A 56,109-nucleotide genomic window follows, 5' to 3' on the forward strand; every position below is an offset into this window, starting at 1 on the left:
CGGATCCACCCGTCGAGGTTGTCGGCGTAGGTCTTGGCGGAGGCCTGGGTGGCCTTGGCGACGTCACCGGCGGGCTTCGCGGCAGGCTTGGCGGACGACTTGGTCGCCTTCTTCGGGGCGGCGGCCGCCTTGGTCGTCGACACCTTCAGCTTCAGACCCGGGTGGATCAGCTTCGGGTTGTCGCCGATGGCGGAGCGGTTGTCCTTGTAGAGCTTCTTCCAGCCGCCCGAGACGTCGTACTTGTCCGCGATGCGGTAGAGCGTGTCGCCCTTGGTCACGGTGTACGTGAGCGACTTGGCGGGCTTGACCGCCTGGGGCTCTGCGGCGCTCGCGTGCGTCGCGCCGAGGAGCGGGAGGGTCAGTGCCGCTCCGCCGGTGCCGGCGATCGCGATACCTCGGGAGAGCGGGTTGGTTCTGGGGCGACGGTGCTTGCCTCGTCCGGCCATGGCGAAATTCCTCTCCGGCGCCTGCGAGGTGAGCTGTCGGGTTCGGGCCGGGAGGTGCCCGGCCGCGTACGGCGGTGTACTGCCGTGCGCGGCTTCACCCCGAGCCGTGCCGCTGTGCGGACCGGCGACTTACCTGGGTCCCCCGCTCCTGCCCTGCGTGAGTGAGTCGGTTCGTGTGGGGGTCCGGGCGGCGGCAGGATTCGGCGTCCGCCGGACAGGCCGGGAACGTATGCGAGAGCACATGTCGGGAACAAGCGCCGGAGTCACATATTGCGCGGTTGACCTTGGTCGGGGGTGTTTGGCCCGCTTGATCCTTTGCGAGAGCCAAGGCTCAACTGGCGTTCGGCCGAAGGGGGTACGGGGTGATGTCGGGGTGGCGCGACGCAGGGGTTAACGTGATTCAACTCACTGATCACAAGACTGTGGGGCAATTACCGCCAAAGGGGATTTGCTCAATCGTCATGGCAAATCGTGAATATCTCACTATCGGCTGGTAAGTCGACAAATGTCTGTTCTTATGGCCCGATCGAAAACATAACGGTCGTGATCAGATACCACCCGGCCTGTAACCATGGGCGCTGGCGGTGATCGAAACGTGACCGGATACGCTGACTCGAGTGATGGCAGCGACCTATCGACAATCCGCGTAATCACCGGCAGACACAGCAGACAGGAGACCCCTCGTGACCGACGTCGGGCCGTTCGGGCTGAGCGTGCGGGACCAGGCTCTGGAAGCCGATGTCCAGGCCGGGTTGGCGGCTGTCGAGGAAGGCTTGTTCGAGGCCACCAAGAGTGAGGTGCCCTTCATCACGGAGGCCGCGCAGCACCTGGTGCGGGCCGGCGGCAAGCGGTTCCGTCCGTTGCTCGTGATGCTCTCCGCCCAGTTCGGCGACCCGTACGCGCCCGGGATCGTGCCGTCGGCCGTCGTCGTGGAGCTCACCCACCTCGCCACGCTGTACCACGACGACGTGATGGACGAGGCGACGGTGCGCCGCGGGGTCGCGAGCGCGAACACCCGCTGGGACAACTCCGTCGCGGTCCTCACCGGCGACTTCCTCTTCGCCCGTGCCTCGCACACCCTGGCCGACCTCGGCCCGGAGGCGGTGCGGGTGCAGGCCGAGGCGTTCGAACGGCTGGTGACCGGGCAGATCCTGGAGACGGCCGGACCCCAGGACGGCCGCGACCCCGTCGAGCACTACCTGGACGTGCTGGGCGGCAAGACCGGTTCGCTGGTGGCGGTGTCGTGCCGGTTCGGCGCGATGATGTCCGGCGCCGACGAGACGACCGTGGACGTGCTGACCCAGTACGGCGAGCGGCTCGGCGTCGCCTTCCAGCTCGCGGACGACGTCCTGGACATCGCCTCCGACTCGCACGAGTCCGGCAAGACGCCCGGCACCGATCTGCGCGAGGGCATCCCCACGATGCCGGTGCTGCGGCTGCGCGAGCGGGCGGCCCGGCTCGGGCTCGCGGACGACATCGCCCTGTGCGAGCTGCTGGGCTCCGACCTCACCGACGACGAACGGCACGCCGAGGCCCTGCGCCTGCTGCGCGCCCACCCGGCGCTGGAACAGGCCCGGAAGGACACCGTCCGCTACGCCGAGGACGCCCGCTCGGCGCTGGCCCCCCTGCCCGAGTGCGCCGCGAAGACGGCACTCGTGGAGCTGTGCGACGCGGTCGTGCACCGGGCCGGCTAGCCGGCCCTTCCCCGTGCGTCCCCTACGGGTCGGGGGAGAAGCCGCCCCTCCGTGTCATACCCCAGCAGTACGTGGAGTTGAGTCCGGGGTCTGACGTATCTCCCTGGCCGATTTGGTCAGATGGAAACCACGGAAAACACCAAACCTCACCTGTTCGGGTGAGAATGGCGGCTCAGGGACGAGTGCGTGGACGACACGGACAGCCGCCGCCGACCACGGAGGTAGGGCACACATGGCACCGTACACATCCGACGACAGCACGACCGCCGGGGAGGTCGACGAGCAGCGTTCCGGACGGCGCAAGGCCGCCCGCTACGTCGTACCGGTCACGGTGATGGGGGTGGCGGCCGCGACGATCGGGCTGGTCCCCGCGCTCGCCGACTCCGGTGACCCCGACCTCCCGAAGATCACCGCACAGCAGCTCATCGAGAAGATCGCCAAGTCGGACGTCCAGCAGCTGTCCGGCACCGTCAAGATCAGCACGGACCTCGGTCTTCCGGACCTCGGCGGCCTGGAGAGCAGCCTGATGTCCGGCGCCGCGAGCCAGGGCGAGGGCGGCTCCTCCGCCGACCCGACCGCCAAGCTCACGGAACTGGCCTCCGGCACGCACACCCTGCGCGTCGCGGCCGACGGCCCGGACAAGCAGAAGCTGTCGCTGCTGGAGAACGCCGCCGAGTACAGCATCGTCCACAACGGCAAGGACGTCTGGGCCTACGACAGCAAGTCCAACGAGGTCCACCACGGCACGGCCGCCGAGAGCGGCAAGGAGAAGGGCAGGGACCAGCAGCCGCCGGCCACGCCGAAGGACTTCGCCGAGGAGGCCCTCAAGGCCGCCGACGACACGACCTCCGTGACCGTGGACGGCACCGCCCAGGTCGCCGGCCGGGACGCCTACAAGCTGCTCATCAAGCCGAAGCAGTCCGGCTCGACGGTCGGTGCGATCACCGTGGCCGTGGACGCGAAGACGGGCACGCCGCTGAAGTTCACGCTGACCCCGGCGAGCGGTGGCTCCGCCGTCGTCGACGCGGGCTTCACCCAGGTCAGCTTCGAGAAGCCGGCCGCGTCGACCTTCGACTTCACCCCGCCGAAGGGTGCGAAGGTCACGGAGGAGAAGGCACCCGAGAAGGGCCTTGAGAAGGGCTTCGACAAGGGCTTCGACAAGGGCTTCGACAAGGGGGAGGCCCCGGGGCACGCCCCGAAGTTCCTCCCGAAGTCCGAGGAGGACCTCGGCAAGGGCCTCGACGGCATGAAGACCATCGGCGAGGGCTGGAACTCCATAGCCACCTTCGACACCGGCGGCGAGGGCGTGCCCTCCGGCGAGGCCGGCGGCGACCTCGGCGGCTTCATGAACTCGCTCGGCGACAAGGTCACCGGCAAGTTCGGCTCGGGCACGGTCTTCTCGACCCGCCTGGTCAACGCCCTGATCACGGACGACGGCAAGGTCTACGTCGGCCTGGTCACCAAGGACGCGCTCGTGAAGGCGGCCGACGCCGGCAAGTAAGTCCCGTACCGCTACAGGACGTCGAAAGAACCACAGGACGTCGAAAGAGCCACGGGGCGTCGAGAGAACCACGGGGCGTCGAGAGAACGAGGAAGCCGATGGGCGAACCGTCCGCCACGGAGCCCGAGCGGGTGCCGGAGCCGACCGGCGCGGATGCCGCGGCCGGGGAACCGGTCATCGCCACCCGCGCGCTCACCAAGCGCTACCGCGGCGGACAGCTCGCCGTCGACGGTCTCGACCTGACCGTCCCGGCGGGCAGCGTCTTCGGCTTCCTCGGCCCCAACGGCTCCGGCAAGACCACCACCATCCGCATGCTGATGGGCCTCATCGAGGCCACCTCCGGCACGGCGCGGGTCCTCGGGCAGCCCATGCCCCGGGCCACCCGCGCCGTGCTGCCGCACGTCGGCGCCCTCATCGAGGGCCCGGCCCTCTACGGCTTCCTCTCCGGCCGCGACAACCTCATCCGGTACGACTCGGCCGACCCGGCCGCCGATCCGCGCACCCGGCGGGCCCGGGTCGCCGCCGCCCTGGACCGGGTGGGCCTGACCGCCGCGGGGAGCAAGAAGGCCAAGGCGTACTCCCTGGGCATGAAACAGCGCCTGGGCCTCGCGGCCGCCCTGCTCCAGCCGCGTCGGCTCCTCGTGCTCGACGAGCCGACCAACGGCCTCGACCCGCAGGGCATGCGCGAGATCCGCACCCTGATCCGGGAGTTGGCCTCGGACGGCACGACCGTCTTCCTCTCCTCCCATCTGCTCGACGAGATCGAGCAGGTCTGCACGCACGCGGCCGTGATGGCGCAGGGCCGTCTGATCACGCAGGGCCCGGTCGCCGAGCTGTCCGCCGGGGCCCGCGGCCGGCTCGTGGTGACCACACCGGACCCGGCCGAGGCCGCTCGGGTACTGAAGGAGCAGGGCGTCGGCGACGTGGTCGTCACGGACGACCGGGTGACCGGCGAACCACCGGACCGCGACCTCGCCGAGGTGACCGCCGCGCTGGTGACGGCCGGGGTACGGGTGCGGGGCTTCACGGTCGAACGGGCCTCGCTGGAGGACGCGTTCGTGGCGCTGACGGGGGAGGGCTTCGATGTCGCAGGCTGACACCGCGAGGGCCGTACGCCCGGTGAGCCCGCTGTGGACCTTCGGGCTGCTGCGCAGCGAGCTCATCACGACCTTCCGGCGCTGGCGCACCCTCGCGCTGCTGGCCGTACTGGCGGGCGTGCCCGTCCTGGTCGGCATCGCCGTCAAGATAGAGACGGGTGACGGGTCGTCGCCCGGCGGTGGCGGGGGCGGAGGACCGGCCTTCATCTCGCAGATCACCAACAACGGCCTGTTCCTCGTCTTCACCGCCCTGGCCGCCACCCTCCCGTTCTTCCTGCCGATGGCGATCGGGGTCGTCGCGGGCGACGCGATCGCCGGCGAGTCGAACTCCGGCACCCTCCGCTATCTGCTGGTCGCCCCGGCCGGGCGCAGCAGGCTGCTGCTCACCAAGTACGCGACCGTCGTCATCTTCTGCCTGGCGGCCACGCTCGTGGTCGCCGTCTCGGCGCTGACGGTCGGCGCGCTGTTGTTCCCGCTGGGCGACCTGACGACCATCTCGGGTACGCAGATCGGCTTCGCCGAGGGGTTGGGCAGAGCCCTGCTGATCGCCCTCGCCGTCGCCGCGTCACTGATCGGCGTCGCGGCGCTCGGTCTGTTCGTCTCGACGCTCACGGGCAGTGGCATCGCGGCGATGGCGACCACCGTCGGCCTGCTCATCACGGTCCAGATCCTCGACCAGATCCCGCAACTGCACTCCCTCCAGCCGTACTTCTTCTCGCACTACTGGCTGTCCTTCGCCGACCTCATGCGCGAGCCGGTCTACTGGGACGACCTGGCGAAGAACCTCGGCCTCCAGGCCCTGTACGCGGCGGTGTTCGGCTCGGCGGCCTGGGCCCGCTTCACGACGAAGGACATCACGGCCTAGTCACTGCTCAGTCCTGCTCGTACAGGAACCGGGCGGGCGGGGCCTCCTGGGTGAAGAACGTCTTCGCGCGGGTCAGCGCCTCGGTGTCGTTCAGCACGTCACCGGGCTTGCTGCCGTTGCCGAGCAGTACCCCGCCGAAGCGCATCCCCATGTATGCGGCCGAGTTGTGGAGCGTCCCGACGAGCGGGTCGGCGACGACCTCCTCCCGGTGCGCGAGAGCGGTGACGCCCCACAGCGTGCGTCCGGCCAGGGTCGCCTTGAAGTCGAGGTCGGGCGTGCGCAGCCAGCCCGACCAGTAGTCGAGATAGCGCTTGGTCTGCGCGGAGACCGAGTACCAGTACAGGGGCGTGACGATCACGATGTCCGTCGCCGCGAGCGTGGCGTCGAGCAGCAGGGCGAGGCTGCCCTCGGTCGGGCGGACATGGTCGCTGTCGTGCCGCAGGTCCTCGAAGTCGGGTAGCGGGTGCTCGGTGAGGTCGATCCACTGCTGTTCGACGTCCGGGGGCAGTTGCTCGGCGGCCCGGCGGGCCAGCAGCTCGGTGTTGCCCTCGGCGCGGGCGCTGCCGAGGACGAAAAGGAAGCGGCGGGTCATGGAGGTCCCCCAGAAGAAAGGCGTACGGCGATTACACGCGCATGCATCATATGCGTACGCATTCAAATCCGCCAGGGGTGCCGGTGCCTGTCGGGCGGGGACGTCTGTCGGGCCGGGGGTGCCCGTCAGCTCCCGGTACGCGACTCCGCCTCCCGCGCCACGGCCAGCAGCAGCGCCTCCCGCCCGTGCGGCGCCACCAGTTGCAGTCCGGCCGGGCAGCCGTCCTCGCCGAAGCCCGCCGGGAGGCTCAGGGCCGGATGCCCGCTGAGGTTGAACGCCCAGGTGAGCGAGGTGGAGTAGCGGTCCCCCGGCCCTTCGTGGCCGTGCGGCGCGGTGGGTGCCGTGGGCGTCAGCAGCAGCTCGGCATCCCCGAACAGCCCGGTCAGCCGCCGGTCGTTCTCCGCCTGGACGCGGTGGGCCCCGGCCAGGTCGGCGCCGGGTGCGCGCAGCGCGAGCCACGCGGGCCCGGGGTCCGGGAGCCGCAACGGCACCCGCGGTCGTACGAGCCGTACGACCCCCGCCGCCACAAGCCGTTCCACCGCGGCTCGGGCGAGTGCGACGGGCTCCGGATCGGGCCCGGCGAAACCGAGGTCGGGGGACCAGACGGCGGTGACGGGCAGGGGTGGGAGGACAGGCTCGGGCTCGCCCGTCACGACCTGCCACCAGCAGGCCGCGTCCGACGCCGAGCGGGCGAGCACGCCGGGGACGGCAAGTCCCGTGCGGTCGGCGGAGGGCAGTCGCCCGACCGTGCACTTCAGGCCCACGACCCCGCACCACGCCGCCGGGATCCGCACCGACCCGGCCCCGTCGCTGCCCGTCGCCAGCGGTACGAGTCCGGCCGCCACCGCCACCGCCGACCCGGCCGAGGAACCGCCCGGCGTACGGTCGGCCCGCCACGGGTTGACGGTCCGGCCGCGCGCACCGAGCCCCCAGGTCTGCCAGGGCGTGCCCGGCCCGGGCACGGAGGTCGCCCCCACGACGACCCCTCCGGCCGCGAGCAACGGCCCCGCCGCCCGCAGCCCGTGCCGCCCCTTCACGGCGATCGGCACACCGGCGAGTGGCAGAGCCCCACTCGCCTCCATGGAGCCGTCGGCACCACTCGTGTGGGGGACCCCACCGGGTATGTCGGCACTACTCGTACGAAGGGCGCGCCCGGGACTGTCGGCCTCGGTCGCGCGGTGAACGCCCCCGGGCCTGGCGGCTGCACTCGCGCGAGCAGCGTCCCCGTGGGGATCGGCCGCGCTCGCGTGAGTGGCGCCCCCTGACTCGTCGTCACCACTCGTGCGAGGGGTGTCCCCGGACAGGTCGGCATCACTCGTGCGAGGGACACCCCCGGGCCCCGCGGCTGCGCTCCTGCGGGGGAGATCCCCCGACCCGTCGGAGTTGTCAGCTCCGCTCCTGCGGGGGGCACCTCCGGCCCTCCGTTCGAGCAGCGCGTCCACCTCGCCCGCCCGTCGCAGCGCCTCCTCGTGCCACACCTCGATGAACGCGCACAGCTGCGGATCGGCCCGGTCGATCCGTTCCAGCGTCTCCGCGACCACGTCGACCGCACGCAGCTCCCGGGCCCGGACGCCCGCCGCGATCTCCCCGGCCGACAGGGGGAGGGCCGTCAGCGTGCCGCTCCCGTCAGCCTGGCCAGGGGTGCCGTCTCGCGCGGCGGGTGGCCCAGTTCGCCGAGCCGCCAGGACGGCACCCACGGCACGCGGTACACGTCGATGACCGCCTCCAGGGACTTGACCCGCTGGGCGAGCGGGCGCGGCAGCCGGCCCGGGGCGTCCGCCACGAGGACGACGCCGTCGAGGTCGAGCCCCTGCGGAGCCTGGCCGCGCCGGAAGATCTCCACGGCTCCGGCGACCGTGTCCAGCCCGGCCGCGTGCGTCCGGGCGACCAGCAGCACCGACGGCGGATCGCCCGGCCCGGGCCAGGCGCGGCCGCTGTCATGACCGCCGTAGACCGAGGCGAGCGTGGAGACGCCCGCGCCGCCGTGCGTGCCGACCCAGGAGAAACGCCGGGCCGCGGCATGGGCGTGGGCCGGCTCCGGCGGTCCCGGCTCCGGGGTGGTCACCGGACCGCGGATCCAGATCTCCGGGCCTTGTCGCACGCCTGTCTGCATGCACCTCTCCTCCCTCGTACTCCGATCTTCATGCCAACCGGAACAACGCGCGCCGGGGCCTACAGTCCTTGGGACGAGCCTGTGACACCGCGGTGACGTGAGAAAAGGGAGCGAGCGGACACACTCGACAGTAGGTGTACGACGCCGAGTGAGGGGACGATGTCTCGACTCAGCCGCGAGAAGAAGCGGGAACAGAAGCAGGCCGCACACGCGGCGGCGCCGGCGGCGCCGATCGAGGTCCATGTCCCTCGGGCCGGACACGGCGCCGGACCGGGTGCCGGTGCCGGAGTGCCGGGCGTGTCCGACGGCGCGTCCGTCGGCGGCGTCCCGGTCTTCGCTGCCCCCGGCGAGGAGATCCACAAGGCCGTCCTGAACCGCCTCCACCACATCGCCCTCGCCACCGGCCACGCCGTCCTCGCCACGATCCACGACGAACGCATCGGCTACGTCGTCCCGCTCCGGGTCGACCCGGACGGCTCCAGCCACTTCACGGCCGAGCCGGTCCGTACGACACCGCCGGAGGAAGCGGCCGCCGGACACCCGCCGCAACCGCCCATGCCTGGCACGGCGACGGCCCCGCCCATGCCTGGCACGGCGACGGCCCCGCCTACGTCTGGCGCGACGGCCCCGCCCAAGTCCGGCACGACCACGGAGTGGCCCCCGGCGGGCGCAGCCCCGGAACCGCCCATGTCTGGCGCCCCGGAGTGGCCCCCGGCGGGTGCGGCCGCGGAACAGCCCACGACCGGCGCGGCCACGGAGCCTCCCAGTGCCGACGCGGCCACGGAGTGGCCCATGTCCGGCGCTACGGAGTGGCCCCCGGCCGGTGCACCCGCGGAACCGCCAACAGCCGCCGCGGCTGCCGAGCCGCCCGCGGTCGGCCCGACCGCGGAACCGCCCGCCCCGGGCACGCCAGCCCCGGGCACGCCCGGACCCATGCCACCCGCCGCGGAGCAGGAGCAGGAGCAACAGCAGTCGCGGAAGCAGCCCCCGCGGAGCGACAGCGCCACGCACGTCCTGCGCCCCGTACCGGAGTCGGGCGAGCTCGGCGCGGCCCCGACGTTCCGGCTGCGCGCCGTACAGGAGCCGCCGCAGCCCGCACCGGAAGACGCGCCTCCGGGCCCGGCCGCACCGCCCGGCACCGTCGCGCCCCCGACCGGTGAGTTCGGGCCGCCTCCGCCCATGGACGCGAGGCCGCTCCCCGTCCCCGAAGCCGGTCCCGTCGCCGGGCCCCGGCGCGGCGGGAAGCCCGACCCGGTGCTCGAGGCGGAGCTGCTCGCCGACCTCGACGCCAAGCCCACGCCCGCGCGCGGCTTCGACGCGGTCGCGGAGGCCATGTTCGGTGACGAACCGTCCGGCGCCCCGGGCGACTCCGGAGCCCCCGACCTGCTCGCTGAGCCGATCACGCGGATCAACGAGGCCGTGAAGGAGGGCAGGATCGACGCCGCGGCCGCGCTGGCGGACCAGACCGTCGCGCAGGCGTCGGCGACGCTGGGGCCGGAGCACCCCGAGGTGCTCCGGCTGGGTGAACTCAGCGCGTACATCGCCTACTTGGCGGGTGATCCGCTCCGCGCTTTCCGGCTGTCCCTCGACCTGGCCGGTGCCCGCCGCCGTACGGGCGACGCGGAGGCCGCCTACGGCAATGTGCAGAGCGCGGCCACCGCCTGGCGGGCCGTGCGCGACCCGGCGCTGGGTCTTGAGCTGGGAGGCGACCTGATCGGGCTGTGGACCGAGCTCGCCGCCGAGGACGGCCCGGCCGCCGAGGAGATCGAGCAACTGGAGTCGGCCCGGGCCCGCATGGGCCGCCTCACGGAACGCGCCCGCAACCAGTAGGGGCGACCTGACGAGAACGACAGGCCCTAGTCCGACAGCTCCCACACCGCGTGCGCGACCGCGTCGCTGTTGCGGTCGAGGGCCGTGTCGCTGATGTTGGCGGTGGTGTCGCAGGAGGAGTGGTAGCAGCGGTCGAACGCCCGCCCGGCCGTACCGCCCCACTTGGCCGCCTGCGCCGCCGTCTTCGCGCGGCTGGCCCCGGTGAACAGGCCGCCCACGGGCACGCCCGCGCTCTTGAACGGCGCGTGGTCGGAGCGGCCGTCGCCCTCGGTCTCGATCTCGGTCGGGACGCCGAGGCCGCTGAAGTAGTCCTTGAACGTCTTCTCGATCGCCGGGTCGTCGTCGTAGACGAAGTAGCCCGGGTTCGAGGAGCCGATCATGTCGAAGTTGAGGTAGGCGCTGATCCTGGAACGGTCCCCGGTCGCCAGCTGGTTGACGTAGTAGCGGGAGCCGACCAGGCCGAGTTCCTCCGCGCCCCACCAGGCGAACCGCAGATGCTTGGTGGGCTTGTACTGCGCCCGTGCCACGGCGAGGGCGGTCTCCAGGACGGCGGCCGAGCCGGACCCGTTGTCGTTGATGCCGGGCCCGGAGGAGACGCTGTCGAGGTGCGAGCCGGCCATCACGACCTGGCTCGTGTCACCGCCGGGCCAGTCGGCGATCAGGTTGTAGCCGGTGCGGCCGGAGGCGGTGAACTGCTGGAGCGTGGTGGTGAATCCCGCGGCGTCCAGCTTGGCCTTCGCGTAGTCGATCGAGGCCTTGTAGCCGGTCCGGCCGTGCGCGCGGTTGCCGCCGTTGGCGGTGGCTATGGACTGGAGCTGGGTCAGATGGGCCTTGACGCCCGCCAGGGGCAGGTCGGGCGCCGCGGCCGGTCTCGGGGGAGCGGACGCGGCATCGGCCACGGCGCCGCCGGTCAGGAGCATGACAGTCGCTATGCCGCCTGCTGTCACGGCACGCGCGGAAACGGAGAGCTTCATGTGGGGACTCCGAGTTCCTACGGGCAGCCCGTGGGGTGTCCGCAGGCCGCCCACGCTGAATGGGGTGCCTGGATGGTGGGGCCGTTACTGACTATCCGTCAAGACCCTTGACCGGTCAGGGCGTTGTGGAGCGGCGTCCGTGCTAATGGACGCAGAACTCGTTCCCCTCCGGGTCCGCCATCAGAGCCCACTCGCCGCCCTGCTCCGCCACACGCCGCAGCACCCTCGCCCCGAGCCCCTCCAGCCGCGCGACCTCCTCCTCGCGCCGTCCCTCACCCGGGTGCAGATCGAGGTGGAGCCGGTTCTTGACCGTCTTGGTCTCCGGCACCCGCTGGAACAGCAGCCGCCGCCCCAGCCCGGTCCCGCTCCCCTCCTCGAAGGGGTCCTCGGGGTGCCGTACGGCGACCAGGTCCCGGAAGGCGTGACGGCCGTGGAACTCGACGACGAGTTCCTCCGGCACGACACCGGCACCGAGCAGCTTCCCGATGAGGACGCTGTTGTCCTCGACCTCGTAGTGGAGCGCCGCGGCCCAGAAGTCGGCCTGCGCGTGCGGGTCGTTCGCGTCGATGACGACCTTCCAGTGCACGGAGGCGGGACGTGCCGGTGTCTGTGTCATGTACCAGTTATACGGGGCGGGTGTCGTACGCGGTCCGGGCCGCGGCGATCTCGTCCTGGTGTTCCTCCGTCCAGGTCACCAGGGACTGGATCGTGGTGTGCAGCGTCCTGCCGAGGGAGGTCAGTTCGTACTCGACCCGCGGCGGCACCACCGGGTGCACCGTCCGCTTCACCAGCCCGTCCCGCTCCAGCGACCGCAGGGTCACCGTCAGCATCCGCTGGCTGACCCCGTCGATCTCCCGGCGCAGCTCGGTGAAGCGCAGCCGCCGGTTCTCCAGCAGCGCGATGACCAGCAGCGACCACTTGTCGGCGATCCGGTCGAGGATCTGCCGGACCTGGCAGTCCTCCCGGGTGTCCCACTGGAAGGGATCGGCGTCGCCGTAGTCCACGGTGCTCTCGCGGTTACTCGGTGACTTCGAAGTGCCTTCTTCCATGTCTGTCGATGCTGCCGCAGGCTGGTCACGGTTACAAGAGGGAACCGACCCTCAGTTGCGTAACCGGCTGACGGCGGAGGAGTGTGGACTGATGGGCACCCGTGCCTGGGCGCTGCTGCTCGTTCTGTGCGGAACGATCTTCCTCGAAGGCATCGACGTCGCGATGATGGCGGTGGCGATCCCGGCCATCCGCTCCGACCTGGGGCTGGGCACCGACACCGCGGCGTGGGTGATGAGCGCCTACGTGCTCGGCTACGCCGGCTTCACCCTCCTGGGCGGCCGCGCCGCCGACTTGCTCGGCAGGCGCCGGATGTTCCTGATCTGGCTCACCGTCTTCCTCGCCTTCTCGGGGCTCGGCGGCTTCGCGACCGAGGGCTGGATGCTGGTCGTCGCCCGGTTCGTGACGGGTGTCGCCGCCGCGTTCATGACTCCCGCCGCGCTCTCCCTGATCACCACGTCGTACGCGGAGGGCCCGGAGCGCAACAAGGCCCTGCTGATCTTCGCCGGGACGGGCGCGGCCGGCTTCTCCCTCGGCCTGGTGATCGGCGGTCTGCTCACCGAGCTCGGCTGGCGCTGGGTGTTCTTCGCGCCCGTACTGCTGGCCGCGGCCCTGCTCGCGGCAGCCGTACGGCTGATCCCCGGGCGCGACGCCCCGCGGACTCGCCGGGGGACCTTCGACCTGCCCGGCGCGATCACCGCCGCCGGCGCGATGCTGCTGGCCGCCTACACCGTCGTACGCCTGGAGCACGGCCTGCGCGACTGGCCGCTCACCGCGGCCTCGGGGCTCGCGGCGCTGCTCCTGGCCGGTGCCTTCGTCGCGGCCGAACGCCGCTGTCCGGACCCGCTCGTCCGCCTCGGCATCCTGCGTCAGGGCCCGGTCGTGCGCGCCGACCTGGGGGCACTGCTCTTCCTCGGCGCCTTCTTCGGCTTCCAGTTCATCGTCACGCTCTATCTTCAGGAACTGCGCGGCTGGTCGTCGCTCCAGACGGCGCTGGCCCTGATCGTCATGGGCATCGACGCCGTGCTCGCCCCGACGCTCACACCGCGGCTGGTCGCCCGCTGGGGCAACGCCCGGGTGATCGTCGGCGGTTTCGTCCTGGCCGTGGCGGCGTACGCGCTGTTCCTGCCGGTCGGCATGGACTGGTCCTACGCCGCGATGTTCCCGACGCTGTTCCTGGCGGGTCTCGCCTTCGCCCTGGCCTACGGGCCGCTGACGATCGCGGCGACGGACGGGGTCGCCGAGTCCGAGCAGGGGCTGGCCGGCGGGCTGCTGACCACCGCCACGCAGTTCGGCTCCGCGATCGGCATCTCGGCGGTCACCGCGGTCTACGGCCTGGCGTCCACCGGGTCCGGCCCCGAGGCCACGCTCTCGGCGTTCCGGGCGGCGCTGGTCGTGCCGGTCGTCCTGGTGGTGCTGGGCACGCTGATCTCGTCGGTGAGCGCGCGGGCCGCGCGCCGGGCGGTGCGCAGCGCGTCCCAGGTGAGCAGCGTCAGCGCCAGCCACACCAGCGCGAACCCGGCCCAGCGCTCCGGCGGCATCTCCTCGTGGAAGTAGAGGATGCCGAGCAGGAACTGGATGACCGGCGTCGAGTACTGCAGCAGGCCGATGGTGGACAGGGGCACGCGGATGGCGGCCGCTCCGAAGCAGACCAGGGGCAGCGCGGTGACGATGCCGGCCGAGGCGAGCAGGGCCGCGTGCCCCGCGCCCTCGGTGGTGAACGTGGAGTCGCCTCGCGCGGTCAGCCACACCAGGAAGCCGAGCGCGGGCAGGAACTGGATCGTGGTCTCGGCGGCCAGCGACTCGATGCCGCCGAGGCCCACCTTCTTCTTCACCAGCCCGTAGGCGGCGAAGGAGAAGGCGAGGGAGAGCGAGATCCACGGCGGCCGGCCATAGCCGATGGTCAGGACGACGACCGCCACGCAGCCGGTCCCGACCGCCGCCCACTGCACCGGCCGCAGCCGCTCCTTCAGCAGCAGCACCCCGATCCCGATGGTGACCAGCGGGTTGATGAAGTACCCGAGGGAGGCCTCGACGACGTGCCCGGAGTTCACGGACCAGATGTACAGGCCCCAGTTGATGGTGATGACCGTCGCGGCGACCGTGATCAGTGCGAGCTTGCGCGGCTGCCGCAGCAGCTCTCCGGCCCAGGCCCAGCGGCGCAGCACGAGCAGGGCGGCGCCCACGAAGACCAGCGACCACACCATCCGGTGGGCCAGGATCTCCACCGCCCCCGCGGGCTTCAGCAGGGGCCAGAACAGGGGGACGAGCCCCCACATCCCGTAGGCCGCGAACCCGTTCAGCAGTCCTATCCGCGCCTCGCCCCTCGGCTTGCCGGTCACGGGCCCCCTCCTTCGCACTTCGCACGTGGTGTTCCGCGACCACGAAGGTAACGCCGAGCGCCCCCGGCTGTCATGCCCGTATCGGCATACGGTCATGACAGCCGGGGGTGAGGCGGCTCAAGGGCCCGCCGGGGGGATTTCAGCCCTTGAGCGCGGCGGCGATGGCCTCGGAAAACGGGGTGGTCGGACGGCCGGCCAGGCGGGACAGGTCGCCGGTGGAGACCACCAGCTCACCCTTCTCGATGGAGGCGTCGACCCCGGCCAGGATCTGCGCGAACTGCTCGGGCAGGCCGGCGCCGGCCAGGATGCCGGTGAGCGCCTCGGGGGTGACCGCGTTGTAGGTGATCTCCTTGCCGGTCTGCCGGCTCAGCTCGGCCGCGTACTCGGCGAAGCTCCACGCGGAGTCGCCGCCCAGCTCGTACGTCTTGTTCTCGTGCCCCTCGCCGGTCAGTACGGCCACGGCGGCGGCGGCGTAGTCGGCGCGGGAGGCGGAGGAGACCCGGCCCTCGCCGGCGGCGGCGACGACCGCGTTGTGCTCCAGCGTCGGGGCGAGGTTCTCGGTGTAGTTCTCGTGGTACCAGCCGTTGCGCAGCAGCGCGTAGGGCACGCCCGAGCCCAGCAGGGCCTCCTCGGTGCCGCGGTGGTCGTCGGCGAGCGCGGCGGTCAGGCTGCCCGGGGCGCTGGTGTACGCGAGCAGGGCGACCCCGGCCGCCTTGGCGGCGTCGATGACGACCTGGTGCTGCCGCACACGGCCCTTGTCGAACTCGTTGCCCGAGACCAGCAGGACCTTGTCACCGGCGGAGAAGAGGCCGTCGAAGGACGCGGGGGTGTTGTAGTCGGCCAGTGCGATCCTCACCCCGCGGTCCGCGAAGTCGGCGGCCTTCTCGGCGTTGCGGACGACCGCGGTGATCTGCTCGGCGGGAACCTTCTCCAGCAGCTGCTCCACGACGTGACGGCCGAGCTGTCCGGTGGCTCCGGTGACGACGATGCTCATGGTGATGACTCTCCTTGTGGGGTGCGGTGGCACTAACCCTAGGAGAAGCGCTAACTGTTCGAAAGTACCCACTTTGAAGTAAGGTACTGGCATGGCAGTAAGTGATGGCGAGGCCTTGTGCCCGTACCGGCTCGTCCTGGAACACGTCACCAGCCGCTGGGGCGTGCTCGTCCTGATCGAGTTGCTGGACCGCCCGTACCGGTTCAGTGAGCTGCGCCGGGCGATCAGTCGGTACAACGGCCGGGGTGTCAGCGAGAAGATGCTCACCCAGACCCTCCAGACCCTGGAGCGCGACGGCCTGGTCCACCGCGACGCCAAGCCGGTGATCCCGCCCCGCGTCGACTACTCCCTCACCGACCTGGGCCGCGAGGCCGCCGAGCAGGTCAAGGCCCTCGCCCAGTGGACCCACGACCGCATGGACGACGTGGAGAAGGCCCGCCTGACCTACGACGAGACCCGGGCCGCGTCGTAGCGGTCCCGGGCCTGATCGCCGTAGGGCGTGGTCGTGCTCAGCCGGCGACCGTCCAGGTGTCCCCGCCCGCCAGCAGCGCGCCCAGGTCGCCCTTGCCGTGCTGCTCGATCGCCTGGTCGAGCTGGTCCGACATCTGCGTGTCGTAGACCGGCCGGTCCACGGAGCGGAGGACGCCGATCGGGGTGTGGTGCAGGGTGTCCGGGTCGGCCAGGCGGGACAGCGCGAACGCCGTGGTCGGGGACGGGGAGTGCGCGTCGTGGACGAGCACCTGGTCCTCGCTGTCCGGCGTCACCGCCACCACCTTCAGGTCCCCGGTCAGCCGGTCCCGTACGACACCCTTGGACAGGTCGGAGCCGAAGCGGATCGGCCTGCCGTGCTCCAGCCGGATCACGGCCTCCTCGGCCTGCTGTTTGTCCTTGAGGGCCTCGAAGGCGTTGTCGTTGAAGATGTTGCAGTTCTGGTAGATCTCGATCAGGGCCGTGCCCTGGTGGGCGGCGGCCTGGCGCAGCACCTCCGTGAGGTGCTTGCGGTCGGAGTCGACCGTCCGCGCCACGAACGAGGCCTCCGCCCCGATCGCCAGCGACACCGGGTTGAAGGGCGCGTCCAGCGATCCCATCGGCGTCGACTTGGTGATCTTCCCGACCTCGGAGGTCGGCGAGTACTGGCCCTTGGTCAGACCGTAGATCCGGTTGTTGAACAGCAGGATCTTGAGGTTCACATTGCGGCGCAGCGCGTGGATCAGGTGGTTGCCGCCGATCGACAGCGCGTCGCCGTCACCGGTGACGACCCACACCGACAGATCGCGGCGCGAGGAGGCCAGACCCGTGGCGATGGCCGGGGCGCGGCCGTGGATGGAGTGCATCCCGTACGTGTTCATGTAGTACGGGAACCGGGAGGAGCAGCCGATGCCCGAGACGAAGACGATGTTCTCCTTCGCCAGGCCCAGCTCGGGCATGAAGCCCTGCACCGCCGCGAGGATGGCGTAGTCGCCGCAGCCGGGGCACCAGCGGACTTCCTGGTCGGACTTGAAGTCCTTCATCGACTGCTTCGCCTCGGCCTTGGGGACGAGGGAGAGCGCTTCGACGGTGCCCGTGCCGTGCGTGGACGTCTCAGCCATCGATGGCCTCCTTCAGAGCCGCGGCGAGCTGCTCCGCCTTGAACGGCATGCCGTTGACCTGGTTGTACGACTGGGCGTCGACCAGGTACTTCGCCCGGATGAGCGTGGCGAGCTGCCCGAGGTTCATCTCGGGGATCACCACCTTGTCGTAACGCTCCAGCACCGCGCCCAGATTCCGCGGGAAGGGGTTGAGATGGCGCAGATGCGCCTGCGCGACGGACTCCCCGGCTCTGCGCAGCCGCCGTACGGCCGCCGTGATCGGGCCGTACGTCGAACCCCAGCCCAGCACCAGCGTCCGCGCCTCGTGCGGGTCGTCCACCACGAGGTCCGGGACGTCGATGCCGTCGATCTTGGCCTGCCGGGTGCGGACCATGAAGTCGTGGTTGGCCGGCGAGTAGGAGATGTTGCCCGTCCCGTCCTCCTTCTCGATGCCGCCGATCCGGTGCTCGAGCCCCGGCGTGCCCGGGATCGCCCACGGCCGGGCCAGCGTCTGCGGGTCGCGCTTGTAGGGCCAGAACACCTCGGAGCCGTCGTCCAGGGTGTGGTTCGGGCCCTGCGCGAACTGCACCCGCAGATCGGGCAGCTCGTCCAGGTCCGGGATCCGCCAGGGCTCGGAGCCGTTGGCCAGATAGCCGTCGGAGAGGAGGAAGACCGGCGTGCGGTACGTCAGCGCGATCCGCGCCGCCTCCAGGGCCGCGTCGAAGCAGTCCCCCGGGGTGCACGGCGCGACGATCGGCACCGGGGCCTCGCCGTTGCGCCCGTACATCGCCTGGAGCAGGTCCGCCTGCTCGGTCTTGGTGGGCAGACCGGTCGACGGCCCGCCGCGCTGGATGTCCACGACCAGCAGCGGCAGCTCCAGCGAGACCGCCAGGCCGATGGTCTCCGACTTCAGCGCCACACCGGGACCGCTCGTCGTGGTCACGGCCAGCGAACCACCGAAGGCCGCGCCCAGCGCGGCCCCGATACCGGCGATCTCGTCCTCGGCCTGGAAGGTGCGCACGCCGAAGTTCTTGTGTTTGGACAGCTCGTGCAGGATGTCCGACGCCGGAGTGATCGGGTACGACCCCAGATACAGCGGCAGATCCGCCTGCCGGCTCGCGGCGACCAGGCCGTACGACAGGGCGAGGTTGCCGGAGATGTTGCGGTAGACACCCGGCGGGAACGCCGTGGCCGCCGGGGCCACCTCGTAGGAGACGGCGAAGTCCTCGGTGGTCTCGCCGAAGTTCCAGCCCGCCCGGAACGCGGCGATGTTGGCCGCCGCGATATCGGGCTTCTTGGCGAACTTGGACTTGAGGAACTTCTCCGTGCCCTCGGTGGGCCGGTGGTACATCCAGCTCAGCAGGCCCAGCGCGAACATGTTCTTGCTGCGCTCGGCCTCCTTGCGGCTGAGGTCGAACTCCTTCAGCGCCTCCACGGTGAGCGTGGTCAGCGGCACCGGGTGCAGGTGGTAGCCGTCCAGCGACCCGTCCTCCAGCGGACTGGTGTCGTAGCCGACCTTCTGCATCGCCCGTTTGGTGAACTCGTCCGTGTTGACGATCACCTCGGCGCCGCGCGGCAGGTCGCCGATGTTCGCCTTCAGCGCGGCCGGGTTCATCGCCACCAGCACGTTCGGCGCGTCACCGGGCGTGAGGATGTCGTGGTCGGCGAAGTGCAGCTGGAAGGACGACACACCCGGCAGGGTCCCGGCGGGCGCCCGGATCTCGGCCGGGAAGTTCGGCAGCGTCGACAGGTCGTTGCCGAACGACGCGGTCTCCGAGGTGAAGCGGTCACCGGTGAGCTGCATACCGTCACCCGAGTCCCCCGCGAACCTGATGATCACTCGGTCGAGACGGCGGACGCCCTTGGCGCCCGCCGCTTTGCGCTGCTCTCCTACGACTGGTCCGTCGGCCTGCTCCGCTGGGCTACTGACCTGGCTGGTCACTGAACTGGACCTCCCTCGAGGCGGCTGTCCCGGACAGGCCTTCCCGCAGGCCTCCCAGGATCAACCCTACGACCGTAAGGGTCGCCTTCTTTGTGTCATTCGCATCTTGGACGCGACTTTGGGGTGATCACGCGGTGATCACGCACCCTTGCGGCGCATGTCAGGAATTGAGGTACGTGAGCACGGCCAGCACCCTGCGGTGGTCCCCGTCGCTCGGCGACAGGCCCAGCTTCAGGAAGATGTTGCTGACGTGCTTCTCGACCGCTCCGTCGCTGACCACCAGCTGCCGGGCGATCGCCGAGTTCGTCCGCCCCTCGGCCATCAGCCCCAGCACCTCCCGCTCCCGCGGCGTGAGCCCCGCGAGCACGTCCTGCTTACGGCTGCGGCCCAGCAGCTGCGCGACCACCTCCGGGTCGAGGGCCGTACCGCCGTCGGCCACCCGCACCACCGCGTCCACGAACTCACGGACCTCGGCCACCCGGTCCTTCAGCAGATAGCCGACACCCCGGCTGGACCCGGCGAGCAGCTCCGTGGCGTAGCGCTCCTCCACGTACTGCGACAGCACCAGCACACCGAGCCCCGGGTGCGCCTTGCGCAACTGCACCGCTGCCCGCACCCCCTCGTCGGTGTGCGTCGGCGGCATCCGCACATCGGCCACCACGACATCCGGCAGCTCGCCCTGCGCGTCCAGCTCGGTGATGGTCTTGATCAGTGCCTCGCCGTCACCCACCCCGGCGACGACCTCGTGCCCGCGGTCGGTCAGCAGCCGGGTCAGGCCCTCCCTGAGCAGCACTGAATCCTCGGCGATGACCACCCGCACCCTGTCCTCCACGATGTTCCGGCCCCCCACAGCCCGCTGCCGCCCGTCCGCAGCCCACAACGGCTCCGCGCCCACCCGTGCGACGGGTCCAGCATTTCAGGATCGGGGGGTGGATGGGGGTGGGACGGGCTTCTTGTCCGCACTGATCGGGGGACAGGGCTTGCCGTCCGTCCAGGTGATTCGGCGCGGGAGGCTTGCTTCCTGTCCGACTGATTCGGGTGGCGGGTGGGCATAGGCCCGGGGGTGGGGGGGGGGGGGGGGGGGGGGGGGGGGGGGGGGGGGGGGGGGGGGGGGGGGGGGGGGGGGGGGGGGGGGGCGGCCGGCGGCCGGGCCGCCGCCCCCCGCGCGCCCCCCCCCCCCCGCGGGCGGCCCCCCCCCCGCCCCCCCCCCCCCCCCCCCCCCGCGCCCCCCCCCCCCCCCCCCCCCCCCCCCCCCCCCCCCCCCCCCCCCCCCCCCCCCCCCCCCCCCCCCCCCCCCCCCCCCCACCCCCGGGGCGGAGCCCCCTGGCGAGCCGGAGACGGAACGTCCCCTCACCCGCCGCCCCGACCGGAGGTCACCGCACGTACGCCCCCCGCCACGGCAACTCCGCCGTCACCCGGGTCGGCCCGCCCGCCGGCGAGTCCACCACCAGGACCCCGTCCACCGCGTCGAGCCGGTCCGCCAGCCCCGCCAGGCCGGAACCCCGGGACACGTCGGCCCCGCCCGCGCCGTTGTCCACGACCTGCAGCATCAGCCGGTTCTCGGTCCGCCAGACCTCCACGCCCGCCCAGGTCGCCCGCGCGTGCTTGCTGACGTTCTGCAGCAGCTCCGACACCGTGAAGTACGCGATCCCCTCGATCGCCGGCGCCGGCCGCTCCGCCAGATCGACCTCGACCCGCACCGGCACCGTGCACCGCGAGGCCACCGCCGACAGCGCCGCGTCAAGACCCCGGTCCGTCAGCACCGCGGGATGGATCCCCCGGGCCAGGTCCCGCAGCTCCTGAAGTGCCGTCTTCACTTCGCCGTGCGCCTCGTCCACCATCCGCGCGGCCGCCTCCGGATCCTCCTGGAGCTTCTCCTTCGCCAGCCCCAGATCCATGGCCAGTGCCACCAGCCGGGCCTGTGCCCCGTCGTGCAGATCCCGCTCGATGCGCCGCAGGTCGGCCGCGGCCGTGTCGACCACGACCCCCCGGTCCGACTCCAGCTCCACCACCCGCGAGGCCAGCCGCGACGGCCCGAGCAGCCCGTGCACCAGCAGCCGGTCCACCATCGTCAGCGCCCGCAGGATCCACGGCACGGCGATCGTGAACAGCAGACCCACCAGCGCGGTCATCGTGATCTCGAAGGGGTTGTCGAGGTAGACCCGGTGCGTCTCGTCGCCGTACAGCTGGACCCCGTCCTGCCCGGCGTACATCGGGAACACCCAGAACCACAGCGGATACGTCAGCAGCCCCCAGCCCAGCACCCACACGTTCACGGCGACGGCGAACGAGAACACCGCCCAGGGCAGCTGCAGCAGCGCGTACAGCAGGGCCCGCCACGAGGCGCCGCTCTTGAGGACGGCACCCATCCACGCCATCGCGCCCGGCTTCTTCACCCGCAGCGGCTCCGGCCCGGCCACCTCAAGGTCCAGCAGCGCCCGTGCCCGCACCCGCTCCAGCGCCCCCAGACCGCGGCACCCGGCGAGAGCCGCCGCCAGCACCGGCACGCCGAGGAACGTCACCAGCAGCCCCGCCCCCAGCGACACCATCGTCACCGCGTAGACGAACAGCATGATGCTGATCGGCAGGCTGAGCAGCACGTAGCCGAGCTCGCGCCAGGTGCGGCCCTCGACCGGCGCCCGCAGCGCGACGGGCAGCCGGTGCCGCCGTCGTTCGGTGCTCCCGGGATACCCCGGCTCGCCGTCGAGCCCGTATCCCTGTCCGTACTCCGTGGCCATCGGCGTCGTCCTTCTCCTCGTCCCGCTGCTGTGCTCTCGATACCTCCACCCTGCTCCGCCGCAGGTCGGCGGACCATGGAGTCCGTCGGCGTCTTGAACGGGGGGTTTTCCCCACCTCCGGCCCAGCGGTTTCCCGGTGCGGCTCAGCGGCCGCCGGTGCCCGCGGCGGAGGCGTCCGTGCGGTCGCGCCACGGCAGTTCCGCCGTGACCGTGGTCGGGCCGCCCTCGGGCGACTCCAGGACGAACAGGCCGTCCACGGCGCCCAGCCGGTCGGCCAGGCCCTTCATCCCCGTACCGCGTTCGAGACTCGCGCCGCCGCGGCCGTCGTCCCCCACCTGTATGAGCAGCCGGTCGGCCGTCCGCCAGACATCCACCGACGCCGACTTCGCCCGGCTGTGCTTGCTGACGTTCTGCAGCAGCTCCGAGACGGTGAAGTAGGCGATGCCCTCGATAGCCGCGGCCGGCCGCGCCGGCAGATCGACCGTCACCTTCACCGGGACCGTGCAGCGCGAGGCGACCGAGGACAGGGCCGCGTCCAGGCCGCGGTCGGTCAGCACCGCCGGATGGATCCCCCGGGCCAGATCCCGCAGCTCCTGGAGCGCCAGCTTCACCTCGCCGTGCGCCTCCTCGACCATCGCCGCCGCCGCGTCGGGATCCTCCAGCACCTTCTCCTTCGCCAGGCCGAGACCCATGGCCAGTGCCACCAGCCGGGCCTGTGCCCCGTCGTGCAGATCCCGCTCGATGCGCCGCAGGTCGGCCGCGGCCGTGTCGACCACGACCCCCCGGTCCGACTCCAGCTCGGCGATGCGCCGCTCCAGCTCGTCCGAGGGCGACAGCAGGCCGCGCACCATGGCCCGGTCGGCGTTGGCCAGCCCCCGCGCGATGAACGGCAACACCGGCCACAGCACGAACAGCGAGGTCAGCGTGATGGCGAAGGTGAGGACGCCCCAGGGCAGCCGGATGAACTCGTACAGCACCGCGCGCCAGCCCACCGGGTCCTTCAGCGACATCCACAACCGCGGGAGGAAACCGCCCGAGCCACGCAGCGGCAGCCGGCTCGGCTCGTCGATCCGCACCCCGAGCAGCGCCCTGGCCCTGGCCCGCTCCAGCCTGCCCAACTGCCGTGCGCCCAGGAGCACGGCCGCGAGCAACGGGAACCCGATCACCGTGACGGTCAGCCCGAAACTGGTGAACAGCGCCGTCGCGACGTAGGTGAATCCGAGCAGTGAGGCGGGAAGGTTCGCGAGAAGGTGCGCGATCTCCTTCCAGGTGTGCCGGTCGTAGGCGAACCGGGGCGGTGGCGGGCGGTCGTCCTGCCCGGCCGTCGTCGCGGCCGCCTTAGTGCCGGTGGACGGGAAGCGTTCGGTCATAGGCGTTAGCGTGCCCGGCCGTGGGCAGCCGCGCCATGAGGTGGACCGCCAGGATCGACTGAGGAAAACCCCACCCCCGCATGCCAGGGCGTGACGGGCTGCTTACCCTGCCTTTATCAGGGCCTAGACTCCCGTGCGTACAGATCGTCGAACAGCGGCGTCCGGGTGAACCGGGGGATCGCCGCAGGACCAGGTCCGAGTTTCAAGGGAGCGAGGGACGGACGTGCCGGAACCGACCGTCGTCACCACGACCGTCGTCGCGGCGGACTACTTCCAGTCCTATTCGGTCGTCGGACTGCTCGCCGTGGTCGGCGTGCTGTTCGTCGCCGTCGCCTTCGGGGCCGGCCGCCTGCTGCGGCCCGTGGTCCCCACTCCCGAGAAGCTCCTGACGTACGAATGCGGCGTCGACCCCGTCGGCGAGGGCTGGGCCCACACCCAGGTCCGCTACTACGTCTACGCCTTCCTCTACGTGATCTTCGCCGTCGACTCGATCTTCCTTTTCCCCTGGGCGACCGTCTTCGCCGCCCCCGGCTACGGCGCGGCGACCCTGGTGGAGATGTTCATCTTCCTCGGCTTCCTGGCCGTGGGCCTGCTCTACGCATACAAGAAGGGCGTCCTGGCATGGACGTGAACCCCTCGGTGTCCGAGCCTGTGCTGCTGCCCGAGCCCACACGGCTCGGCGCCCTGGCCCGCCTCGCACCCGAGCCGATGAAGGTGATCCTCAACTGGGGCCGCCGCTACTCGCTCTGGGTCTTCAACTTCGGACTCGCCTGCTGCGCGATCGAGTTCATCGCCGCGTCGATGGCCCGCCACGACTTCATCCGCCTCGGCGTGATCCCCTTCGCCCCGGGCCCCCGCCAGGCCGACCTGATGGTGGTCTCCGGCACGGTCACGGACAAGATGGCCCCGGCCGTGAAGCGCCTCTACGAGCAGATGCCGGAGCCCAAGTACGTCATCTCCTTCGGCGCCTGCAGCAACTGCGGCGGCCCGTACTGGGACTCGTACTCCGTCACCAAGGGCGTCGACCAGATCATCCCCGTCGACGTCTACGTCCCCGGCTGCCCGCCCCGCCCCGAGGCGCTGCTCCAGGGCATCCTCAAGCTCCAGGAGAAGATCGCCCGCGAGTCGCTGGGGGAGCGGTACGGCACGGAACGCCCCTCGGCGGCAGCGCTGCAGAGCGGCCTGGTGACGCCGCCGTCCCCGTCCGGCTCCGCGCCCGGGGAGGGACGATGACCGCGGTCGGCTGGCTGCCCGCCGACGTCCAGGAACTCTTCGGTACGGACGCCACGGCCGAGGAGTCGTACGAGGTCCTGACGGTCGACGTCCCCCCGGCGACCTGGATCTCCGCCCTGGAGACCGCCCGCGACCGGCTCGGCTGCACCTACTTCGACTGGCTGAGCGCGGTCGACGAACCGGGCACGGGCTTCCGCGTCACGGCCCACATCGCGGCCCTGTCTCCCCTCCGCCGCCTCCTGCTGCGTACGACCATCCCGCACGAGACCCCCGCCCTGCCCTCCGCGGTCGGCGTCTACGCGGGCGCCGCCTGGCACGAACGCGAGACGCACGAGATGTTCGGCATCGCCTTCGAAGGCCACCCGGCACTCGACCACCTGCTCCTGCCCGACAGCTTCGAAGGCCACCCCCTGCGCAAGGACTTCGTCCTGGCCGCCCGCGTCGCCAAGGCCTGGCCCGGCGCGAAGGAACCCGGCGAGTCCGAACACGGCGGCCCCAAACGCCGCCAGATGCTCCCACCCGGCGTCCCCGACCCCAACGAATGGGGCCCCCTGAAGGGCCAACTCCCCCCGGCCCCGTCCCGCCCGACCCGAGCCCCCCGCGCGGCAGGCGAACGCCCCGTACGACGGGCACGCTCGGCCGGGGAGGGCTCGGCGAGCCAGACTGCGGCTGGTGAGACGGCCGCTCCGGCTGCGGGTGGGCCACGGCGTGCGCGTTCGGCGGCGGAGGGTTCGGCGAGCCAGGCCGCCGCGGGCGCCCCGGACACTCAGGCGCCGGCCGCCCCTCTCCGCACCCGTACCGCCGCGGACGGCTCGGCGAGCCAGACGCCCAGCGGGTCGGAATCCCGGGCGACCAAACCTGAGCCCCCGACGCCCGGGCCCGAATCCCCGGCGCCCGGGTCCGAATCCCCGGCGCCCGGTTCCGAAGCAGTGGTGACCGGCACCGAGACGCCGGCCACCGGGCAGCCGGAGTCTCCCGGCACCGAGGCCGAATCCCCGACCCCACCGGCGGGACCGCGCCGCGCGCGCAGCGCGTCGGAGGGCAGCTCGAGCCAACGCGCCGCCTCCGACCGGAGCGACAGCCGGCCGGGCAGGTCTGCCCCCGCTCCGCGCAGCTCGGACGCCCCCTGGCACCACGCCCGCCCGGCCTTCGACGAAGCGGAACCGGAACCGGAATCCGAACCGTCGCCCGAGACCGCGCAGTCGCCGGCCCCCGAGTCCTCGGACGACTCGGAGACCCCCGAGCCCTCAGAGCCCTCAGAGGCCACAGGGACCACAGAGACCACGGACAACCCCGACGACCCCACGGGAGGCACGCGGTGAACGACGCGCTCGACGTCACCCTGCGACTCCTGATCGTCTTCGTCGTCTTCCTCACCTTCCCCCTGATCATCGGCCAGACCGAACACAAGGTCATGGCCCATATGCAAGGCCGCCTCGGCCCCATGTACGCCGGCGGCTTCCACGGCTGGGCCCAGCTGGTCGCCGACGGCGTGAAGTTCGCGCAGAAGGAGGACATCGTCCCCGCGGGCGCGGACCGCCGTATCTTCCAACTGGCCCCCGCCGTCGCCCTGCTGCCCTACCTCCTCGTCCTGCTCGCCATCCCCATCGGCCCGGGCGAGGGAGCCGTCGGCCAGGTCATCGACGCGGGCGTCTTCTTCGTCCTGGCCGTCATGGGCGTCGGCGTCCTCGGCTCGCTCATGGCCGGCTGGGCGTCCGCGAACAAGTTCTCCCTCCTCGGCGGCCTCCGCACCGCCGCCCAGCTCCTCGCCTACGAACTGCCGATGCTGCTCACCGCGGCCTCCGTGGCGATGGCGGCCGGCACCGTCTCCCTCCCCGGCATCCTCGACGCCTTCGAGTGGTGGTGGCTCCCCTGGCAGATCGTCGGCGCGATCGTCTTCTTCGTGGCCGGCCTCGCCGAACTCCAGCGCCCGCCCTTCGACATGCCCGTCGCCGACTCGGAGATCATCTTCGGTGCGTACACCGAGTACACCGGCCTCCGCTTCGCCCTCTTCCTCCTCGCCGAGTACGCCGGAATCGTCGTCCTGTGCGGCTTGACCACCGTCCTCTTCCTGGGCGGCTGGCACGGCCCCTGGGGCGCCGACGGCCTCGGCTGGGTCTGGACCCTGCTGAAGACCGCCGTCCTCGCCTTCCTCGTGATCTGGCTGCGCGTCACCTACCCGCGCCTGCGCGAGGACCAGCTCCAGAAGCTCGCCTGGACCCTCCTCGTCCCCCTCTCCCTCGCCCAGATCGCCCTCACCGGCGTCGTCAAGGTGGTGATCCAGTAACCATGGCCCCCATTCCTGGCAGCGGCCTTGCCAAGGGCCTGGCCGTCACCCTCCGCACGATGACGAAGAAGTCCGTCACCGCGCAGTACCCGGACGCCCAGCCCGACCTCCCGCCCCGCACCCGCGGTGTGATCGGCCTGTTCGAGGAGAACTGCACGGTCTGCATGCTCTGCGCCCGCGAGTGCCCGGACTGGTGCATCTACATCGACTCCCACAAGGAGACGGTCCCGGCGGCGACCCCCGGCGGCCGCGAACGCAGCCGCAACGTCCTCGACCGCTTCGCCATCGACTTCGCCCTGTGCATGTACTGCGGTATCTGCATCGAGGTCTGTCCTTTCGACGCCCTGTTCTGGTCCCCGGAGTTCGAGTACGCCGAGACCGACATCCACGACCTCACCCACGAGCGCGACAAGCTCCGCGAGTGGATGTGGACGGTCCCGGCCCCGCCGGCCCTCGACCCCGCCGCGGAGGAGCCGAAGGAGGTCGCCACGGCCCGCAAGACCGCCGAGAAACTCGCGGCCCAGCAGCAGCCCGCGCCCACCGAGTCCGCCGCCGACGAACAGGCCCGCGCGGCAGAAGCCCCCACCCGCCCGGCAGGCGACTCCCGGCAGCAGACCGACCAGCCGAGGCAGCGGCCCGCGGACGGGCAGGAGGGACAGGAATGACCCTGGCCGCAGCAGCAGCCACGACAGCGGCACACGCCACCACCACGGCAGCGCGCGCCACCACCACGGCCGCCGAAAGCCACGGCTTCCTCTCCCCGACCGGTGTCGAGATCGCCTTCCTCCTCGTCGGCCTGGTCACCTTCGGCGCCGCGATCGTCACCGTCACCACCCGGCAGCTGGTGCACGCCGCCCTGTGGCTGGTGGTGACCCTCGGCGGCCTGGCCGTCGAGTACCTCCTGCTCACCGCCGAGTTCATCGCCTGGGTCCAGGTCCTCATCTACGTCGGATCCGTCGTCGTCCTCCTCCTGTTCGGACTGATGCTCACCAGGGCCCCGATCGGCCGCTCCCCGGACGCCGACTCCGGCAACCGCTGGGCCGCCCTCACCGTGGCCCTCGCCGCGGCCGCCGCCCTGGTCTGGGTCGTCGTCGACGCCTTCCGCACGACCTGGATCGACCTGGACGGCCCCGCCGCCGGTTCCACCGAGGCCACCGGCGCCAGCCTCTTCCAGAACTGGGTCCTCCCCTTCGAGGCCCTCTCCGTCCTCCTCCTCGCCGCCCTGGTCGGCGCGATCGTCCTGTCCCGCAAGGCGAAGGCCGACGCGGCGGCCGCGCCCGAGAGCGCTCCAACCGAGAGCGCTCCAACCGAGAGCGGCCCAGCCGAGAGCGCCCCGGCCGGCCGGAGCGAGAAGGAAGGCACCCGCTGATGCACCTCGCCTATCCCGCCGTCCTCTCCGCCCTCCTCTTCTGCACGGGCCTGTACGGCGTCCTCGCCCGCCGCAACGCGATCCTGGTCCTGATGTCGGTCGAGCTGATGCTCAACGCCGTCAACCTCAACCTGGTCGCCTTCGACGTCTGGCTCAGCAAGACCGCCGCGGAGACCCTGCACTCCGGCCAGGCCCTGACCCTGTTCACCATCGCCATCGCCGCCGCCGAGATCGGCATCGGCCTGGCGATCGTCCTCGCCGTCCACCGCAACCGCGGCACCGCGGACATCGACAAGCTCCGCGACACCGCCGAACGGCACGGCCCCGACGGCGACGACGACCCCGACCACGAAGCCCTCACGGCCGCGCGGTCCGACGAGGCCCAGAAGGCTGAGGCCACCGCGTGACCACGACCACCCTCGCCGTCCTCGTCCCCCTCCTTCCGTTCCTCGGCGCCGCCGCCGGCCTGCTCCTGGGCCGCACGGCACCCGGCTTCGTCCGCCCGCTCGCCGTCCTGCCGACCCTCGCCTCCCTGGTGCTCGCCGCGCTGGTCGCCGCACGCCAGGGCGGTGACACGGCCGTCAACGCGGCCACGGAACTCACCCCGACCGGCTCGGTCCCCATCGAACTCGCCCTGCACATCGACGGCTTCGCCGCCCTCGTCGCCGTCGTGGTCGGCCTGGTCGCGACCTGTGTGCAGATCTACTCGACGGGCTATCTGCGCGACGACCCGCGCTACCCCTCGTACGCCGCTCTGGTCTCCCTGTTCACCTCCGCGATGTTCCTGGTCGTCTACTCCGGCGACCTGATCGTGCTGCTGGTCGGCTGGGAAGTCATGGGCATCTGCTCCTACTTCCTCGTTGGCCACTACTGGGAGACCCCGGAGGCCCGCGCCGCCTCCCTCAAGGCCTTCCTGGTCACCAAGCTCGGCGACGTCCCCTTCCTCATCGGCCTGTTCGCCCTCGCCACCGACGCCGGCTCCTTCCGCATCACGAAGGTCCTCGGCGCCGTCGCGAGCGGCTCGCTCGACCACCCGACGCTGATCGCCCTGCTGCTCCTCGCGGGCGTGGCGGGCAAGTCGGCGCAGTTCCCGCTGCACACCTGGCTCCCCGACGCGATGGCGGGCCCGACTCCCGTCTCCGCGCTGATCCACGCCGCGACGATGGTCGCCGCCGGTGTCTACTTCATCGCCCGTCTCCTTCCTGTCTTCGAGGCCTCCCAGGCCGCGATGGTCGTCCTCGCCGTCATGGCCGCCGTCACCATGGCCGGCTCGGCGCTCGCCGCGCTCGCCCAGGACGACATCAAGCGCGTCCTCGCCTACTCGACGATCGGCCAGCTGGGCTACATGACCGGCGCCCTCGCCGTCGGCGACCGCGGAGCCGCCGTCTTCCACCTCCTGTCCCACGGCGCCTTCAAGGCGCTGCTGTTCCTCGCGGCCGGCGTGATCATCCACGCCGCCGGCACCAACTCGCTCGCCGCCATGTCCCGCATGCGGAACCTGCGCGACCGCGTCCCCGACGCCTACTGGACGATGACCGTGGCGCTGCTCGCGCTCGCCGCGATCCCGCCCTTCAGCGGCTTCTTCTCCAAGGAGGCCGTCCTCGGCGTCGCCGAACACGTCGTCACCGGACACACCGAGCACACCCCCGCCGCCGCGGGCTGGATCGTCCTCGTCGCCGGCCTGCTCACGGCCCTGCTCACCGCCGCCTACGCGATGCGCCTGTGGCTGCTCGCCTTCCGAGGCCGGGGCACGGAAGCCCCCGACCACGGCAAGGAGCCGCTGACGATGACGGTCGTGCTGTGGGTCCTGGCCGTCCCGTCCCTGGCCCTCGGCGGATTCGCCTTCCGCCTGCTGCCCGACTGGTTCGACGGCCGTGACCTCGGCCCGACCGTCACCACCTCCGTGCTCGGCACCGGCGTGGCCCTGGTCGGCGGCATCGTCACCTATGGCGCCTGGCGGCACACCACCGCACTCGCGGCCCGTGTTCCGCTCGGCGCGGTCGCAGCCCACCCCGAGGGCGACGCCGCCCGGGTCGAGGCGGAAGCCATCGCCACCCACGAGCCGGCCTACGGCGACATCGCCTACGCGCCCGACCCCGCCGACCCGGGACGGCTCCTGCTCGGCCCCCTGCACCGGCACGCGGCCGCCGGCTTCCACCTGGACGCCGTGTACACGGCACTCTTCGTCCGCCCGGTCCAGGCCGGAGCGAGCCTCGTCCGGTTCCTCGACCGCGAGGTCGTCGAGACCTACGTACGCGGTGCGGGTGCCTTGCCCCGTTGGCTCGGCGCCGCCGTACGGCGCGCCCAGACCGGCAACGTCCAGACCTATGTGAGCGCGCTGCTCGCCGGCACCGTCGTCCTCGCGGTCGCCGCCGTCCTCGTCGCCACGGGAGCGTGAGCAGGCGTGATCGATATCAACGAGTCCGTGATGCAGGTCCTTCTGGCGTTCATCGTCGTCGGCCCGCTCCTCGGCGCCGCCGCGGCTCTCCTGCCCGCCCCGCCCGGGCTGAAGGGGAAGTCACCCGAGCAGGCGGTGCTCCGGCACGGCGTCACCGTCACCGGCGCGGTCCTCATCGCGGCGATCGTCCTCGCGCTCGGCTTCGACCACGACCAGCCGTCGAAGATGCAGGCCAGCACCGACATCAGCTGGATCCCCGCACTCGACGTCCGCATCCACCTCGGCATCGACGGCATCTCCCTCCCCCTTCTGGTCCTGACCGCGCTGCTGACCTTCCTCTGCGCGCTCTACTCCTATTTCAAGATGCCCGAAGGCCCCACCCCGAAGGCCTTCGTCGCCCTGCTGCTCGTCCTCGAGTCCGGCACCCTCGCGACCTTCGCCGTCCTCGACCTGCTGCTGTTCTTCCTCGCCTTCGAGATGGTCCTCATCCCGATGTACTTCCTCATCGCCCGCTGGGGCGGCGAGGGCCGGAGCCAGGCCGCCTGGCGGTTCATCCTCTACACGCTGCTCGGCTCCGTGGTCATGCTGCTCGGCCTGCTCCTGATCGGGCTCAAGGCGGGCACGTTCGACATGATGGCACTCGCCACTGACAACGGCCGGTCGCTGAGCACATCCGTGCAGGTCATCGCCGTTTTGTCGATCGGGATTGGCCTCGCGGTCAAGACGCCGATGTGGCCGCTGCACAGCTGGCTGCCCGACGCCCACACCGCCGCGCCGACCGTCGGCTCGGTCCTGCTGGCCGGTGTCCTGCTCAAGATGGGTACGTACGGGTTCGTCCGGATCCTGCTGCCCATCGCGCCCGACGGCTTCCGTACCTTCGCGCCCTACCTCGCGGCGCTCGCCGTGGTCGGCATCATCTACGGATCCCTGGCCTGCCTGGCCCTCGCCAAGCAGGGCGCGAAGGGCGATCTCAAGCGCCTCATCGCCTACTCGTCCGTCGGTCACATGGGCTTCGTCCTGCTCGGCATCGCCACCATGACCCCGACCGGTGTGAACGGCGCCCTCTTCGCCAACATCGCCCACGGCTTCATCACCGGCCTCCTCTTCTTCCTGGTCGGCGCGCTGAAGGACCGCACCGGCACCACCGACCTCGACACCCTCGCCGAGGAGACCGGAGCCGCGCTCTACGGCAAGGCCCCGCGCCTCGGCGGCCTGCTCGCCTTCGCCGCGGTCGCCTCGCTCGGCCTGCCGGGCCTGGCCGGCTTCTGGGGCGAGATGCTGGCGCTGTTCGGCGCGTTCCAGCCCGCCGCGGGCCTCAGCCGACCGGCCTTCCTCACCTTCATGGCGATCGCCGCGTTCGGCACCCTGCTGACGGCCGCGTACCTGCTGATCGTGGTCCGCCGCGTCTGCATGGGCGCCCTGCCCCAGGACGCGCCGAAGCTGACCGACGTGCGCTCGTACGAGTTCGCGGCCTGGACTCCGCTCGTCGCCCTCACCGTCGTCGCGGGCCTGTGGCCCAAGGCCCTCCTCGGCCTGAGCGACCCGGCCGTCCAGCAGCTCCTCGCAGGAGGCAACCGATGAGCTCTCCGGCCCAGCACCTGGCCGCGTCGCTGGTCCAGTCCGTCGACTGGCTCGCGATCGCGCCGCCCACCATCGCGGCGGTCGTCGGACTCGTCGTCCTGGTGGCCGACCTGTTCGTCGCCGAGCACCGGAAGGCGCTGCTCGGCTGGACGTCGGTGGCGGGCCTGGCCGCCGCCACCCTGATGCTGCTGCCCCTCCTGGACGGCGACCGCAGCACCTTCTGCCTGACCGGCGACGCCACAGTCTGCAGCTACACCGCCGACCGCTTCACCCTGGTCATCCAGTTCCTGGTCCTCGGCGGGGCCCTCCTCACCGCCCTCCTGTCGGTCACCGCCCTGAAGGACGGCCGCAAGGAGCTCCCCGAAGGGGAGTACTGGTTCCTGCTGTTGTCCTCCGCGGCCGGCGCCGCCCTCCTGCCCGCCTCCCGCGACCTGGCGACCCTGATCGTCGCCCTGGAGGTCGCCTCCCTGCCCGCCTTCGCGCTGGTCGGCCTGAAGTACGGCGACCGGAAGTCCTCCGAAGCGGCCCTGAAGTTCTTCCTGTCCTCGGTCACCGCGACCGCGGTCAGCCTCATGGGCATCAGCTTCGTGTACGCCTCCACGGGCACCCTCTACCTCACCCAGGTCGCCGACCGCGTCCAGAACGTCGACGGACAGCTCCACACGCTCGCCCAGACCGGCGTCGTCCTCACCCTCGTCGGCTTCGCCTTCAAGACCGCAGCCGTGCCCTTCCACTTCTGGGTGCCCGACACCTACGTGGGGGCGCCCCTGCCCATCGCCGCCTACCTTTCGGTCATCGGCAAGGCGGTCGGCTTCAGCGGCCTGATCCTCGTCACGGTCGTGGCCCTCCCGTCGTACGCCGACCTCTGGGGCCCGGCCCTGGCGGTCCTGGCAGCGCTCACCATGACCGTGGGCAACGTCGGAGCCCTGCGCCAGCAGGCCACGCGCGCGTACAGCGCGGTCCGCCTGCTCGCCTGGTCGTCCGTCGGCCAGGCCGGCTACCTGCTCGTACCGATCGCCGCCGCCGCGTACTCCGGGGACGCCGAGAAGTCGGTCGGCTCCACCGTCGCCTACGCCCTGATGTACGGCGCCGTGAACCTCGGTGCCTTCGCCGTGGCCGCGCTCGTCGGCAGGGCGAGGCCCCTCAACCGCGTCGCCGACTACCGCGGCCTGTACGCGTCGAGCCCCCTGTCCGCGCTGCTCCTGGCGTTCTTCCTGCTCTGCCTCGCCGGACTGCCCCCGGGCGTCATCGGCCTCTTCGCCAAGGTCACCGTCTTCGCGGCGGCCGTCGACGCGGGCCTCGGCTGGCTGGCCGTGATCATGGCCGTCAATGTCGTCATCGCGCTGTTCTACTACCTCCAGTGGACGACCCTGCTCTTCCGCGCCCCCGAGGGCGAGCCCGAGAAGCACCGGGTCCCGGCCCCTCTCACCGCCGCGATCGCCCTGACCGGCGTCCTCGGCATCGCCCTGTCCGGGGCACCCCAGCTAGTCCTGCGCTTCACCGACACCTCCCTTTTCTGAACGACAGCCGCTTTCGCCACGCGCGCGTGGGGCACCCGCCTCCCCACGCGCGCGTGCCGCTTCCCGGCGCCGTTCACCCGGACGGCCCATACCCGCCGCCGCACGCACAAGGGAACTAGTGCCCCCCGCCTGGCGTTGACCAGTACGGGAGGGTCCACTGGACGTGACACCACGGCACCAGTGGCACCGCAGATCACCGAGCAAGGGTCCCCCTGCCGCACCACTTGGAGGGCGTACCGTGCACCGCCGGCACAACGGGCTCAGGACCGCAGTCCTCCTCGGGGGACTGTCCGCCCTCATCATCGTCATCGGCAGCTTTTTCGGCCGCATGGGGCTCGTCATCGCCGTCCTGGTAGCACTGGCCACCAACGCGTACGCCTACTGGAACAGCGACAAGCTGGCACTGCGCGCGATGCGGGCACGCCCGGTGAGCGAGTTCGAGGCCCCGGGGCTCTACCGCATGGTCCGCGAGCTCTCCACCCAGGCCCGCCAGCCCATGCCGCGTCTGTACATCTCGCCGACGGAGGCGCCCAACGCCTTCGCCACGGGCCGCAACCCGCGCAACGCCGCCGTGTGCTGCACCGAAGGAATCCTGCGCCTCCTGGACGAGCGCGAGCTGCGCGGCGTCATCGGCCACGAGCTCAGCCATGTCTACAACCGCGACATCCTCATCTCGTCGGTCGCCGGCGCCCTCGCCTCCGTGATCATGTTCCTGGTCAACTTCGCCTGGCTGATCCCGATCGGGCGCTCGGACGACGATGACGGCCCCGGCCTGCTCGGGATGCTGCTGATCATGATCCTGGGCCCGCTCGCCGCCTCGCTCATCCAACTGGCCATCAGCCGCTCCCGGGAGTACCACGCGGACGCCTCCGGCTCCCAGCTCACCGGCGACCCACTCGCCCTGGCCAGCGCCCTGCGCAAGCTCGAACTCGGCACGAAGCAGCTCCCGCTGCCCCCCGAGCCGCGCATCGAGACCGCCAGTCACATGATGATCGCGAACCCGTTTCGCCCCGGCCAGGGCCTCTCGAAGATGTTCTCCACGCATCCGCCGATGGCGGAACGCATCGCCCGGCTAGAGAAGATGGCAGGTGGGAACCAATGAGGACCATTCTCAACGTCATATGGCTCGTCCTGAGCGGCTTCTGGCTGTTCCTCGCCTATATGCTCGCGGGCCTGCTCCTCTGTATCACCATCATCGGGATCCCGTTCGGCATCGCGGCCTTCCGCATCGGCGTCTACGCCCTGTGGCCCTTCGGATACACCACGGTCGAGCGCCGTGACGCGGGCGCGCCGTCCTGCGTGGGCAACGTGCTCTGGCTGGTGCTCGCGGGCTGGTGGCTGACCCTCGGCCACATCGCCACCGGCATCGCCCTGTGCGTCACGATCATCGGCATCCCGCTCGGCATCGCCAACTTCAAGCTCATCCCGGTCTCCCTGCTCCCGCTCGGCCGCGACATCGTCCGGACCGACGAGCCGTTCACGGCACGCTGACGGCGGGATTACGCAGCCCGGTCTCCACAGGCCAGGGGTTATCCACAGGCCCGCCCGGCTGTCAGCGGCGGCCTGCATGATGAACCCATGACCGCGATCGAGCAGTTGCCAGGGGCCAAGAGAGCCCGACCCGCAACAGCGGCGAAGGGCCTGCCCCAACCGCCCCGCGGCCCTACGCCTTCCCCGCCCCGGCCCCCGCCGCCCACCGCCGCACTCCATACACGACCGCGCCCACCAGCAGCACACCCGCTCCCACGACCACCGAGACCGCCGGCAGCGAGAACGCCAGCACCACGCACCCGGCAAGCCCGACTCCCGCCACCCCCCGAGCCGCGAGCGCCGCCGACGCCGATGCCGAATCCAGCGTCCAGGCCGACGCGTTGGCCACGGCGTAGTACGCCAGCACACCGAAGGAGGAGAACCCGATCGCGCCCCGGACGTCGACCGTGGCGGCCAGGACCGCGACCACCGCACCCACCGCCAGCTCCGCCCGGTGCGGCACCTGGAACCGCGGATGCACGGCCGCCAGCGCCCCCGGCAGATGCCGATCCCGGGCCATGGCCAGCGTCGTCCGCGAGACCCCGAGGATCAAAGCCAGCAGTGAGCCCAGCGCGGCCACGGCCGCACCGACCCGTACCACCGGCACGAGCCAGGGCGTCCCGGCCGCCCGCACCGCGTCGGCCAGTGGTGCCGCCGCGTCCACGAGACCGTCCGACCCGAGCACCGAAAGGACAGCCACCGCCACACACCCGTACACCACCAGCGTGATGCCCAACGCCAGCGGAATCGCGCGCGGAATGGTGCGCTCCGGGTCGCGTACCTCCTCACCGAGAGTCGCGATACGGGCGTACCCGGCGAACGCGAAGAACAGCAGGCCGGCCGCCTGAAGCACGCCGCCCGCACCGCCCGAGGCCCCGACGTCCAGCCGCCCGGAGTCCGCCGCACCGGACACCAGACACCCGACCACCACGGAAGCGAGGACAGCCAGGACCACCGCCACGATCACCCGCGTCAGCCACGCGGACTTCTGGATCCCGCCGTAGTTCACCGCGGTCAGCGCCACCACGGCCGCGACCGCCACCGCGTGCGCCTGCTCCGGCCAGACGTACATGCCCACCGTGAGCGCCATGGCCGCACAGGAGGCCGTTTTCCCGACCACGAACGACCAGCCCGCGAGGTACCCCCAGAACTCCCCGAGCCGCTCACGCCCGTAGACGTACGTGCCGCCCGAGGCGGGATACAGGGCGGCGAGGCGAGCCGACGACGTCGCGTTGCAGTAGGCGACCACGGCGGCGACGGCGAGCCCGAGGAGCAGCCCGGACCCGGCGGCGTGCGCCGCCGGCGCGAGGGCGGCGAAGATCCCGGCTCCGATCATCGAGCCGAGTCCGATGACCACGGCGTCCCCCACGCCGAGGGTACGGCGCAGTCCGGAACCGGAGGCTGTCATGCGTCGCACCCTACTGATCAGCGCAACCGGTGGGTGCCTTCAGGGCGTCCTCCCCACCAAGACGGCGTGAAAGCGCGCGGCAAGGACGACGCGCGCGGTACGCCCGACGTACGACGCACGGGCACGGCCTGCCGGGAGCAAGATCACATGGCCGGGACAGTGCGGGCACAGCGTGAAAGGGCAGGTTCACGGCATGACCATTATCAGCTGGATCATCCTCGGACTGTTGGCCGGAGCCATCGCGAAATTCCTGCTGCCGGGGCGCGACCCGGGCGGCCTCATCGGCACGACCCTGATCGGCGTCGCCGGCGCGTTCATCGGCGGCTGGATATCGGCCCGCTGGATGGACCACCCGATCACCAAGGACTTCTACGACGGCACGACCTGGGCCGCGGCGATCGGCGGATCGCTCGTCCTTCTGGTCGCCTACCGGCTCCTGTTCGGCAACTCGCGCAGCTGAACGGGCCCACCGGCCGCAGCCGGCAGACGAGAAGGGTGGACACCAGCAGGTGCCCACCCTTTCTCGTGCCTGTGCAGACCGTGATCTCGTGCCTGTGCAGACCGTGATCTCGTGCCTGTGCAGACCGTGAGCCTCGAGGGCCCGACCGGACCTACCGGTAGTTCACGAACTGCAGGGCGAAGTCGTAGTCCTTGTCCTTGAGCAGGGCGATGACGGCCTGCAGATCGTCACGGCTCTTCGAGCTGACCCGCAGCTCCTCGCCCTGGACCTGGGCCTTCACGCCCTTCGGGCCCTCGTCGCGGATGGCCTTCGCCACCTTCTTCGCGTTGTCCTGGGAGATGCCCTCCTTGATCGAAGCGAAGATCTTGTACTCCTTGCCGGAGAGCTGGGGCTCGCCCGCGTCCAGAGCCTTCAGCGAGATTCCGCGCTTGATCAGCTTGGACTGGAAGACGTCGAGGATCGCCTTCACCCGGTCCTCGGAGTTCGCCTCCATGAGGATCTGCTCACCGGACCACGAGATCGAGGCGCCCACGCCCTTGAAGTCGTAGCGCTGCGAGATCTCCTTGGCGGCCTGGTTGAGTGCGTTGTCGACCTCCTGCCGCTCGACCTTCGAGACGATGTCGAAACTGGAGTCGGCCATGTCCTGTGGCTCCTTGTATCGGGGTGCGTATCGTGCGTACCGGCGTACGTGGGCGGCCGCCGGTCCCGTTCAGGTCCCGGGCCGCATCCGGACAAGCCTAGCCACCCCCCGCCCTTCGGGCGCCGATCAATCGGGTGGCGAAGCACCCCTCCACATCAGGTATTGTTTACGTCGTTGCCACGGAGCGCCGCCGAAAAGCGGTTCGAAGGGCAGCAACCCCCGGCGGTGTGCCCGAGCGGCCAAAGGGAGCAGACTGTAAATCTGCCGGCTCAGCCTTCCCAGGTTCGAATCCTGGCGCCGCCACACGGGAAACGAAGGGCCCGTGACCTGCTAACCAGTAGGTCACGGGCCCTTCGTCATGTGTTCGGGCGCTCAGCGTCTCACTGCGTCTCGTGTTCGAACGGCTCATCGTGAGCTGTGTGGACTGGCCGGGGCATGGACGGTCTCCCGCGCAGCTCCACCATGTCGGTTCAGGCATGCAGGGCTCTTGGAGTTCGCTGCATCGTCGCCATCCTTCGGGGCAGCACTTCCACCCCGTGGTCGGCCCACTCGACGACAGATAGAGGCTCGACGCAGGAACTGAGCAATCTGGACGGCGCAGCGTGATGAAGATCATAAGGATGCTGGGTCAACACCGAGCCGAACCACCTGTGTTCCGGACCAGCCCGTCGCGCGTGGTCTGGAACACTCGACCGTCCAGGGCGGTGGCGTACCCCACGAGATGCCACCGCAGAGGGGCGACCAGTTCAGGTGAAATCGGCCATGCGTCACACCGCCTAAGGGCTGTCCCGTAAATGATCTACGGCAGGCGGGGTGCCCAGTGCCGTTGTTGTCACCCGGCGAGGGTGAGGTTGTGCAGGCGTGCGACACCGGGCATGGCGTGGTGGACGCCGTCGCCTTTCAGGCGGCAGTCGCGGAGGATCTTCCAGGTCTTCATGCGGGCGAAGGTGTGCTCGACGCGGGTGCGGACCTTGCTGCGTGATGCGTTGTGTTGCTCTTTCCAGGCCGGCAGTTCGGCCCGGAAAGCGTTCGCGGCGGTGCGGGATGACCATGCCGGTGCCCCGGTAGCCGCCGTCCGCGATCACGGTCGTCCTGCCGACGGCGGCCTTTGCGCCGGACAGCTCCCACGCCTTGCAGTCATTGCGATTGCCCGCGACCGGGCGGCTGACCGCGGCGATGAGCCGGGTGTCGGCGTCGATGACGACCTGGTGGTTGGTGGAGTACCGGTAGTTCTTCGACTGCTCGGTGACAGAGTGGTCGCGGGTGGGCACCAGGGTGCCGTCCACGATCAGCGCGGTGTCCTTGCGGAACCGCCCGCGGGGCTGGAGCGCGAGAGCGGGGCCCGAGGTGGTCGACGATGCGGTCGGCGGATGACTTTGAAACCCCGAACAGCGCCGCGAGCTGCCTCAGAGTCAGGTTCGTCCGCCAGTACGCGGCAACCAGCAGCACCCGGTCCTCCAGAGGCAGGCTCCACGGCCGGCCCTTGCGTACGGGGTCTGCACCCTCCCGCATACGCGGTGATCAGCTTGCCGAACTGCCGCGGCTCAGCCCGGTGAACGGGGCTATCCAGGACGGCTCCGACGCCGTGATCACACCAGCCACACGAAGATCATCCCAGGATGGCTAGGGGGCCCTCGTCGAGCCGACGGACTGGAGACGAATGATCGAGCAGGACGAAGCCCTGCAGCTCGCGGTAGCATTTCTCGCCGCCAGCCAGCGCGACGACGAGCCGCCTCTCGCCATTGACACAGAGCGAGTCCGCGAGAACAACGGCCTCCTGATCGTGCCTTACAACTCTGTGCAGTACCTCGCCTCGCATGATGTGAGGGAGCAGCTGTTGGACTGCTGGCCCATCCTCGTCGACCTCGAACGCGGCGACGTACGGTTCGGGACCCTGGAGGAGCGGCATCTGTGGAGGAACCCGAGCATCTGACGAGGCTGTGGCTGTCCGCGACCACAGCTACGGGACAGCCCTTAGTCTCACGGGGCTGGAGCAGGAATTCCCACGATGCAGGGGCGGTCAGATGCCACTCAGCCGCCTTCTCCACCACATGGTCCAGCGCCCTAGCCAGGTAAGCAGGGCGCAGCCTCCTCAGTGGCTTATGCGGCGGGCCGCGGCTGGGCTCGATGCCAGGTGACTGTGACCGTAAAATTGGCAGTGGCGCTTGCTGCGGCAATAAACGCGCCTGCTTCGGCGTGCAGATTAAGGCCGAACTCGACTTGGACCTCGTCCGGAGACTGTGCTGCGGATTGAATATGAGAGACGACCGCATGCATGGCAGGTTGTACACGATATATGGCGTCCTCAAAGGTGCGCTGGGCGCGTTCCGAGATCTTGGATTCACGAAGTCCGCGCATCACCACCCCGGTCGGCTGGTCACTGATTTCGACGACTACTGTTCTGCCGTCTTCGGTAGGGAACTCAACAAGTCGCCCCATGGGTTCCTCCCTTTTTCTGGGAGAAGGCTAGAAATTGTTAAAACGACCACGCTGTGACGGCGCGTTGGGTGCCGGTAGCCAGGCGAGTGCCGTACGGGCTGAACGCCATCGAAAGAACAGAATCATCATGGTGTATGTCGCAAATCATATGCGTGTTGGCTGCGTCCCAAATTCGGGCTGTTCCATCATCGCTACCGGTGGCGAGTAGCGTGCTGTTCGGACTGAATGCCACTGATTTGACACCCGAATCGTGAGGCAAGTCGCATACGTGACCTGGGCTCCAAAGACGGGCCTTGTTGCCATCGCTGCCGGCGGCGACGCGTTTGCCGTCGGAACTGTATGTCACTGAATTCAAGAATCCTGTGTGATCTTCGAATATGTTTAGTGCAGTGGTGATGTGCCATACGTTGAGCCCACTCAGATCAGCAACAACCAATCGACTTCCGTCGGGACTGAAGGCCACGGACCTTACCAGTTGCTGCTCGGACCAGAAGAGTTTTTCGGCAGTGTCCGTATCCCAGATGTAAGCAAAGTCGTGAGATCCGGTGGCGAGGCAGGTTCCGTCCGGACTGAAGGCCGCTGTGGTTACTTCACTTCCTGTGGGGATGTGGCTAAGCTTTTCACCCGTGCTTGCGTTCCATATTGTGACACCTTTTCTTCCCTTGCCGGCGATGCGAGTGCCGTCCGGACTGTACGCCACAACAAATGGCGCCCACTTTTTCCCTGTCTTGATATTCAATCGTTCGTCCCCGGACATGTCGTAAACGCCAATCCTAGCCTCACCCAGAATGTCCACGGCTAGGTACTGTCCATTTGATTCCCATGCGAGGGCGCCGCAAGGGATAGTTATTTCGAGGGTTCTCGTCGGAGATGTAGACGATGAGTCACGGCCGGCGAGGCCTGCTTGTGCCATTCTCCGGTTTTCTCGGCACCAGTTGCGACGTTGTTCACTGTCCTCGAATCCTCGGCTCGCGCTTATGATAGCGTCATAGAAGTCGATCGCGACGGACCATTCCTCGGAGCGTTCGGCGGCGCGAGCGTGGGCGTACAAGCCCTCTAGGTGCGCTGAGTGTTGTACCTGTTCCACTTCCTGGCGAGCGAGGGCCGCCAGACCGTCGGGGTCGGCGGAGTCCGGGTCCAGTTGGGCGAGTTCTTCGCTGAGGTCAAGAACTGTCTGCCAACGCCCTTCATTCGCCTGAAATCGCAACTTCTCTTGGAGGCGGGTGATGCGCTGTTGGGTGCGGCAGAAGTCGCGCCGTGCGGTGGTGTCTCGGTAATCCGCCTCTTTCCGTATGATCTGCTCATAGTAATTGGCCGCTGCGGACCAATCTTCGGAGTGTTCGGCGGCGCGAGCGTGGGCGTACAAGCCCTCTAGGCGCGCTGAGTGTTGTGCCTGTTCCACTTCCTGGCGAGCGAGGGCCGCCAAGCCGTCGGGGTCGGCGGAGTCCGGGTCCAGTTGGGTGAGTTCTTCGCTGACGTGGAGGGCGGTCTGCCATCGTCCTTCGTTGGTGTGGTAGCGCAATTCCTCTTGGAGGTGGGTGATGCGCTGTTGGGTGCGGCAGAAGTCGCGCCGTGCGGAGGCGTCTCGGTAATCTGGGGCTTTAAGTATGATCTGCTCATAGCAGTTGACCGCGCTGGACCAGTCACCAGATTCCTCAGCCTCTGCTGCCCGGTCATAGAGTTGGATTAGCTGCAGTTGTTTGGCGGCCTGATCGCGCAATGTGACAGCGTCGCTACTGTCCGGGTCGAGGACGAGCAGGTCGTCAAGGAGTTCGATGGCTTTGCCGGGGTGGCCGATGCGCAACTCTGCCCTGGCCATGACGTATAGAATGCGCAATCGGGCATGGAGCTGATCGCTTTCTTCGGCTGGTTGTTTCGAGCGCTCACTCGGTGGCCCTTTAGGCAGAGTGAAAAGAAGGCTGGCGTCACCTCGTACATACAATACCGGGGTGATCCATTCAAGAGACTGGCTGGCGCCAAGCATGGATATCCTCCCACTCCTGACGGCATCGTCGACTCGGCGACTGTACGCCAGTGCGGTGTAGAATCCCTGAGCGAAGCGCACTGAAGCTCGATCACTGACTGCAAACTGCATTGCTGCCACTGCGCTGATTCCCCGGCGGACAAGGGTGGCTCCGACGCTTGAGAATCCGTCATCGACCGCACCTTGAGCGGATGCACACGAATTCAGCACCATCAGCCTAGGTGTTGGGTTGGCTTCGCTGATCAGGTCAGCCAGACGAGAGGCTTCGACCATCTGAGCGCCACCCCTTTCGCCCACCAGCGCAATCAACCCCTCTTGGGAACGTATGTCGTAGTCGCCGTGGCCTATGAAGTGGAGGACATGCCACGGGCCATCCATGAGGCGGGTTTGCAAACTTCCCCAAGTTGCGCCTGTCAACCAGACCAATTCGACCCGGCCAGCCGAGACTTGCTCTGCCAGTGCCTCTTCCAGATGTTCACGTTCTGCATCAGTGTCCAGCAGAGGGAGTCCGCGCGGAGAGGCGACTACCACCAGGATGCGCAACGGTGGCTGCACAGGCAGGGGCGTGGGAGTGTATGCAGCGGGGATGTGCCGGACCATCGGCTCATGTCGGCACACATAGGCGTCGGCGTGTGAGTCGAAAAGAATCTCCCAGGGCAGGAGCGTCAGCTCCGGTGACTCCAGCCGCAGCACTATCTGCAGTCGTTCCTGCCGCTCGCGCGCCACGCCAAGGCTCGCGCGATAGGTTCCCGAGACCGGACCGACGAAGAGTGCGTCGAACAGCTGACGTCCCATGCGCTGCACCACCTGCTCGCTCGCCGGTATCACCCGACGTGTGGCGGCTGCGGAGATCAGCACCTTGTCCTCCAACGCAGCGCGCTGCGCCAGCATGTCATCCACGTTGAGGTCGAGGCGGGCTCGGGATTCCCCGCCAGCAGCGGCCTTGACCACCCGAACTTCGTATTCGTGCGGGTGGAGCTGGCAGATCTGCAATTCCAGGACAGTGGCCATAGCCACCCCGTTCCTGGCGCACACGCGTGGCTGTACAGCCTTCCGGGAGGTTGTCCTCGCAACTGGAGGCGCTTGTCCGCCTACATCTCCATAATGCGGCGAGGCAGACCGACTCGCACGTCGACCCGATGTTGGACCTTCAACGCGCACACCCTTGTTGGTCGTGTCAGTCCGCCAGCGTTCGGTCGGGTTTGCCTCGATTGATGTGATCATTGCTGGTGGACCGACCGGTATGACGCTGGCCGCCGAGTTGCGGCTGCACGGTGTGCGCGTGGTCGTGCTGGAGAGACTGGCGGAGCCGACCGGGCAGTCGCGCGCGCTCGGGATGCACGTGCGCAGCATCGAGCTGCTGGACCAGCGCGGTCTGCTGGAGCGTTTCCTCCGGCTCGGCCGGAAACACGAGACCGGCGGGTTCTTCGCCGGCATCGGCACGTCGTGGCCCGACCGGCTGGACACCGCGCACGCGTACGTGCTCGGCATCCCGCAGAGCGTGACCGAGCGCCTGCTGACCGAGCACGCCGTCGAGATCGGCACCGAGCTCCGGCGCGGCAGCGAGCTGGCCGGGCTGAGCCAGGACGACGACGGTGTGACCGCCGAACTGGCCGACGGCACAGTGCTGCGCTCGCGCTACCTCGTCGGCTGCGACGGCGGCCGCAGCACCGTGCGCAGGCTGCTCGGCGTGGGCTTCCCCGGAGAGCCCGCCCGGCACGAGACGCTGCTGGGCGAGATGGAGTTGGCCATGCCGCCGGAGGAGTTGGCGGCCGTGGTGGCCGAAGTCCGCAGAACCGAGTGGCGGTTCGGCGCCATGCCCCTCGAAGGCGGGGCGTACCGCGTCATCGTGCCGGCCGAGGGAGTGACCGAGGACCGCACCGTTCCGCCGACCCTGGAGGAGTTCCAGGAGCGGCTGCGGCACTTCGCCGGTACCGACTTCGGCGTGCACTCGCCGCGTTGGCTGTCCCGGTTCGGCGACGCCACGCGGCTGGCCGAGCGCTACCGCGTCGGCCGGGTGCTGCTGGCCGGCGACGCGGCGCACATCCACCCGCCGACCGGCGGACAAGGGCTCAACCTCGGGATCCAGGACGCGTTCAACCTCGGCTGGAAACTGGCCGCCGAGGTGCGCGGCTGGGCACCGGAGGGGCTGCTCGACAGCTACCAGACCGAACGGCACCCGGTGGCCGCGAACGTGCTGGACAACACCCGTGCGCAGATGGAGCTGTTGCTCTCCGAGCCGGGGCCCCGGGCCGTGCGCCGACTGGTCGAGGAACTGATGGACTTCGAGGAGGTGAACCGGTACCTGATCGAGAAGGTCACCGCGATCTCGGTCCGCTACGACTTCGGCGAGGGCCATGAGCTCCTCGGCCGGCGGCTGCGGGACGTGACGCTGAAGCGCGGCCGCCTCTACGAGCTGATGCGCGGCGGCCGCGGCCTGCTGCTCGATCAGACCGGCCGGCTGTCGGTGGCGGGCTGGGCGGATCGGGTCGACCACGTCGTCGACGTCAGCGAGGAATTGGACACGCCCGCGCTACTGCTGCGACCGGACGGCCATGTGGCCTGGGTCGGCGAGGACCAGCAGGAGCTGTTCGCTCATCTGCCGAGGTGGTTCGGCATGCCAACCGGCTGAGCGGCGCTCCGGCCCCCAGACGAAACCCGGTCCGTCAGGGGGGCGGGTTTCGTCCGGGCCCCGGTGGGACGGTCCCCGAGTGGGACGTGGCAAGGGCGGCTCGCGGGACCGCTCGGCTGGTTGTGATCGCGCGGCAACCGGCCGGGCGCGTCCCGCGTGGTCAAGGGCGCGGACGCCGTCGGTCGCCTACTCACTCCCGTGGGCGAGTTCGATGTCATGGTCGTCCGCACCGGTGCCCGAGACCGACACCGACGCCGCCCGCGGCGGATACCCGGTCGCGATGACCGTGTACGCGCCGGTGTCCAGGTCGGAGAAGGCGTACGCCCCGTCGAGGCCGGTCCTGGTCGTGGCGATCACGTTGCCCGCCGCGTCCACCAGCGTCACCCGCGCGTCGCTCAACGGTGCGCCCCCTCCGCGCACCGTGCCCCGCACCTGCGCGCCGGGCCGCAGCTCGAGCTCGACCCGCGTGGTTCCGGCCCCGCCGATCTCGACGATCTGGGCCAGCGGCCGGTGCTTGGGGGAGTTGACCGCGAGGGTCACCGGGCCCGGCACCAGGTCGGTGACGGTGAACTCGCCCAGCACATCCGTCCGTCCGGTGGCCAGTACGTCCCCGCGGACGTCCGTCACGATGACCACGGCCTCGGCGACCGGCGTCCCGCTGTCCGCCGACCGCACCACACCGGCGAGCCCGCTGGTGCCGCTCAGCAGCACGTCGTATGCCACCGGCTCACCGGCCACGACGATCGTGGACGCCTGCGGCTGGTAGCCCTCCGACGAGGCGATCAGGACGTAGGAACCGGCGTCGGGAGCGTCCACGCCGTACGCCCCGTCGCCCCGCGAGACCGACCGCCCGAGCTGCTTGCCGCCGAGCGAGATCAACGTCACCGCGGCCCCGCCGACCGGCACCCGCTCGGCACCCAGGACCCGCCCCCGCACCGGGGTCCCGGCACCGGCGGACACCACCGTCTCAACGTCGGCGACAGCATGCCTTTCGACGACCGGTCCCTCGACAGCCGGCTCAACCAGAGCCGGCTGACCGGCTCCCGGCTCCGCACCAGCTCCCGGCTCCGCACCAGCTCCCGGCTCCGCACCGGCTCCCGGCTCCGCACCCTCCCCCAACTCGTCGCCCCCCGCCGGCTCCACCGCCGCCTCTCCCACCCGCTGCCGCGGAATGAACGACGCGACCACGGCGGCGAGCAACGCAGCACCGGCCCCGATGGCCAGGACGACCTTGAACCCGTTCTGGGACGGCAGGGCGGTCGGCCCGAAGGGCGTCGTCATCTGGGCCAGGATCACCCCGGCCACCGCGCTGGCCGTCGACGTACCGATGGAACGCATCAGCGTGTTGAGACTGTTCGCCGCGCCCGTCTCCGAGGCCGGTACGGCGCTCATGATGAGCGCGGGCATCGAACCGTACGTGAAGCCGATACCCGCCCCGATGACGCAGGTGACGAGCACGAAGTGCCAGAGCTCGGACATCAGCACGATGTTCAGCCCGTACCCGGCGGCCACGATCAGCGCGCCGACCATCAGGGTGACCTTCGGGCCCTTGGCCTTGGACAGAGCGGCCGAGACCGGGGCCGTGGCCATCATGACCAGGCCGGACGGGGCCATCGTCAGACCGGCGACGAGCAGCGACTCGCCCAGGCCGTAGCCGGTCGCCTCAGGCAACTGCAGGAGCTGCGGAATGACGAGGGACATCGCGAACATCGCGAACCCGACGGCGATCGAGGCGAGGTTGGTGACCAGTACCTGACGGCGGGCAGTAGTGCGCAGGTCGACCAGCGGCTCCTTGACGCGCAGCTCCCACCAGCCCCACACCAGCAGCACGACCACGGCCGCCGCGAAAAGACCGAGGGTGGTACCGCTACTCCAGCCCCAGTCGGCGCCCTTGGAGATCGCCAGCAGCAGGGACACCAGCCCCGCCGCCATGCCGATGCCGCCGACCAGGTCGAAGCGCCCGCCGGTGCGCACCTGCGACTCCGGCACGATGGCCGGTACCAGTACAAGGGCGACGGCGCCCAGCCCGGCCGAGGCCCAGAACAGGGTGTGCCAGTCGAAGTTGTCCGCGATCAGTGCGGCGGCGGGCAGTCCGAGGGCGCCTCCGACACCGAGGGAGGCGCTCATCAAAGCCGTGGCGGAGCCGAGCCGTTCGGCGGGCAGCTCGTCCCGCATGATGCTGATGCCGAGGGGGATCACGCCGGACGCGAGGCCCTGCAGTGCCCGTCCGACGATCATCGGGGCGAGCGTGTCGCTGAGCGCGGCGGTCACCGAGCCGGCCACCAGCATGACGAGGCTGACCAGGAGCATCCGGCGCTTGCCGTACATGTCGCCGAGCCGGCCCGTCACCGGGGTGGCGACGGCCGCGGCCAGCAGAGTGGCGGTGACGGCCCACGCGGTGTCCGACGCCGGGGCGTTCAGCAGCCGGGGGAGCTCCGGGACGATCGGGATGACCAGGGTCTGCATCAGCGAGACCACGATCCCGCCGAAGGCCAGGACCGCGACGACGGCGTTGGCCCGTGGTGCCGCGGGCTTCCCGTCGTCGGCGGGTCGGGGAAGGGCGTGGGACATGGCCGGGCCTCCGTAGGGGCGTCAGTCAGGGACAGCGCGACCCGACAAAACTAAGTCCATTGATTGACTTAAGCAACCGGAATCCCGGGAGGGCGCGGTGAGCGAAGGCGGAACGCGCGGAGCACGAGCAATGGAGGGAGTCGGCGCCGCAGCAGGGAAGGGGAAGGGCGCGGAGCAGGGGAGGAGGGCAGGCATACTCGGGCCGCGCGCGCGGCACACTGGCCCCATGTCCTCCCGCCGCAGAATCTGCCCCGTGTGCCGCCGTGAGATCGCCGTCGTCGCGGGGCGGTACGCGCGCCACGACCCGCCGGGCGCCCGGGAGCACGGCGAACTCACCTCGTGCCCGGGCTCCCGTCGTCAGGCCCTGCTCGGCGCGGAGCAGCCGTCCCTCGACGGCTACGCGGTGCCCGAATTCCCCGGCCAACTGCCCCTGTTCTAGGGAAACTCCGCCTCGGCAGCGTCAGTTCCCCGCCACCGACTTCACTGCCACGGACACTGGCGCCGGTCCGCTGATCAGCTCCAGGGTGAGCCCGGACGTCGCTGGGGTGTCCACCAACTCCGCCAGTACGGCGGCCACGTCGGCACGCGGAATCGGCCCGCGGCCCGTGCGCGCCTCCAGGCGGACGAGACCGGTGCCGGCGTCGTCGGTGAGCTGACCGGGCCGCAGGATCGTCCAGTCCAGGGCGTTCAGACCGCGCACGTACGCGTCCGCCTCGCCCTTGGCGCGCAGATACACGTCGAAGATCTCGTCACCCTCGTGCCGCGGGTCGGCGCCCATGGACGACACGACCACGAGGCGCCGTACGCCCGCCTTCACCGCCGCGTCCGCGAAAAGGACCGCCGCGGCCTTGTCCACCGTGTCCTTGCGGGCCGCCCCGCTGCCCGGGCCCGCGCCCGCCGCGAAGACCGCCGCGTCGGCACCCCGCAGCCGCTCCGCGACCTCGTCCACGGACGCCGACTCCAGGTCGAGCACGACCGGTTCGGCACCGGCCTCCCGCAGATCGTCGGCCTGTTCGGCCTTACGGATGATCCCCGCTACTTCGTCCCCGCGCGCGGCGAGCAGCCGCTCCAGCCGCAACGCGATCTGACCATGACCACCAGCGATGACAATGCGCATGCCTTCGACCGTACGCCCGGACGCCCCCATCCGCCGCACGACTTCGGCCGCGCCCCACCGACCCCCGCCTCCACCGAGCCTCGCCCGGCCGCCCCCCGCCCCCCGCCCCCCGCCCCCCGCCTCCAACGACCCCTGCCTCCACCGACCCCCGCCCTACTGACTCAAGCCCTCCCGCGCTCCACGCCGCCCCGTCCCACGACCGTCCCACGACCGGCCCCCGGCTCCCGGCCCCCGGCTCCCAGCCCTACGACACCTCGCCCCGCCCCTGCCGCGGCAACCCCAGTTCCGCCGAAGCCGCCGAATCGCAGTACTCCCGGACCGCGCTGGTCCGCGCCACCACACGCCCCCGGTGCACCACCACCCGGCTGTACGCCAGTGACAGCACCCCCGCCAGCCCGTCCCCGCGCACCGCGAGCAGTTCGGCCGGGAAGCCCGCCTCCACGCGCACCTCGGGCAGCCCCAGCACCGCCCGCGCCGACCCGCTCACCGCGTCGTAGGCCTCCTCGGGCGCCAGCCCGTAGCGCGAGGCCAGCAGGAACGCCGCCTCCAGCGGGTCGCCGCGCCCTACGGGGTTCGACACGTCCCGCAGCGCCCCGCTCCCGGCGGCCACCCGGACCCCGGCCGCGCGCAGCAGCCGTACCGGAGCCGCCCCCCGCCGGTCCACGCCGCCGCAGCCGCCCTGCGGCAGGCACACCACCGCCACCCCCGCCGCCGCGAGCTGGTCGGCGGTCCGCGAGGCCACCTCGGTGGGCAGCCGCCCGAGGTCGCCGCACGGGCTCAGGGTCACGCCGGGGCGCAGTCCGCCCGCCATCGCGGCGAGCCGGGCCAGCCGCGCCGGATCCCCGGCGTCCGTGTGCAGGTCGACGGGACAGCCGTGCTCGGAGGCCACCTCCAGGACCGCCTCCACATACCCCGTGGGATCCGGATCGAGATCGGGGCGGCCGCCCACCACCGAGGCGCCCATCTTCACCGCGTCCCGCAGCACCGCCAGCCCGTCCGCCCCGGCCACCCCGGTCAGCACACGCGGCATCGCCACCGTCGTCAGCTCGGCCAGTCCCCGCAGGGCCCGCCGCGCCTGCAACACGGCCTCCAGCGCGCCGAGTCCCTGGACGTCCCCCACGCGCACGTGGGCCCGCAGGGCGGTCGCCCCGTGCCCGAGCTGGAGCAGCGCGGCCTCGGTCGCCCGGCGCTGCACGTCCTGCGGCTCGTGAGGGACCGGCCCCTCGGTGTCGGCCGACAGGGCCGTGTCGGCGTGAGCGTGCGGTTCGGCCGGGGCCGGCAGGAGCAGATAGCCGCCGAGGTCCACCCGCGCCCCGCACGCGCGCGTGCCGCCCGCCGTCAGGCTGCCGGCCGTCCCGACCGCCTCGATGTGCCCGCCGCCCAGCCGTACGTCCACGGTCCGGCCGTCGGTGAGCCGCGCCCCGCACAGCAGCAGCGACGCCGGGTCGGCCGGACCCGGCGAGGACGACGGGGGCGGTGGCGGCTGCGGCTGGCTGTCGGGCATCGCGCTCCAGGGGCTCGGGCTTGCGCACGGGAGGACGCATGATCACGCAGAGTGAGTCGAGCCTAGGACGGCCTCCCGCCCATGGCGGGGAGGAGCGCAATAGTCGTACCGGTGTGGCCCGCTGTGCGGAGGGGAAGCGGGAGGGCAGCGGAGGGGAAGGCGCTCGCGAGGCCGCCGGCAGGACGGTCCGAGCGCCCGCGCTGGGTACCCCGAAACGGATTTGGGTGAACGGCTTCCGACCGTGTAATGTCTTCATCGCTCGCCCCAATAGCTCAGTCGGCAGAGCGTCTCCATGGTAAGGAGAAGGTCAACGGTTCGATTCCGTTTTGGGGCTCTGGTGTGTGAGGTTCCCGTCGCGAGGCGGGACCCGATCGCATCACAGCGGTGTAGCTCAGTCGGTAGAGCAAGCGGCTCATAATCGCTGTGTCACCGGTTCAAGTCCGGTCACCGCTACTGACAGTAGCCGATTGCGGGGTCGGTCCTTCGATCGGCTACTCTTTTATGCGTTAAACCATCCCATCCGTTCGTCAAGGAGCACTCACGTGGCTGCCACCGACGTCCGCCCGAAGATCACGCTGGCCTGCGTGGAGTGCAAGGAGCGGAACTACATCACCAAGAAGAACCGGCGTAACAACCCGGACCGTCTTGAGATGAAGAAGCACTGCCCGCGTTGCAACGCGCACACCGCGCACCGCGAAACGCGATAAATCAGGCTCGTACACGAGGCCGCTCCCGAGTGATCGGGGGCGGCCTCGCGTCGTTGAATGACCCGTACCGGTCAGTAGAGCGACCCGGTCAGTAGAGCGACCCGGTCAATAGAGCGACCCGGTCAGTAGAGCAACCCGGTCAGTAGAGCAACCAGGAGGTGCCGAGCCATGGCGCTCGACCAGTCCTTCGTCGGGCGGACGTACCCGCCCACCGCGCCCTACGAAGTGGGCCGGGAGAAGATCCGTGAGTTCGCCGAGGCGGTCGGGGACGCCAACCCGGCGTACACGGACGCGGAGGCGGCCAAGGAACTCGGCCACCCCGATGTGATCGCGCCGCCGACCTTCGTCTTCTCGATCACCTTCAAGGCCGCCGGCCAGGTCGTCCAGGACCCCCAGCTCGGCCTGGACTACAGCCGGGTGGTGCACGGCGACCAGAAGTTCGCCTACCGCCGCCCGGTCCGCGCCGGCGACCGGCTCACGGTCACCTCGACCATCGAGGCCGTCAAGTCCCTCGCGGGCAACGACATCCTGGACATCCGCGGTGAGGTCCACGACGAGGCCGGCGAGCACGTCGTCACCGCTTGGACCAAGCTTGTGGCCCGCGCGGCCGAGGAGGCGTGAGCGATCCCATGACGGCGAAGATCTCCTACTCCGACGTCGAGGTCGGCACCGAACTCCCCGCGCAGACCTTCCCCGTGACCCGCGCGAACCTCGTCCAGTACGCGGGTGCCTCCGGCGACTTCAACCCGATCCACTGGAACGAGAAGTTCGCCAAGGAGGTCGGCCTGCCGGACGTCATCGCGCACGGCATGTTCACCATGGCCGAGGCGATCCGCGTGGTCACCGACTGGGCCGGCGACCCGGGCGCGGTCGTCGAGTACGGCGTCCGCTTCACCAAGCCGGTCGTCGTCCCGAACGACGACGAGGGCGCCCTGATCGAGGTCGCCGCCAAGGTCGCGGCCAAGCTGGACGACAACACCGTCCGCGTGGACCTGACGGCGACCAGCGCGGGACAGAAGGTGCTGGGTATGTCGCGGGCGGTCGTGCGGCTGGCCTGAGCCGGCGAAACCAGTGACGGGTAAGGGGTGCTCTCCATTGCGGGGCGCCCCTTACGCGTAAGGAGCCACGGGCCCCCTTGACGTAGTTAGTGATTGAGTACTAACTTATTTCCATGGCCAGGATGAGTGCGGAGGAGAGGCGCGAGAGCGTCATTCGTGCGGCGACGACCGAGTTCGCGCGCGGCGGCTACCACGGCACGTCGACCGAGGCGATCGCCCGCCGGGTCGGCGTCTCGCAGCCGTATCTGTTCCGGCTTTTCCCGGGCAAGAAGGCGATCTTCCTGGCGGCGGCCGAGCGGTGCGTCGAGGACACCATCCGGATGTTCGCGGAGGCCACCGAGGGGCTGGAGGGCGAAGAGGCCCGCCACGCCATGGGCGGTGCGTACATCGAGGCCATCTCCGAACAGCCCGAGCGGCTGATGATGCAGATGCAGATGTACCTCGCCGTGGCAGCCGCCGAAGAAGAAGGGGACCGCGAGTTCGGTGAGGCCGTGCGTACGGGCTGGATGCGGCTGTGGGACACCATCCACCTGCCGCTGGGCGCCGACGCTCATGAGACGACGGCCTTCCTGGCTCAGGGCATGCTCATCAACTGCCTGACGGCCATGGGGTTCCCGGCCGATCACCGGGTCTGGGCGGGGCTTGGCCCCTCGGAGCCCGACAGCTGACACATCAGGGTGAGGACTGCCGGCCCCTTTTCGTGACCTCGAAAGTTAGTAATCAATAACTAATCGATCAAGGCAACACACACTCCTGGGGGAGCGATGTCACAGCAGACCGCACGTCGCGGGGGAGCCGCCTGGGCCCTCGTCATCACCAGCGTCGCCGGATTCATGGCGGCTCTCGACAACCTCGTCGTCACCACCGCCCTCCCCTCCATCCGCGAGGACCTCGGCGGCGCCCTGCACGATCTGGAATGGACCGTGAGCGCCTACACGCTCACCTTCGCCGTCCTGCTGATGTTCGGCGCGGCCCTCGGCGACCGTTTCGGCCGCCGCCGGCTCTTCATGGTGGGACTCGCCGTCTTCACCGGGGCCTCCGCCGCGGCGGCCATGGCACCCGGAATCGACTCCCTCATCGCCGCCCGTGCGGTCCAGGGCGCCGGCGCGGCCGTCATGATGCCGCTGACGCTCACCCTGCTGACCGCCGCCGTACCCGAGGCCAAACGGGGCATGGCGTACGGCATCTGGGGCGCCGTCAACGGGCTGGCGGTCGCCTCCGGACCGCTGGTCGGCGGCACCCTCACCGAACACATCTCCTGGCAGTGGATCTTCTGGCTGAACGTCCCGCTGGGCCTGGCCCTGCTGCCGCTCGCCCGCCTCCGCCTCGCCGAGTCGCACGGCACCGGCTCCCCGCTCGACGTCCCCGGCACCCTGCTCGCCAGCGGCGGTCTCTTCGGGATCGTCTACGGCCTGGTCCGCGGCCCCGTCGACGGCTGGACCGGCTCGCTGGTCCTGACGGGCCTGTTCGCCGGCACCGCACTGCTCGTGGGCTTCGTCCTCTACAGCACGCGCGCCAAGAACCCCATGCTTCCGATGCGGCTCTTCCGCTCCCGGGCCTTCTCCGGCATCAACGCGGCGAGCCTGCTGATGTTCCTCGGTATGTTCGGCTCGATCTTCCTGCTCAGCCAGTACATGCAGGGCGTCCTCGGCTACTCGCCCACCGAGGCGGGCCTCAGGATGCTGCCCTGGACCGGTATGCCGATGCTGGTCGCCCCGATCGCCGGCATCCTCGCCGACCGCATCGGCGGCCGCCCGGTCGTCGCCGCCGGTCTGTTCCTGCAGGCCCTGGGCCTGGGCTACATGTCGGTCGTGGCCACGGCGGACGCCTCCTACACCGCCCAGCTGCCCGCCCTGATCGTCAGCGGCATCGGCATGGCCCTGTACTTCGCCCCCGCCGCGCACCTGGTGATGGCCAGCGTCCGGCCCCAGGAGCAGGGCATCGCCTCCGGTGCGAACAACGCCCTGCGCGAGGTGGGCGGAGCGCTCGGCATCGCCGTCATGGCGTCGATCTTCGCGGCCCAGGGCGGCTACGAATCCGGCCAGACCTTCGTCGACGGCATGCGGCCTGCCCTGGTGACGGGCTCGGCGGTGGTCGGCCTCGCGGGCATCGCGGCCCTGCTGATCCCGACCCGGCGGCACACGGAGCGGCAGGCGGCCGCCGCCGAACCGGCGCCCGTCCTGGAGACCGCTTCCCGCTGAGACCAGAAGGCCTGACCACCAGGTTCGACGACCGAAGGAGGAACAGTCATGCCCACCCTGCCCTGGACCGTCCCGAACACTCCGCCCGACGGCACCGAGGTGCACGTCTTCGCCTCCCGATTCGAGACCCGCACCCTGTGGGGAGCGCTCAAGTTCCTCGCAGGTACGCCCGCCGTCTGGCGGCAGGTGAGCCGGAGCCCGGGCGCCTACGGGGCCACCCTGAAGGCGCAGCCCCTCAAGCGGACCTTCTGGACGCTGTCCGCCTGGGAGTCGAAGGACGCGCTCCGCGACTTCGTCCGCTCGGGCGCCCACGGGCCGGCCGCCCGGGGCCTCGCCCCGCAGATGGCGGACGCGGCGTTCACCACCTGGCAGGCGAAGAGCGAGGAGCTCCCGCTCTCCTGGTCCGAGGCGATACGACGCCTGTCATGACAGCCACGCGCGCGTGCGGCCCTCTTCCTCGCGAAGGCGGCCGCACGTACGCGTGCCCGAGTCCTCGCGAAGGCGGCCGCACGTACGCGTGCCCGAGCCTGTCAGTGCCGTCTCGTACTCTTGAGCCCGTGCAGGAACTCCACGACGCCCCCCTCGCCCCGCTGACCACCTTCCGGCTGGGCGGTCCCGCCACCCGGCTGATCACCGCGACGACGGACGACGAGGTGATCGCCGCCGTCCGCGAAGCCGACGAGGCGGGCACCCCCCTGCTGCTCATCGGCGGCGGCTCGAACCTGGTCATCGGCGACAAGGGCTTCGAGGGCACCGCCCTGGTCATCGCCACCCAGGGCTTCTCCCTCGACGGCACGCGGCTGGAGCTGGCCGCCGGCGAGGTGTGGACCGACGCCGTAGCCCGCACGGTGGAGGCGGGCCTCGCCGGCGTCGAGTGCCTGGCCGGCATCCCCGGCTCGGCGGGCGCGACCCCGATCCAGAACGTCGGGGCGTACGGCCAGGAGGTCTCCTCGACGATCACCGAAGTCCTCGCGTACGACCGCCGGACCGGCGAGACGGTCATCCTGGCCAACGAGGACTGCGCCTTCTCCTACCGCCACAGCCGCTTCAAGTCCGACCCGGAGCGATTCGTGGTGCTGCGCGTGCGCTTCGCCCTGGAGGACGCGGGCGGCCTCTCCGCCCCCCTCCGCTACGCCGAGACGGCCCGCGCCCTCGGTGTCGAGGCGGGCGACCGCGTCCCGCTCTCATCTGCCCGTGACACGGTGCTCAAGCTGCGCTCCGGCAAGGGCATGGTCCTGGACGCCGAGGACCACGACACCTGGTCGGCCGGCTCCTTCTTCACCAACCCGATCCTCACGGACACCGACTTCGCGACGTTCCGCAGGCGCGTGAAGCAACGCCTGGGCGACGACGCCGAGCCCCCCGCCTACCCGGCGGGGGAGGGCCACACCAAGACCTCCGCCGCCTGGCTGATCGACAAGGCGGGCTTCACCAAGGGGTACGGCGACGGCCCCGCCCGCATCTCCACGAAGCACACCCTGGCCCTCACCAACCGGGGGAGTGCGACCACGGAGGACCTCCTCACCCTGGCCCGTGAGGTCGTGGCCGGGGTCCACGAGGCCTTCGGCGTCACACTGGTCAACGAGCCGGTGACGGTCGGGGTCAGCCTGTAGGCGCTCGGCGTCGGGGCTGGGGCCGGGGTGGGTGCGCAGCCCGGCGTTGCGGGGTGCCGCTGCGCCCACCCGTGCCGCCCTTAGCGGCACGCATGCCCGCAGCGGGGGCGGGAGCATGCGCGCAGCGGCGGGCGCCGGACGGACGCAAGGGGCCGTGTCGGGGGGTGTTCGCCCGCAGTGGTTGGCGCGTCAACGGGCAGTGAGTCGGTTCGCAAGTCCATCGCGCCAATCCGAGGACGGACACCCCCCGGCGCGGCCCCGACCCACCACCACCGCGCAGGCGCGCTACGACACCAACCAGTCGTCCACCCCCGCCAGCAGCTTCGTCTTCACATCCTCCGGCGCCGCCGACCCCCGGACCGACTGTCGGGCCACCTCCGCCAACTCCGCGTCCGTGAACCCGTGATGCTGCCGGGCGATCTCGTACTGCGCCGCCAGCCGGGACCCGAACAGCAGCGGATCGTCCGCGCCCAGAGCCATCGGGACACCCGCCTCGAACAGAGTCCGCAGTGGCACGTCCTCCGGCTTCTCGTAGACACCGAGCGCCACGTTCGACGCCGGGCACACCTCACACGTCACGCCCCGGTCGGCCAGACGCTTCAGCAGCCGCGGATCCTCCGCCGCCCGGACCCCGTGTCCCACCCGGTTCGCACCCAGGTCGTCCAGACAGTCCCGCACCGACGACGGCCCCGTCAGCTCACCCCCGTGCGGCGCCGACAGCAGCCCGGCCTCCCGCGCGATACC

51 protein-coding genes, 3 tRNA genes, 2 pseudogenes and 1 riboswitch (2 of these 57 only partly in view) are annotated in these 56,109 nt (G+C 70.6%); of the genes and pseudogenes, 33 read left to right on the plus strand and 23 right to left on the minus strand.

Annotated features, from left to right (window positions below):
* Positions 1-446: the 5' portion of a LysM peptidoglycan-binding domain-containing protein gene (locus tag ACIBK5_RS11970; protein WP_399018677.1), read on the minus strand. Its footprint begins 295 nt before the window's first position; 446 of the gene's 741 nt are visible here — the first part of the coding sequence; the start codon lies at positions 444-446; its stop codon lies beyond the left edge, outside the window.
* Between the two features lie 5 nt (positions 447-451).
* A riboswitch (cyclic di-AMP (ydaO/yuaA leader) is annotated at positions 452-628 on the minus strand.
* Positions 629-1,129: 501 nt separating this feature from the next.
* Here ACIBK5_RS11970 and ACIBK5_RS11975 point away from each other — a divergent pair.
* The 4 genes from ACIBK5_RS11975 to ACIBK5_RS11990 all read left to right on the plus strand — a co-directional run bounded on the left by ACIBK5_RS11975 (position 1,130) and on the right by ACIBK5_RS11990 (position 5,603).
* Positions 1,130-2,140: a polyprenyl synthetase family protein gene (locus ACIBK5_RS11975; protein WP_399018679.1), complete on the plus strand. Its 1,011-nt coding sequence runs from the start codon at positions 1,130-1,132 to the stop codon at positions 2,138-2,140.
* Between the two features lie 232 nt (positions 2,141-2,372).
* Positions 2,373-3,641 carry an outer membrane lipoprotein carrier protein LolA gene (locus ACIBK5_RS11980; RefSeq protein WP_399018681.1) on the plus strand — a complete coding sequence of 423 codons (1,269 nt, stop codon included), beginning with the start codon at positions 2,373-2,375 and terminating at the stop codon, positions 3,639-3,641.
* Positions 3,642-3,739: 98 nt separating this feature from the next.
* Positions 3,740-4,738, plus strand: coding sequence for an ATP-binding cassette domain-containing protein (locus ACIBK5_RS11985; RefSeq protein ID WP_399018683.1), 999 nt, complete (start codon positions 3,740-3,742; stop codon positions 4,736-4,738).
* Positions 4,725-5,603 (plus strand): ABC transporter permease, encoded by an 879-nt coding sequence (locus ACIBK5_RS11990; protein WP_399018684.1) that lies wholly within the window; start codon positions 4,725-4,727, stop codon positions 5,601-5,603. The genes ACIBK5_RS11985 and ACIBK5_RS11990 overlap by 14 nt, the downstream gene beginning before the upstream one ends.
* Positions 5,604-5,610: 7 nt before the next feature.
* Here the strand turns inward: ACIBK5_RS11990 and ACIBK5_RS11995 are convergent, their stop codons facing one another.
* From ACIBK5_RS11995 to ACIBK5_RS12005, 3 genes are all read right to left on the minus strand, one after another.
* The gene (locus ACIBK5_RS11995; protein WP_399018685.1) at positions 5,611-6,195 is read right to left on the minus strand and encodes a flavodoxin family protein; all 585 of its coding nucleotides are present in this window, start codon (positions 6,193-6,195) and stop codon (positions 5,611-5,613) included.
* Between the two features lie 125 nt (positions 6,196-6,320).
* On the minus strand, positions 6,321-7,319 hold the full coding sequence (locus ACIBK5_RS12000; RefSeq protein ID WP_399019189.1) for an amidase family protein: 999 nt from the start codon (positions 7,317-7,319) through the stop codon (positions 6,321-6,323).
* A gap of 485 nt (positions 7,320-7,804) precedes the next feature.
* Positions 7,805-8,308: a DUF6668 family protein gene (locus ACIBK5_RS12005; RefSeq protein ID WP_399018686.1), complete on the minus strand. Its 504-nt coding sequence runs from the start codon at positions 8,306-8,308 to the stop codon at positions 7,805-7,807.
* 159 nt (positions 8,309-8,467) lie between these two features.
* On the opposite strand from ACIBK5_RS12005, the gene ACIBK5_RS12010 reads away from it, so the two are divergent.
* On the plus strand, positions 8,468-10,138 hold the full coding sequence (locus ACIBK5_RS12010; protein ID WP_399018688.1) for a tetratricopeptide repeat protein: 1,671 nt from the start codon (positions 8,468-8,470) through the stop codon (positions 10,136-10,138).
* Positions 10,139-10,164: 26 nt separating this feature from the next.
* Here the strand turns inward: ACIBK5_RS12010 and ACIBK5_RS12015 are convergent, their stop codons facing one another.
* From ACIBK5_RS12015 to ACIBK5_RS12025, 3 genes are all read right to left on the minus strand, one after another.
* On the minus strand, positions 10,165-11,112 hold the full coding sequence (locus ACIBK5_RS12015) for a M28 family metallopeptidase (RefSeq protein WP_399018690.1): 948 nt from the start codon (positions 11,110-11,112) through the stop codon (positions 10,165-10,167).
* Positions 11,113-11,254: 142 nt separating this feature from the next.
* Complete coding sequence (locus ACIBK5_RS12020; RefSeq protein WP_399018692.1) at positions 11,255-11,728, minus strand: VOC family protein; 474 nt, start codon at positions 11,726-11,728, stop codon at positions 11,255-11,257.
* Positions 11,729-11,735: 7 nt separating this feature from the next.
* The gene (locus ACIBK5_RS12025; RefSeq protein ID WP_399018694.1) at positions 11,736-12,161 is read right to left on the minus strand and encodes a winged helix-turn-helix transcriptional regulator; all 426 of its coding nucleotides are present in this window, start codon (positions 12,159-12,161) and stop codon (positions 11,736-11,738) included.
* 91 nt (positions 12,162-12,252) lie between these two features.
* Between ACIBK5_RS12025 and ACIBK5_RS12030 the strand changes: the two genes are divergently transcribed.
* Positions 12,253-13,716, plus strand: coding sequence for an MFS transporter (locus ACIBK5_RS12030; protein ID WP_399018696.1), 1,464 nt, complete (start codon positions 12,253-12,255; stop codon positions 13,714-13,716).
* Here ACIBK5_RS12030 and rarD read toward each other — a convergent pair.
* Together rarD and ACIBK5_RS12040 are read right to left on the minus strand one after the other, a co-directional pair.
* Positions 13,701-14,597: pseudogene (gene rarD, locus ACIBK5_RS12035) on the minus strand (EamA family transporter RarD); the annotation flags it as partial. The gene ACIBK5_RS12030 and the pseudogene rarD overlap by 16 nt on opposite strands.
* 43 nt (positions 14,598-14,640) lie before the next feature.
* The gene (locus ACIBK5_RS12040; RefSeq protein ID WP_399018698.1) at positions 14,641-15,495 is read right to left on the minus strand and encodes an SDR family oxidoreductase; all 855 of its coding nucleotides are present in this window, start codon (positions 15,493-15,495) and stop codon (positions 14,641-14,643) included.
* Between the two features lie 91 nt (positions 15,496-15,586).
* On the opposite strand from ACIBK5_RS12040, the gene ACIBK5_RS12045 reads away from it, so the two are divergent.
* Positions 15,587-15,967 (plus strand): winged helix-turn-helix transcriptional regulator, encoded by a 381-nt coding sequence (locus tag ACIBK5_RS12045; RefSeq protein ID WP_399018700.1) that lies wholly within the window; start codon positions 15,587-15,589, stop codon positions 15,965-15,967.
* Between the two features lie 37 nt (positions 15,968-16,004).
* Here the strand turns inward: ACIBK5_RS12045 and ACIBK5_RS12050 are convergent, their stop codons facing one another.
* The 5 genes from ACIBK5_RS12050 to ACIBK5_RS12070 form a co-directional block, all read right to left on the minus strand.
* The gene (locus ACIBK5_RS12050) at positions 16,005-17,084 is read right to left on the minus strand and encodes a 2-oxoacid:ferredoxin oxidoreductase subunit beta (RefSeq protein WP_399018701.1); all 1,080 of its coding nucleotides are present in this window, start codon (positions 17,082-17,084) and stop codon (positions 16,005-16,007) included.
* Entirely contained in the window at positions 17,077-19,005 is a 1,929-nt protein-coding gene (locus tag ACIBK5_RS12055; RefSeq protein ID WP_399018703.1) for a 2-oxoacid:acceptor oxidoreductase subunit alpha, read from the minus strand. The genes ACIBK5_RS12050 and ACIBK5_RS12055 overlap by 8 nt, the downstream gene beginning before the upstream one ends.
* Before the next feature lie 160 nt (positions 19,006-19,165).
* The gene (locus ACIBK5_RS12060; protein ID WP_382580102.1) at positions 19,166-19,825 is read right to left on the minus strand and encodes a LuxR C-terminal-related transcriptional regulator; all 660 of its coding nucleotides are present in this window, start codon (positions 19,823-19,825) and stop codon (positions 19,166-19,168) included.
* Between the two features lie 553 nt (positions 19,826-20,378).
* Positions 20,379-21,743: a sensor histidine kinase gene (locus tag ACIBK5_RS12065; protein ID WP_399018705.1), complete on the minus strand. Its 1,365-nt coding sequence runs from the start codon at positions 21,741-21,743 to the stop codon at positions 20,379-20,381.
* A 143-nt stretch (positions 21,744-21,886) separates the two neighbouring features.
* Positions 21,887-23,113, minus strand: coding sequence for a sensor histidine kinase (locus tag ACIBK5_RS12070; RefSeq protein WP_399018706.1), 1,227 nt, complete (start codon positions 23,111-23,113; stop codon positions 21,887-21,889).
* 223 nt (positions 23,114-23,336) lie between these two features.
* Here ACIBK5_RS12070 and ACIBK5_RS12075 point away from each other — a divergent pair, with 223 nt between their 5' ends.
* The 12 genes from ACIBK5_RS12075 to ACIBK5_RS12130 all read left to right on the plus strand — a co-directional run bounded on the left by ACIBK5_RS12075 (position 23,337) and on the right by ACIBK5_RS12130 (position 34,992).
* Positions 23,337-23,744 carry an NADH-quinone oxidoreductase subunit A gene (locus tag ACIBK5_RS12075; RefSeq protein ID WP_030234112.1) on the plus strand — a complete coding sequence of 136 codons (408 nt, stop codon included), beginning with the start codon at positions 23,337-23,339 and terminating at the stop codon, positions 23,742-23,744.
* Complete coding sequence (locus ACIBK5_RS12080) at positions 23,735-24,346, plus strand: NADH-quinone oxidoreductase subunit B (RefSeq protein ID WP_399018708.1); 612 nt, start codon at positions 23,735-23,737, stop codon at positions 24,344-24,346. Before ACIBK5_RS12075 ends, ACIBK5_RS12080 begins: the two co-directional genes overlap by 10 nt.
* Positions 24,343-25,668 (plus strand): NADH-quinone oxidoreductase subunit C, encoded by a 1,326-nt coding sequence (locus tag ACIBK5_RS12085; protein WP_399018710.1) that lies wholly within the window; start codon positions 24,343-24,345, stop codon positions 25,666-25,668. The genes ACIBK5_RS12080 and ACIBK5_RS12085 overlap by 4 nt, the downstream gene beginning before the upstream one ends.
* A complete protein-coding gene (locus ACIBK5_RS12090; RefSeq protein WP_399018713.1) occupies positions 25,665-26,633 on the plus strand; it encodes an NADH-quinone oxidoreductase subunit H in 969 nt (322 codons plus the stop codon). Before ACIBK5_RS12085 ends, ACIBK5_RS12090 begins: the two co-directional genes overlap by 4 nt.
* Before the next feature lie 2 nt (positions 26,634-26,635).
* Positions 26,636-27,298, plus strand: a complete 663-nt coding sequence (locus ACIBK5_RS12095; protein ID WP_399018715.1) for a NuoI/complex I 23 kDa subunit family protein — start codon at positions 26,636-26,638, stop codon at positions 27,296-27,298.
* Positions 27,295-28,002 carry an NADH-quinone oxidoreductase subunit J gene (locus ACIBK5_RS12100; RefSeq protein WP_399018717.1) on the plus strand — a complete coding sequence of 236 codons (708 nt, stop codon included), beginning with the start codon at positions 27,295-27,297 and terminating at the stop codon, positions 28,000-28,002. The genes ACIBK5_RS12095 and ACIBK5_RS12100 overlap by 4 nt, the downstream gene beginning before the upstream one ends.
* The gene (gene nuoK / locus ACIBK5_RS12105) at positions 28,002-28,409 is read left to right on the plus strand and encodes an NADH-quinone oxidoreductase subunit NuoK (RefSeq protein ID WP_399018719.1); all 408 of its coding nucleotides are present in this window, start codon (positions 28,002-28,004) and stop codon (positions 28,407-28,409) included. The genes ACIBK5_RS12100 and nuoK overlap by 1 nt, the downstream gene beginning before the upstream one ends.
* The gene (locus ACIBK5_RS12110) at positions 28,406-30,400 is read left to right on the plus strand and encodes an NADH-quinone oxidoreductase subunit L (protein WP_399018721.1); all 1,995 of its coding nucleotides are present in this window, start codon (positions 28,406-28,408) and stop codon (positions 30,398-30,400) included. Before nuoK ends, ACIBK5_RS12110 begins: the two co-directional genes overlap by 4 nt.
* 6 nt (positions 30,401-30,406) lie before the next feature.
* Entirely contained in the window at positions 30,407-31,981 is a 1,575-nt protein-coding gene (locus tag ACIBK5_RS12115) for a NuoM family protein (protein WP_399018723.1), read from the plus strand.
* The gene (locus ACIBK5_RS12120) at positions 31,978-33,501 is read left to right on the plus strand and encodes an NADH-quinone oxidoreductase subunit N (RefSeq protein WP_399018725.1); all 1,524 of its coding nucleotides are present in this window, start codon (positions 31,978-31,980) and stop codon (positions 33,499-33,501) included. The genes ACIBK5_RS12115 and ACIBK5_RS12120 overlap by 4 nt, the downstream gene beginning before the upstream one ends.
* Before the next feature lie 238 nt (positions 33,502-33,739).
* Positions 33,740-34,603 (plus strand): zinc metalloprotease HtpX, encoded by an 864-nt coding sequence (gene htpX / locus ACIBK5_RS12125; RefSeq protein WP_399018726.1) that lies wholly within the window; start codon positions 33,740-33,742, stop codon positions 34,601-34,603.
* On the plus strand, positions 34,600-34,992 hold the full coding sequence (locus tag ACIBK5_RS12130) for a YccF domain-containing protein (RefSeq protein WP_189728669.1): 393 nt from the start codon (positions 34,600-34,602) through the stop codon (positions 34,990-34,992). Before htpX ends, ACIBK5_RS12130 begins: the two co-directional genes overlap by 4 nt.
* A 172-nt stretch (positions 34,993-35,164) precedes the next feature.
* Here the strand turns inward: ACIBK5_RS12130 and ACIBK5_RS12135 are convergent, their stop codons facing one another.
* Positions 35,165-36,439, minus strand: coding sequence for an APC family permease (locus ACIBK5_RS12135; RefSeq protein WP_399018728.1), 1,275 nt, complete (start codon positions 36,437-36,439; stop codon positions 35,165-35,167).
* A 193-nt stretch (positions 36,440-36,632) separates the two neighbouring features.
* Here ACIBK5_RS12135 and ACIBK5_RS12140 point away from each other — a divergent pair, with 193 nt between their 5' ends.
* The gene (locus ACIBK5_RS12140; protein WP_215119504.1) at positions 36,633-36,899 is read left to right on the plus strand and encodes a GlsB/YeaQ/YmgE family stress response membrane protein; all 267 of its coding nucleotides are present in this window, start codon (positions 36,633-36,635) and stop codon (positions 36,897-36,899) included.
* Between the two features lie 151 nt (positions 36,900-37,050).
* Here ACIBK5_RS12140 and ACIBK5_RS12145 read toward each other — a convergent pair whose 3' ends face one another.
* A complete protein-coding gene (locus ACIBK5_RS12145; RefSeq protein ID WP_382489292.1) occupies positions 37,051-37,539 on the minus strand; it encodes a YajQ family cyclic di-GMP-binding protein in 489 nt (162 codons plus the stop codon).
* Positions 37,540-37,760: 221 nt separating this feature from the next.
* Between ACIBK5_RS12145 and ACIBK5_RS12150 the strand changes: the two genes are divergently transcribed.
* A tRNA-Tyr gene (locus tag ACIBK5_RS12150) sits at positions 37,761-37,842 on the plus strand.
* 529 nt (positions 37,843-38,371) lie between these two features.
* Here the strand turns inward: ACIBK5_RS12150 and ACIBK5_RS12155 are convergent.
* Positions 38,372-39,141, minus strand: a pseudogene (locus ACIBK5_RS12155) (transposase).
* Between the two features lie 58 nt (positions 39,142-39,199).
* On the opposite strand from ACIBK5_RS12155, the gene ACIBK5_RS12160 reads away from it, so the two are divergent.
* Entirely contained in the window at positions 39,200-39,472 is a 273-nt protein-coding gene (locus ACIBK5_RS12160; RefSeq protein WP_399018731.1) for a YrhB domain-containing protein, read from the plus strand.
* Positions 39,473-39,639: 167 nt separating this feature from the next.
* On the opposite strand, the gene ACIBK5_RS12165 is transcribed toward ACIBK5_RS12160, so the two are convergent.
* Positions 39,640-39,978 (minus strand): CU044_2847 family protein, encoded by a 339-nt coding sequence (locus ACIBK5_RS12165; protein ID WP_399018732.1) that lies wholly within the window; start codon positions 39,976-39,978, stop codon positions 39,640-39,642.
* Positions 39,979-40,015: 37 nt separating this feature from the next.
* On the minus strand, positions 40,016-42,973 hold the full coding sequence (locus tag ACIBK5_RS12170) for a CHAT domain-containing protein (RefSeq protein WP_399018734.1): 2,958 nt from the start codon (positions 42,971-42,973) through the stop codon (positions 40,016-40,018).
* Between the two features lie 199 nt (positions 42,974-43,172).
* Here ACIBK5_RS12170 and rox point away from each other — a divergent pair, with 199 nt between their 5' ends.
* A complete protein-coding gene (gene rox / locus ACIBK5_RS12175; protein WP_399019191.1) occupies positions 43,173-44,594 on the plus strand; it encodes a rifampin monooxygenase in 1,422 nt (473 codons plus the stop codon).
* Between the two features lie 186 nt (positions 44,595-44,780).
* Here rox and ACIBK5_RS12180 read toward each other — a convergent pair whose 3' ends face one another.
* Positions 44,781-47,165 carry an MFS transporter gene (locus ACIBK5_RS12180; protein ID WP_399018736.1) on the minus strand — a complete coding sequence of 795 codons (2,385 nt, stop codon included), beginning with the start codon at positions 47,163-47,165 and terminating at the stop codon, positions 44,781-44,783.
* A 226-nt stretch (positions 47,166-47,391) separates the two neighbouring features.
* Here ACIBK5_RS12180 and ACIBK5_RS12185 point away from each other — a divergent pair, with 226 nt between their 5' ends.
* Complete coding sequence (locus tag ACIBK5_RS12185; protein WP_399018738.1) at positions 47,392-47,604, plus strand: hypothetical protein; 213 nt, start codon at positions 47,392-47,394, stop codon at positions 47,602-47,604.
* Positions 47,605-47,625: 21 nt separating this feature from the next.
* On the opposite strand, the gene ACIBK5_RS12190 is transcribed toward ACIBK5_RS12185, so the two are convergent.
* Positions 47,626-48,282, minus strand: a complete 657-nt coding sequence (locus ACIBK5_RS12190; RefSeq protein ID WP_399018739.1) for an NAD(P)H-binding protein — start codon at positions 48,280-48,282, stop codon at positions 47,626-47,628.
* 244 nt (positions 48,283-48,526) lie between these two features.
* Positions 48,527-49,786, minus strand: coding sequence for an amidohydrolase family protein (locus tag ACIBK5_RS12195; protein ID WP_399018741.1), 1,260 nt, complete (start codon positions 49,784-49,786; stop codon positions 48,527-48,529).
* Between the two features lie 261 nt (positions 49,787-50,047).
* Here ACIBK5_RS12195 and ACIBK5_RS12200 point away from each other — a divergent pair.
* From ACIBK5_RS12200 to ACIBK5_RS12240, 9 genes are all read left to right on the plus strand, one after another.
* Positions 50,048-50,120, plus strand: a tRNA-Thr gene (locus ACIBK5_RS12200).
* A 46-nt stretch (positions 50,121-50,166) separates the two neighbouring features.
* A tRNA-Met gene (locus ACIBK5_RS12205) sits at positions 50,167-50,239 on the plus strand.
* Positions 50,240-50,328: 89 nt separating this feature from the next.
* Positions 50,329-50,493 carry a 50S ribosomal protein L33 gene (gene rpmG / locus ACIBK5_RS12210; RefSeq protein ID WP_003948671.1) on the plus strand — a complete coding sequence of 55 codons (165 nt, stop codon included), beginning with the start codon at positions 50,329-50,331 and terminating at the stop codon, positions 50,491-50,493.
* 168 nt (positions 50,494-50,661) lie between these two features.
* On the plus strand, positions 50,662-51,114 hold the full coding sequence (locus ACIBK5_RS12215; protein ID WP_215119497.1) for a MaoC family dehydratase N-terminal domain-containing protein: 453 nt from the start codon (positions 50,662-50,664) through the stop codon (positions 51,112-51,114).
* An 8-nt stretch (positions 51,115-51,122) separates the two neighbouring features.
* Positions 51,123-51,551: a MaoC family dehydratase gene (locus ACIBK5_RS12220; protein WP_399019192.1), complete on the plus strand. Its 429-nt coding sequence runs from the start codon at positions 51,123-51,125 to the stop codon at positions 51,549-51,551.
* A 113-nt stretch (positions 51,552-51,664) separates the two neighbouring features.
* Positions 51,665-52,219: a TetR/AcrR family transcriptional regulator gene (locus ACIBK5_RS12225; RefSeq protein WP_399018742.1), complete on the plus strand. Its 555-nt coding sequence runs from the start codon at positions 51,665-51,667 to the stop codon at positions 52,217-52,219.
* Positions 52,220-52,315: 96 nt separating this feature from the next.
* Positions 52,316-53,752, plus strand: coding sequence for an MFS transporter (locus ACIBK5_RS12230; RefSeq protein WP_399018744.1), 1,437 nt, complete (start codon positions 52,316-52,318; stop codon positions 53,750-53,752).
* Positions 53,753-53,800: 48 nt separating this feature from the next.
* Positions 53,801-54,181 carry a DUF3291 domain-containing protein gene (locus ACIBK5_RS12235; RefSeq protein ID WP_399018746.1) on the plus strand — a complete coding sequence of 127 codons (381 nt, stop codon included), beginning with the start codon at positions 53,801-53,803 and terminating at the stop codon, positions 54,179-54,181.
* A gap of 128 nt (positions 54,182-54,309) precedes the next feature.
* Positions 54,310-55,365, plus strand: a complete 1,056-nt coding sequence (locus tag ACIBK5_RS12240; RefSeq protein WP_399018748.1) for a UDP-N-acetylmuramate dehydrogenase — start codon at positions 54,310-54,312, stop codon at positions 55,363-55,365.
* Positions 55,366-55,650: 285 nt separating this feature from the next.
* On the opposite strand, the gene ACIBK5_RS12245 is transcribed toward ACIBK5_RS12240, so the two are convergent.
* Positions 55,651-56,109 carry the 3' end of an adenosine deaminase gene (locus tag ACIBK5_RS12245; protein WP_399018750.1) on the minus strand. It continues 573 nt past the right edge of the window, so the window shows 459 of its 1,032 coding nt (coding positions 574-1,032); its start codon lies off the right edge, out of view — the gene reads right to left on this strand; its stop codon occupies positions 55,651-55,653.

The sequence above is a fragment of the Streptomyces sp. NPDC050546 genome (assembly GCF_044457425.1).
GTDB lineage: Bacteria > Actinomycetota > Actinomycetes > Streptomycetales > Streptomycetaceae > Streptomyces.

Coding starts and splice junctions, on each gene's coding strand:
- ACIBK5_RS11980 (WP_399018681.1), top strand. CDS start 2,373: ATGGCACCGTACACATCCGACGACAGCACGACCGCCGGGGAGGTCGAC.
- ACIBK5_RS11985 (WP_399018683.1), top strand. CDS start 3,740: ATGGGCGAACCGTCCGCCACGGAGCCCGAGCGGGTGCCGGAGCCGACC.
- ACIBK5_RS11990 (WP_399018684.1), top strand. CDS start 4,725: ATGTCGCAGGCTGACACCGCGAGGGCCGTACGCCCGGTGAGCCCGCTG.
- ACIBK5_RS11995 (WP_399018685.1), bottom strand. CDS start 6,195: ATGACCCGCCGCTTCCTTTTCGTCCTCGGCAGCGCCCGCGCCGAGGGC.
- ACIBK5_RS12005 (WP_399018686.1), bottom strand. CDS start 8,308: ATGCAGACAGGCGTGCGACAAGGCCCGGAGATCTGGATCCGCGGTCCG.
- ACIBK5_RS12010 (WP_399018688.1), top strand. CDS start 8,468: ATGTCTCGACTCAGCCGCGAGAAGAAGCGGGAACAGAAGCAGGCCGCA.
- ACIBK5_RS12015 (WP_399018690.1), bottom strand. CDS start 11,112: ATGAAGCTCTCCGTTTCCGCGCGTGCCGTGACAGCAGGCGGCATAGCG.
- ACIBK5_RS12020 (WP_399018692.1), bottom strand. CDS start 11,728: ATGACACAGACACCGGCACGTCCCGCCTCCGTGCACTGGAAGGTCGTC.
- ACIBK5_RS12025 (WP_399018694.1), bottom strand. CDS start 12,161: ATGGAAGAAGGCACTTCGAAGTCACCGAGTAACCGCGAGAGCACCGTG.
- ACIBK5_RS12030 (WP_399018696.1), top strand. CDS start 12,253: ATGGGCACCCGTGCCTGGGCGCTGCTGCTCGTTCTGTGCGGAACGATC.
- ACIBK5_RS12040 (WP_399018698.1), bottom strand. CDS start 15,495: ATGAGCATCGTCGTCACCGGAGCCACCGGACAGCTCGGCCGTCACGTC.
- ACIBK5_RS12045 (WP_399018700.1), top strand. CDS start 15,587: ATGGCAGTAAGTGATGGCGAGGCCTTGTGCCCGTACCGGCTCGTCCTG.
- ACIBK5_RS12050 (WP_399018701.1), bottom strand. CDS start 17,084: ATGGCTGAGACGTCCACGCACGGCACGGGCACCGTCGAAGCGCTCTCC.
- ACIBK5_RS12065 (WP_399018705.1), bottom strand. CDS start 21,743: ATGGCCACGGAGTACGGACAGGGATACGGGCTCGACGGCGAGCCGGGG.
- ACIBK5_RS12070 (WP_399018706.1), bottom strand. CDS start 23,113: ATGACCGAACGCTTCCCGTCCACCGGCACTAAGGCGGCCGCGACGACG.
- ACIBK5_RS12080 (WP_399018708.1), top strand. CDS start 23,735: ATGGACGTGAACCCCTCGGTGTCCGAGCCTGTGCTGCTGCCCGAGCCC.
- ACIBK5_RS12085 (WP_399018710.1), top strand. CDS start 24,343: ATGACCGCGGTCGGCTGGCTGCCCGCCGACGTCCAGGAACTCTTCGGT.
- ACIBK5_RS12095 (WP_399018715.1), top strand. CDS start 26,636: ATGGCCCCCATTCCTGGCAGCGGCCTTGCCAAGGGCCTGGCCGTCACC.
- ACIBK5_RS12100 (WP_399018717.1), top strand. CDS start 27,295: ATGACCCTGGCCGCAGCAGCAGCCACGACAGCGGCACACGCCACCACC.
- nuoK (WP_399018719.1), top strand. CDS start 28,002: ATGCACCTCGCCTATCCCGCCGTCCTCTCCGCCCTCCTCTTCTGCACG.
- ACIBK5_RS12120 (WP_399018725.1), top strand. CDS start 31,978: ATGAGCTCTCCGGCCCAGCACCTGGCCGCGTCGCTGGTCCAGTCCGTC.
- ACIBK5_RS12130 (WP_189728669.1), top strand. CDS start 34,600: ATGAGGACCATTCTCAACGTCATATGGCTCGTCCTGAGCGGCTTCTGG.
- ACIBK5_RS12135 (WP_399018728.1), bottom strand. CDS start 36,439: ATGACAGCCTCCGGTTCCGGACTGCGCCGTACCCTCGGCGTGGGGGAC.
- ACIBK5_RS12140 (WP_215119504.1), top strand. CDS start 36,633: ATGACCATTATCAGCTGGATCATCCTCGGACTGTTGGCCGGAGCCATC.
- ACIBK5_RS12145 (WP_382489292.1), bottom strand. CDS start 37,539: ATGGCCGACTCCAGTTTCGACATCGTCTCGAAGGTCGAGCGGCAGGAG.
- ACIBK5_RS12160 (WP_399018731.1), top strand. CDS start 39,200: ATGATCGAGCAGGACGAAGCCCTGCAGCTCGCGGTAGCATTTCTCGCC.
- ACIBK5_RS12165 (WP_399018732.1), bottom strand. CDS start 39,978: ATGGGGCGACTTGTTGAGTTCCCTACCGAAGACGGCAGAACAGTAGTC.
- ACIBK5_RS12170 (WP_399018734.1), bottom strand. CDS start 42,973: ATGGCCACTGTCCTGGAATTGCAGATCTGCCAGCTCCACCCGCACGAA.
- ACIBK5_RS12180 (WP_399018736.1), bottom strand. CDS start 47,165: ATGTCCCACGCCCTTCCCCGACCCGCCGACGACGGGAAGCCCGCGGCA.
- ACIBK5_RS12185 (WP_399018738.1), top strand. CDS start 47,392: ATGTCCTCCCGCCGCAGAATCTGCCCCGTGTGCCGCCGTGAGATCGCC.
- ACIBK5_RS12190 (WP_399018739.1), bottom strand. CDS start 48,282: ATGCGCATTGTCATCGCTGGTGGTCATGGTCAGATCGCGTTGCGGCTG.
- ACIBK5_RS12195 (WP_399018741.1), bottom strand. CDS start 49,786: ATGCCCGACAGCCAGCCGCAGCCGCCACCGCCCCCGTCGTCCTCGCCG.
- ACIBK5_RS12215 (WP_215119497.1), top strand. CDS start 50,662: ATGGCGCTCGACCAGTCCTTCGTCGGGCGGACGTACCCGCCCACCGCG.
- ACIBK5_RS12220 (WP_399019192.1), top strand. CDS start 51,123: ATGACGGCGAAGATCTCCTACTCCGACGTCGAGGTCGGCACCGAACTC.
- ACIBK5_RS12225 (WP_399018742.1), top strand. CDS start 51,665: ATGGCCAGGATGAGTGCGGAGGAGAGGCGCGAGAGCGTCATTCGTGCG.
- ACIBK5_RS12230 (WP_399018744.1), top strand. CDS start 52,316: ATGTCACAGCAGACCGCACGTCGCGGGGGAGCCGCCTGGGCCCTCGTC.
- ACIBK5_RS12235 (WP_399018746.1), top strand. CDS start 53,801: ATGCCCACCCTGCCCTGGACCGTCCCGAACACTCCGCCCGACGGCACC.